This window comes from Sphingomonas sp. SORGH_AS_0789 (assembly GCF_031453055.1).
In the GTDB taxonomy this organism is placed as follows: Bacteria; Pseudomonadota; Alphaproteobacteria; order Sphingomonadales; family Sphingomonadaceae; genus Sphingomonas.
This window is the reverse complement of sequence record NZ_JAVIYV010000001.1, coordinates 57310-114980: the sequence shown is the minus strand read 5'-3', so window position 1 is coordinate 114980 and position 57671 is coordinate 57310. Positions and strand designations below refer to the sequence as shown.

General features: G+C 67.6%; 43 protein-coding genes, 1 tRNA gene and 1 pseudogene (1 of these 45 running past the window's edge). 17 read left to right on the top strand and 28 right to left on the bottom strand.

Annotated elements, in window-relative coordinates:
• Together rnpA and rpmH are read right to left on the bottom strand one after the other, a co-directional pair.
• Positions 1–383, bottom strand: partial view of a ribonuclease P protein component gene (gene rnpA / locus QE360_RS00475; protein WP_373424734.1) — the 5' portion only. Its footprint begins 4 nt before the window's first position; the window shows 383 of its 387 coding nt (coding positions 1–383); it begins with the start codon at positions 381–383; its stop codon lies beyond the left edge, outside the window.
• 59 nt (positions 384–442) lie between these two features.
• A complete protein-coding gene (gene rpmH / locus QE360_RS00470) occupies positions 443–577 on the bottom strand; it encodes a 50S ribosomal protein L34 (protein ID WP_007404632.1) in 135 nt (44 codons plus the stop codon).
• A 196-nt stretch (positions 578–773) separates the two neighbouring features.
• Between rpmH and QE360_RS00465 the strand changes: the two genes are divergently transcribed.
• From QE360_RS00465 to QE360_RS00455, 3 genes are all read left to right on the top strand, one after another.
• The gene (locus tag QE360_RS00465) at positions 774–2288 is read left to right on the top strand and encodes a YifB family Mg chelatase-like AAA ATPase (RefSeq protein WP_309698440.1); all 1515 of its coding nucleotides are present in this window, start codon (positions 774–776) and stop codon (positions 2286–2288) included.
• Between the two features lie 82 nt (positions 2289–2370).
• Positions 2371–2455, top strand: a tRNA-Leu gene (locus tag QE360_RS00460).
• A 30-nt stretch (positions 2456–2485) separates the two neighbouring features.
• Complete coding sequence (locus QE360_RS00455) at positions 2486–2737, top strand: hypothetical protein (RefSeq protein ID WP_309698438.1); 252 nt, start codon at positions 2486–2488, stop codon at positions 2735–2737.
• Between the two features lie 168 nt (positions 2738–2905).
• Here the strand turns inward: QE360_RS00455 and QE360_RS00450 are convergent, their stop codons facing one another.
• From QE360_RS00450 to QE360_RS00435, 4 genes are all read right to left on the bottom strand, one after another.
• Positions 2906–4519 (bottom strand): S10 family serine carboxypeptidase-like protein, encoded by a 1614-nt coding sequence (locus tag QE360_RS00450; protein ID WP_309698436.1) that lies wholly within the window; start codon positions 4517–4519, stop codon positions 2906–2908.
• Positions 4520–4564: 45 nt separating this feature from the next.
• Entirely contained in the window at positions 4565–5245 is a 681-nt protein-coding gene (locus QE360_RS00445) for a ZIP family metal transporter (RefSeq protein ID WP_309698434.1), read from the bottom strand.
• Between the two features lie 351 nt (positions 5246–5596).
• Positions 5597–6166: a TonB-dependent receptor gene (locus tag QE360_RS00440; protein ID WP_309698432.1), complete on the bottom strand. Its 570-nt coding sequence runs from the start codon at positions 6164–6166 to the stop codon at positions 5597–5599.
• Positions 6167–6556: 390 nt separating this feature from the next.
• Positions 6557–7441, bottom strand: coding sequence for a LysR family transcriptional regulator (locus tag QE360_RS00435; RefSeq protein WP_309698430.1), 885 nt, complete (start codon positions 7439–7441; stop codon positions 6557–6559).
• Positions 7442–7624: 183 nt separating this feature from the next.
• Here QE360_RS00435 and QE360_RS00430 point away from each other — a divergent pair, with 183 nt between their 5' ends.
• The 3 genes from QE360_RS00430 (at position 7625) to QE360_RS00420 (ending at position 10206) form a co-directional block, all read left to right on the top strand.
• A complete protein-coding gene (locus QE360_RS00430) occupies positions 7625–8677 on the top strand; it encodes a catalase family peroxidase (protein ID WP_309698427.1) in 1053 nt (350 codons plus the stop codon).
• Positions 8674–9204 (top strand): cytochrome b, encoded by a 531-nt coding sequence (locus tag QE360_RS00425; protein WP_309698424.1) that lies wholly within the window; start codon positions 8674–8676, stop codon positions 9202–9204. Before QE360_RS00430 ends, QE360_RS00425 begins: the two co-directional genes overlap by 4 nt.
• A 114-nt stretch (positions 9205–9318) precedes the next feature.
• Positions 9319–10206 (top strand): NmrA family NAD(P)-binding protein, encoded by an 888-nt coding sequence (locus tag QE360_RS00420; RefSeq protein ID WP_309698423.1) that lies wholly within the window; start codon positions 9319–9321, stop codon positions 10204–10206.
• 40 nt (positions 10207–10246) lie between these two features.
• On the opposite strand, the gene QE360_RS00415 is transcribed toward QE360_RS00420, so the two are convergent.
• From QE360_RS00415 to QE360_RS00375, 9 genes and pseudogenes are all read right to left on the bottom strand, one after another.
• Positions 10247–10489, bottom strand: a complete 243-nt coding sequence (locus QE360_RS00415) for a hypothetical protein (RefSeq protein WP_307104152.1) — start codon at positions 10487–10489, stop codon at positions 10247–10249.
• Positions 10490–10585: 96 nt separating this feature from the next.
• On the bottom strand, positions 10586–11368 hold the full coding sequence (cobA, locus tag QE360_RS00410; protein WP_405052657.1) for a uroporphyrinogen-III C-methyltransferase: 783 nt from the start codon (positions 11366–11368) through the stop codon (positions 10586–10588).
• Positions 11361–13964 (bottom strand): annotated as a pseudogene (locus QE360_RS00405) (molybdopterin-dependent oxidoreductase). The gene cobA and the pseudogene QE360_RS00405 overlap by 8 nt, the downstream one beginning before the upstream one ends.
• 136 nt (positions 13965–14100) lie before the next feature.
• Positions 14101–14439 carry a nitrite reductase small subunit NirD gene (gene nirD / locus QE360_RS00400; RefSeq protein WP_309698418.1) on the bottom strand — a complete coding sequence of 113 codons (339 nt, stop codon included), beginning with the start codon at positions 14437–14439 and terminating at the stop codon, positions 14101–14103.
• On the bottom strand, positions 14436–16952 hold the full coding sequence (nirB, locus tag QE360_RS00395; RefSeq protein WP_309698416.1) for a nitrite reductase large subunit NirB: 2517 nt from the start codon (positions 16950–16952) through the stop codon (positions 14436–14438). The genes nirD and nirB overlap by 4 nt, the downstream gene beginning before the upstream one ends.
• Entirely contained in the window at positions 16952–18166 is a 1215-nt protein-coding gene (locus QE360_RS00390) for an alginate export family protein (RefSeq protein ID WP_405052542.1), read from the bottom strand. The genes nirB and QE360_RS00390 overlap by 1 nt, the downstream gene beginning before the upstream one ends.
• Positions 18166–19413, bottom strand: coding sequence for a nitrate/nitrite transporter (locus QE360_RS00385; protein WP_309698414.1), 1248 nt, complete (start codon positions 19411–19413; stop codon positions 18166–18168). The genes QE360_RS00390 and QE360_RS00385 overlap by 1 nt, the downstream gene beginning before the upstream one ends.
• Positions 19414–19685: 272 nt before the next feature.
• On the bottom strand, positions 19686–20897 hold the full coding sequence (locus tag QE360_RS00380; RefSeq protein ID WP_309698412.1) for a CmpA/NrtA family ABC transporter substrate-binding protein: 1212 nt from the start codon (positions 20895–20897) through the stop codon (positions 19686–19688).
• Complete coding sequence (locus QE360_RS00375) at positions 20894–21475, bottom strand: ANTAR domain-containing protein (protein ID WP_309698410.1); 582 nt, start codon at positions 21473–21475, stop codon at positions 20894–20896. The genes QE360_RS00380 and QE360_RS00375 overlap by 4 nt, the downstream gene beginning before the upstream one ends.
• A 233-nt stretch (positions 21476–21708) precedes the next feature.
• Here QE360_RS00375 and QE360_RS00370 point away from each other — a divergent pair, with 233 nt between their 5' ends.
• From QE360_RS00370 to QE360_RS00360, 3 genes are all read left to right on the top strand, one after another.
• Positions 21709–22686, top strand: a complete 978-nt coding sequence (locus tag QE360_RS00370; RefSeq protein ID WP_309698408.1) for an arabinan endo-1,5-alpha-L-arabinosidase — start codon at positions 21709–21711, stop codon at positions 22684–22686.
• On the top strand, positions 22683–23714 hold the full coding sequence (locus QE360_RS00365) for a glycoside hydrolase family 43 protein (protein WP_309698406.1): 1032 nt from the start codon (positions 22683–22685) through the stop codon (positions 23712–23714). The genes QE360_RS00370 and QE360_RS00365 overlap by 4 nt, the downstream gene beginning before the upstream one ends.
• A gap of 271 nt (positions 23715–23985) precedes the next feature.
• Positions 23986–26895 carry a TonB-dependent receptor gene (locus QE360_RS00360; protein ID WP_309698404.1) on the top strand — a complete coding sequence of 970 codons (2910 nt, stop codon included), beginning with the start codon at positions 23986–23988 and terminating at the stop codon, positions 26893–26895.
• 79 nt (positions 26896–26974) lie between these two features.
• Here the strand turns inward: QE360_RS00360 and QE360_RS00355 are convergent, their stop codons facing one another.
• The 5 genes from QE360_RS00355 to QE360_RS00335 are packed head-to-tail and all read right to left on the bottom strand — an operon-like array spanning position 26975 to position 34830.
• The gene (locus QE360_RS00355) at positions 26975–28417 is read right to left on the bottom strand and encodes a GH1 family beta-glucosidase (protein WP_309698402.1); all 1443 of its coding nucleotides are present in this window, start codon (positions 28415–28417) and stop codon (positions 26975–26977) included.
• Between the two features lie 56 nt (positions 28418–28473).
• A complete protein-coding gene (locus QE360_RS00350) occupies positions 28474–30279 on the bottom strand; it encodes a glycoside hydrolase family 9 protein (protein WP_309698401.1) in 1806 nt (601 codons plus the stop codon).
• Positions 30276–31907: a tryptophan 7-halogenase gene (locus QE360_RS00345; RefSeq protein ID WP_309698399.1), complete on the bottom strand. Its 1632-nt coding sequence runs from the start codon at positions 31905–31907 to the stop codon at positions 30276–30278. Before QE360_RS00345 ends, QE360_RS00350 begins: the two co-directional genes overlap by 4 nt.
• Complete coding sequence (locus QE360_RS00340) at positions 31904–33376, bottom strand: tryptophan 7-halogenase (RefSeq protein ID WP_309698397.1); 1473 nt, start codon at positions 33374–33376, stop codon at positions 31904–31906. Before QE360_RS00340 ends, QE360_RS00345 begins: the two co-directional genes overlap by 4 nt.
• Positions 33373–34830 (bottom strand): tryptophan halogenase family protein, encoded by a 1458-nt coding sequence (locus QE360_RS00335; RefSeq protein WP_405052656.1) that lies wholly within the window; start codon positions 34828–34830, stop codon positions 33373–33375. Before QE360_RS00335 ends, QE360_RS00340 begins: the two co-directional genes overlap by 4 nt.
• 309 nt (positions 34831–35139) lie before the next feature.
• Here QE360_RS00335 and QE360_RS00330 point away from each other — a divergent pair, with 309 nt between their 5' ends.
• Positions 35140–38598: a TonB-dependent receptor gene (locus tag QE360_RS00330; protein WP_309698392.1), complete on the top strand. Its 3459-nt coding sequence runs from the start codon at positions 35140–35142 to the stop codon at positions 38596–38598.
• A 125-nt stretch (positions 38599–38723) separates the two neighbouring features.
• On the opposite strand, the gene QE360_RS00325 is transcribed toward QE360_RS00330, so the two are convergent.
• The 3 genes from QE360_RS00325 to QE360_RS00315 all read right to left on the bottom strand — a co-directional run bounded on the left by QE360_RS00325 (position 38724) and on the right by QE360_RS00315 (position 43932).
• Complete coding sequence (locus tag QE360_RS00325) at positions 38724–39299, bottom strand: hypothetical protein (RefSeq protein WP_309698390.1); 576 nt, start codon at positions 39297–39299, stop codon at positions 38724–38726.
• A 106-nt stretch (positions 39300–39405) separates the two neighbouring features.
• Complete coding sequence (locus tag QE360_RS00320) at positions 39406–41754, bottom strand: TIM-barrel domain-containing protein (RefSeq protein WP_405052655.1); 2349 nt, start codon at positions 41752–41754, stop codon at positions 39406–39408.
• Positions 41755–41862: 108 nt separating this feature from the next.
• Entirely contained in the window at positions 41863–43932 is a 2070-nt protein-coding gene (locus QE360_RS00315) for a phosphocholine-specific phospholipase C (protein ID WP_309698388.1), read from the bottom strand.
• Positions 43933–44230: 298 nt separating this feature from the next.
• Between QE360_RS00315 and QE360_RS00310 the strand changes: the two genes are divergently transcribed.
• The 7 genes from QE360_RS00310 (at position 44231) to QE360_RS00280 (ending at position 53097) form a co-directional block, all read left to right on the top strand.
• Positions 44231–45082 (top strand): TorF family putative porin, encoded by an 852-nt coding sequence (locus QE360_RS00310; RefSeq protein WP_309698386.1) that lies wholly within the window; start codon positions 44231–44233, stop codon positions 45080–45082.
• 108 nt (positions 45083–45190) lie between these two features.
• Positions 45191–45280 carry a K(+)-transporting ATPase subunit F gene (kdpF, locus tag QE360_RS00305; RefSeq protein WP_307104195.1) on the top strand — a complete coding sequence of 30 codons (90 nt, stop codon included), beginning with the start codon at positions 45191–45193 and terminating at the stop codon, positions 45278–45280.
• Positions 45281–45293: 13 nt separating this feature from the next.
• Positions 45294–46997, top strand: a complete 1704-nt coding sequence (gene kdpA, locus QE360_RS00300) for a potassium-transporting ATPase subunit KdpA (RefSeq protein ID WP_309698383.1) — start codon at positions 45294–45296, stop codon at positions 46995–46997.
• 15 nt (positions 46998–47012) lie between these two features.
• Positions 47013–49049, top strand: a complete 2037-nt coding sequence (gene kdpB, locus QE360_RS00295; RefSeq protein ID WP_309698381.1) for a potassium-transporting ATPase subunit KdpB — start codon at positions 47013–47015, stop codon at positions 49047–49049.
• A gap of 129 nt (positions 49050–49178) precedes the next feature.
• Positions 49179–49751 (top strand): potassium-transporting ATPase subunit KdpC, encoded by a 573-nt coding sequence (kdpC, locus tag QE360_RS00290; protein WP_309698378.1) that lies wholly within the window; start codon positions 49179–49181, stop codon positions 49749–49751.
• Positions 49748–52414, top strand: a complete 2667-nt coding sequence (locus tag QE360_RS00285) for a sensor histidine kinase KdpD (RefSeq protein WP_309698375.1) — start codon at positions 49748–49750, stop codon at positions 52412–52414. The genes kdpC and QE360_RS00285 overlap by 4 nt, the downstream gene beginning before the upstream one ends.
• Entirely contained in the window at positions 52414–53097 is a 684-nt protein-coding gene (locus QE360_RS00280) for a response regulator transcription factor (RefSeq protein ID WP_309698373.1), read from the top strand. Before QE360_RS00285 ends, QE360_RS00280 begins: the two co-directional genes overlap by 1 nt.
• Positions 53098–53272: 175 nt before the next feature.
• Here QE360_RS00280 and map read toward each other — a convergent pair whose 3' ends face one another.
• The 5 genes from map to QE360_RS00255 form a co-directional block, all read right to left on the bottom strand.
• Positions 53273–54037 (bottom strand): type I methionyl aminopeptidase, encoded by a 765-nt coding sequence (gene map, locus QE360_RS00275; protein ID WP_309698371.1) that lies wholly within the window; start codon positions 54035–54037, stop codon positions 53273–53275.
• Between the two features lies 1 nt (position 54038).
• Positions 54039–54245 carry a ParD-like family protein gene (locus tag QE360_RS00270; RefSeq protein ID WP_307104209.1) on the bottom strand — a complete coding sequence of 69 codons (207 nt, stop codon included), beginning with the start codon at positions 54243–54245 and terminating at the stop codon, positions 54039–54041.
• A 43-nt stretch (positions 54246–54288) separates the two neighbouring features.
• A complete protein-coding gene (locus tag QE360_RS00265; protein ID WP_309698369.1) occupies positions 54289–54654 on the bottom strand; it encodes a YbaN family protein in 366 nt (121 codons plus the stop codon).
• 205 nt (positions 54655–54859) lie between these two features.
• Complete coding sequence (locus tag QE360_RS00260; RefSeq protein ID WP_309698367.1) at positions 54860–56980, bottom strand: S9 family peptidase; 2121 nt, start codon at positions 56978–56980, stop codon at positions 54860–54862.
• Positions 56981–57044: 64 nt separating this feature from the next.
• A complete protein-coding gene (locus QE360_RS00255) occupies positions 57045–57596 on the bottom strand; it encodes a TetR family transcriptional regulator (protein ID WP_309698365.1) in 552 nt (183 codons plus the stop codon).
• Positions 57597–57671 lie beyond the last annotated feature (75 nt).

The following is a 57671-nucleotide window of genomic DNA, read 5'->3' as shown; positions in this document are numbered from 1 at the left end:
GCGGGCTCCTGAGACGGTGTGGCGGGCTGGCGATGCGCGCCGCCGCGGGGGCTGCGCCCCTTGCCGCGACCATGATGCACGCGCGGTTCGCGCGGTTTCTGGTCGCCGCCGGTGTCGGGCGAGGCGGCGCGGGTCAGCGCCTTGGCCAGCTCGGCCGTGAGGGCGGCATAATCGCGCTCGATCCCGCCTTGCCGTCCGATCAGGACATGATCGGCGCCCGCAATGCCCTTTACCGGCAAAAGATCGCGCGCGAGCGCCCGCAACCGGCGTTTCATCCGGTTGCGAACGACCGCGTTGCCGATCTTCTTGGTGACGGTGAAGCCGACGCGAATCGTGGCTTCACCATCGTCACGCGGGCGAACCTGCAGCACGAAGCCGGGCATCGCCACGCGTCGCCCGCCATTGGCCGCGAGGAAATCGCGGCGGCGGGTCAGCGTCGTGATTACGCCGACAGCTTCTTGCGGCCGCGCGCGCGACGCGCCCGGATCACCGCACGGCCACCGGGGGTCGCCATCCGCGCACGGAAGCCGTGACGGCGAGCGCGCACCAGGTTGCTGGGCTGAAAGGTCCGCTTCATCGTTCATTCCTTGGATACGTCTGAATAAAAACGGCCGCCACGAGGACGGCCTTGGTGGCAAGCCGCTTACGCAAAGCGGGGTTTCAAGTCAATCCGCCGCACGCGATCCCCGTACGCCCGTCGCCCCTTGCGGTCGGGCGGCATCCTTTGCAGGAAGCATAAGCGGGCAGGGGAGCGTCCGTACAGGGGGATTTGCATGGCGACGATCGTGTCCACGGTGGCCTATCTGGGGCTGGAGGCGCGTGCGGTCGAGGTGCAGGTCCAGCTGATCGCCGGGCTGCCCGCCTTCAACCTGGTGGGCCTGGCCGACAAGGCGGTGGGCGAAAGCCGGGAGCGGGTGCGCGCCGCGATCGCCGCGATGGGCCTGGCCCTGCCGCCCAAGCGGATCGCGGTGAACCTGTCGCCCGCCGACCTGCCCAAGGAAGGATCGCATTTCGACCTGCCGATCGCGCTCGCCCTGCTGGCGGCGATGGGAGTGATCGATGCCGAGCTGCTGGCCGATCATGTCGTGGTCGGCGAGCTGGCGCTGGACGGGCGGATCGGGCCGTCGCCGGGGGTGTTGCTGGCCGCGCTCCATGCGGGGGCGCTCGACAAGGGGCTGATCTGTCCCGCCGCGCAAGGCGCCGAGGCAAGCTGGGCCGGGGGCGGGGCGGTGATCGCCGCGCCCGACCTGCTGTCGCTGATCAACCATCTCAAGGGGCATTCGCTGCTGCCCGTGCCGCAGGGCGGAACGGTTGAGGACGGCGTGCCCGGCCCCGATCTGTCGCAGGTGAAGGGCCAGGAAAATGCCCGCCGCGCGCTGGAGATCGCGGCGGCGGGTGGCCACAACCTGTTGATGAGCGGCCCGCCGGGGTCGGGTAAGTCGCTGATGGCGGCGTGCCTGCCCGGCATCCTGCCGCCGCTCGATGCGGCCGAGGCGCTGGAGGTTTCCATGGTCCAGTCGGTCGCCGGGACGCTGGCCGGAGGGCGGCTGACCCGTACGCGTCCGTTCCGCGCGCCGCATCACTCGGCCTCGATGGCGGCGCTGACCGGCGGCGGGCTGAAGGCGAGGCCGGGCGAGGTGAGTCTGGCGCATCTGGGGGTCCTCTTCCTCGACGAACTGCCCGAATTCCAGCGCGCCGTGCTCGATTCGCTCCGCCAGCCGCTCGAGACGGGCACGGTCAGCATCGCGCGCGCCAACGCCCATGTGACCTTTCCGGCGCGGGTGCAACTGGTCGCGGCGATGAACCCGTGTCGCTGCGGCCATCTGGGCGACGCCGCGCTCGCCTGCGCCCGAGCGCCGCGCTGTGCGGCGGATTACCAGGCCAAGATTTCCGGGCCGCTGCTCGACCGCATCGACCTGTCCGTCGAGGTCCAGCCGGTCCGCGCCATCGATCTGTTCGCTCCCGCCGCCGCCGAATCGTCCGCGATCGTCGCCCAAAGGGTCGCCGCCGCCCGCGCGCGCCAGACGCAGCGCTATCGCGACGCCCCGGTCACGATCCGCACCAATGCCGAGGCCGATGGCGCCTGGCTCGAATGCTGGGCCACCCCGGACGAGTCGGGCCGCGCCCTGCTGGTCGAGGCGGCGGAGCGGATGCGCCTGACCGCGCGCGGCTATACCCGCGTCCTGCGCGTCGCCCGGACGATCGCCGACCTGGCGGGGGTGGAACAAGTGGGGCGCATCCATGTCGCCGAAGCGCTCAGCTATCGTCAGCGTCCCCCAGTGAATTGATCGGCCTGCGGCATGAGTGCAAGATTGCCGACAATCCCCGCTTGCGCGACGCATCACCCTCGTCTAGCAGCACCCCTTCGCTGCCCCTGTGGCGAAATTGGTAGACGCATTCGACTCAAAATCGAACGCCGCAAGGCATGCTGGTTCGAGTCCGGCCAGGGGCACCACTTTCCCAAGCTTCTAAAGAAGCTTGGTATTTGCTGAAATCGCTGCTTGTGACGAGTGCCTGCTACGATCGTGGCGAGGCAGGGACGAGCCCGTACCTGCTCAAGCGTGATGATGGCTCCTGTTATTTCCGGCGGTCGATACCGTTAAAGTCAGGACTCGATCACAGCCAGAAGACGACGATGGCAGGTAAGGCGATGGAGGAAAAGGAAGCGGTGCCAGCGGTCCGGGCTGGCGGCGACGTCGGGAAGATGCCGATCAAGACAGCCGCCGCATTCCCTTAAGGGTGGTGAAGCGGGAAAGGCGATGAACTCGTCGATCGTGCCGCGGTCCGGCTACCGGCCGATCGTCGAACGTCACCGCCACGTCTCCCGCCCGCGCTGGTTCGGCGAAGGGCGGGAGAGGGCGAGCTCGAAACGCCAGTCAGATCCGTGGGGCGAGGCCCGGCATCGTCAGCGTTCCCGCCCTGCCGGACGGTTCTGCACGGACGCGGCCAACGTCTCGTCGTAGAAGTTCGCCAGATCGGTGTGGAGCTGGTGCAAGGCGTCCGGGTTGAGATAGATCATGTGCCCCGAGGAATAGTATTTGAAGCTGACATTGCCGCGCAATTTCTTGTCCAGGAGCATGTGCGAAATGTCGTATTCGGTGGCGAAGAACGGCGTCGCCATGTCGTACCACCCGTTCAAGGACAGGATCTTGAGATAGGGGTTGGTGCGGATCGCGGCGGCCAGATCGACGGCGACATCGGGGTTGTTCATCGGATATCCCGAACCCGGCGCCTTATGCTTCCAGTTCCAGTCGAAGTCCTTGAGACCATAGGTGCCGATGCGATAATCCAGCCCCGGCTTGTACTTCAGGTCGCGCTGCACATAGTCGCTGAACGTCGTGATGAACGCACCGGAAATCGCGGTGTCCGAGGCGTCGAAATCGGGATTCTCGCCAGCGGAGTCCGCATCGACCCCCGTATAGCGGCTGTCGAACCGTCCCACCGTCAGCGCCTGGTCGCGCAGCAGTTCCTTCTGGAAACGGCCGAGATCGACGCGCAGCTTGGCGCGCTTGATGAAGGTCGCGGACAGGCCGGTATAGGCGGCCATCCGGGTGGCGATCGCATCCTCCTCGGCATCGGACAGATCCTGTCCCTTGCTGAGCGCCTGCGCATAGGGACCGGCGGCGAAGGCGCGTACCTCCTTCAGGAAGGCCGGAAGATCGGCGGGCTTGTTCGCGAGGCGATCATGATACCATGCGGTCGCGGCATAGCTTGGCAGATAGCTGCTATAGCTCTGGTCATAACCCTGCTGCTCGATGCCGTAGTTGAGGATCGACGAGAGCAGCACCACGCCGTTCAGCGCCATGCCCCGATCCTGCAACTGATAGGCGAGGGCCGCCGAGCGTGTCGTGCCATAGCTTTCGCCGAACAGGAATTTGGGGCTGGTCCAGCGGCCGTTCTTCGTCGTCCAGCGAAGGATCGTCTTGGCGAAGGCGTCGGCATCCTCGTCGACGCCCCAGAACTGCTTGCCCTTCGCATCGCCGAGCGGGCGTGAATAGCCGGCGCCGACCATGTCGATGAAGACGAGATCGGTCTTGTCCAGCAGCGTGTCCGGGTTGGGGCCAAAGCCATAGGGGGCGGGGCGGATATATTCGGGATTGGCGGTCTTCACCCGCACCGGCGCGAAAGACCCCATGTGCAGCCACACCGACGAGGAGCCAGGGCCGCCATTGTAGAAGAAGGTCACCGGCCGCGTGCCGGGTGCGGCGCCGTCGAGCGTATAGGCGACGTAGAAGACGCTCGCGGTCGGCTTGGCGTCGTCGTCCTTGATCGTGACCGTACCGGCCGTCGCATGATATTTGAGCGTGCGGCCATCGACGACGACGCTGTGCGCGGTCACGTTTTCCTGCTCCTTGGCGGGGGGCGCCACCCAGGCCTCGGCCAGATCCTGCGCCACCTTCTCGTCATGGATCGCAGCGGGAGACTTCCCGCCGGGCTGCGCGTCCTTGGGCGCATCCTGCGCCATGGCAGGGGCTGCGATCGTCAGGGCGGTCAGGAGGGGGATCGTCAGAAGGCGCATGAGGCTATGAGGTCCTTTGATGAGGCTGAGGAAAGACGTGGAAGGCTAACCGGCGAAATGAACCACACCGGCCATGGCGGCGATGCCGCACAGGCTCGCCAGCCCGCTTGCCGCACCGGACCGTCCACACCGGCTACGGGGCAGCAGTTCCGACGCGCCGATATAGAGGAAGCCACCGGCGAACAGCGCGAGCAGCAGCGAGAAGCGTTCGAGATCGACGGGCACGGCCTGACCGATCGCGACACCGGCCAGCGGCGCGGCGGCATTGACGATCAGCCACCGATGCGTGCGTTCGGTCTTGCCCGCCAGCGTGCTCAAGCCGACCATGTTGGCTCCATCGGCCATGTCGTGCGCGAGCACCGCGATCGCGACCAGCCAGCCGGTTGCGCTCGAAAGCTGAAAGGCGATGCCGATGCCGAGGCCGTCCATCACGCTGTGCAGGATCAGGCTGATGCGCCCCGCCGCACCGGCGGCTGGCATCCGGTGAAGCAGGATATAGAGCGCCACGCCAGCCACCGTCGCACCGAAGACGATGTCGGCGCCGTGTACGCTTTCGCCGCTTTCCAGGGCCTCGGGCAATAGATCGAGAAGGGCCAGCCCGATGACCATGCCGCCGGTCAGCCCAAACAACAGGTCGCGCCGCTGCCCCCAGCGCATCGCCAGCCTGCCGCCGACATAGGTCGACAGGCTTGCCATCGCGCCGAGCAGGAAGGGCAGGGTCGTCACGGTCTCGGTTCAGACCAGAGCGGTGCGGAGCCGACATGCGCGAGGATGTGGCCGGGCGAGAATGTCTGACGCCCGTTCGGATAACCGGGCAGGGGCGCTATGGGCACGGGCATAGGGTTGTAGGGCCACGACATGGATATTATACTATGTAATGAGATAACATTACTATACGAGATGTGATCGTCAACGTAAATAGGCTGGCGTTGATCCTGGCTGGCGGAACTGGCGCGCCGCAGCCCGGCGGGCACCGCCAAGCCGCCCGATCGAAACCTGGCCCGACGGATACGCCAGCGCCAGCCTTCGTCCGTGGTCGGCGGGGGACCGCAATGGCCCCCCCGCCGATGCCGGTCGTCAGAACCGGAAATTCGCGCCGAAGCGGAACGTCCGCCCGACTGCGCCGATTTGCGTATAGGTCGGATTATAGTTGGTCGCGGCATAGTTGCCCGCGTTCAACGGCGCCTTCTCGTCGGTCAGGTTGATGACGTTCATGTAGAAGGTGAACTTGTCGTTGACCCGCACGCTGCCGACCAGGTCGACGTCGATGAAGCGGTGGACATGGCAGTTGAAGTTGGGATCGGAACCGCCATAGGTGCTGCCGCCGTTGCAATCCATCGTCCCGAACTGGTCGAACCCGACCGCCTTGTAGCCCGACACGTAATAGGTGGTCGCGGTCAGCGAATAGGGGCCGTAGTCGACGCTGTTCTGCCAGTTGCCGCGCCATTGCGGCGTGCCCGCACCCGACGAGGTCACATAGGGCGACTGGGTGCCGACAAAGTCGGTATAGGGCTGGTCCGCGCTCGGCTTGAGCTGCCGATCAGCACGGCGGGCGCGGCGGTTCCCCGCAACAGGGCTGCGCGGATGACGGATACGCTGGTCATGTCTCGATACTCCACCCTTTTCCGTGACCTGTGGCCGCGGCAATATTTCGTAGGTGGGCCTAGTATTGGTGGCGCATTCCGGCTGTAAATGACGCCAATATTTCATGATCCAAAAGTCGCGCGGATGTTGCGCCGCTGACACGGAATGTGAAATCTGCGTTATGTTGCGAATATCATTATGGGTTGAGCATATGTAGGTGGAAATACGACGCGTCCCTCTTGTGGCGCGTCTATGCTGCGGAGGCTGAGAGCGTCATCATGGCGATCGGTTCATAAAACTATTAGATTGGCGATGCTGGCAAGGTCGGGTTTTTCGTCCGCATGCCAGGAGGCCCGGAACGGCCCTTCACGCGATGATCCACGGACGTGGAAGCGGGCAGGCGTCGCGCTGACCCGATTGGCGTCAGCGGGCGAACTCTTTCCCACCGCCGTCTCACTTCGGGCTCTTCAAATGGTCGATAAGCGACCGGAGGGCGGCGGACACGTGCCGGTGCCCCGAATAATAAAGGAACAATTCGCTGAACTGCGCGCGATAGTCGGGCAGGCATCGGATCAGCCGTCCGCTGTCCAGATGGGCCCGCGCCCCCTCTTCGAAGACGAAGGCGAGGCCGGCGCCTTGCAGGGCGGCTTCGATCATGAGCGATTGATCGTTGAGGATCAGCGATCCCGTGACGTTCGTCTTGCTGATCTGGCCATTCCGTTCGAACATCCAGGGTGTCAACACGCCGCTCGGCAGCCGGTACAGGATGCAGCGGTGGTGCGCGAGGTCGTCCGGGCTCATCGGCATGTCTCGCCCGGCCAGATAGGCGGGCGAGGCGAGGACCGCGAAGTGGAACGCCTGGTTCAGTCGCACCGCGATCATGTCCTGCTGCATGGCGATGCCGAACCGGATACCGGCGTCGTAACCCTCGGCGACGATGTCGACCATCTGGTCGTTCGCATCGATCTCCACCGACAAGTTCGGATAGGTCGTGGCCAGCGCGGTGACCGCCCCGATGATGCTGGCGCTGACCGAACGGGGCACTGTGATACGAAGCGATCCGTGCGGCTGGTCGCGAAAATCGTCGATCGCATCGACGGCGTGGTCGAGGTCGCCCAATGCCTGCTTCGCACGGGAATGCAGGACGCGACCGGCCTCGGTGAGCGAAACGCTGCGCGTGGTCCTGTTAAGCAGCCGAACCCCCAGCCGTTCCTCCAGCGTGCGGACCGCGTGGCTGAGCGTGGACCGGGTGACCCCGCGATCCAGCGCGGCCCGCTGGAAGCTGAGCCTGTCGGCGACGGCCACGAACGCAGCGATTTCCTGAAGATGTCGGCCCATTGTTCGATCTCATTCACCAGCCCATTCGGGATTGTCCATCTAATCGTCTCGAGTTTTTACGGCTAGAGATCGCATGTCAGAGGCAAGCAAGCGTTGGTCGGGCGATCGGCCCGGCTTTGCCTGTGCCATCCGGATCGGCTGTTCGACCGGGATCAGGAGTCGTCTATGGCTGGCAGGAGATCGTTGAGACGCGCTTGGCTTCCGCTGGTCGGCATCGCGACGATCGCCGGATCGCTGGGCGCGGCATTTGCCTGGAGCGCGGGACTGGTCGGCGACCGGGTAACCACCTCGACCTTCCTGGCCGATACGCCGACATCCTTTCCGGCGGGCTATCGCCGCGCGCATGGCAAGGGCATCTGCTTCGACGGGGTCTTCCGCGCGAGCGGGGCAGCCGCGTCGATCTCGACATCGCGCGTGTTTTCCCAGGCGCAGACACCGGCGATCGGTCGTTTCTCGATCGGGACCGCCGATCCCTATGCGCCGGACAATTCGACGCGCACCGTCAGCATGGCCATGCTGATCGCCGCCGATGACGGCGAGCAATGGCGCATGAAAATGAACAATGAACCGCTCTTCGCGACGCATGATGCGGAAGGCTTTCTTGCCCGCATCGCGGCCTTTGCGCCCGATCCGGCGACCGGACAGCCCGATCCGGCGAAGGTCGCCGCGTTCTACCGGGTCTATCCCGAAGCGCGCCGCGTCATCGAAGCGAAGGCCAAGGCGCCATGGCCCAGCAGCTTCGCCGGCGTGCGTTATTATGCGATCCATGCCTATCTGTTCGTCGGCCCGGATGGCCGCCGCCAGCCGGTGCGATGGTGGTGGCGCCCGCATGCCGATTTCACCGGCTGGAGCGTCGAGGAGCGCGCCAAGGCCAATCGCGATCACCTGTTCAAGGATATTGCCGAGCGTTTGACGCACGGCCCGCTGCGCTGGGACCTCGTGCTGCAACTGGCCGAGCCGGGTGATCCCGTCGACGATCCGTCGCAGCCATGGCCCGCGACACGCAGGCAGATCGTCGGCGGCACGCTGGAGGTCACGCGCGTGGTCGATCAGGCCAAGGGGGCATGCCGGGACGTCAATTTCGATCCAACCCTGGTGCCGAAGGGCATGGCGCTGACGAACGATCCGGTGCTGGCCGCGCGCGGCGGGATCTACGCGCATTCCTATAACGCGCGCCTGCGTGAGATCGGCTATGGCCGGGCCACCGATGCGGTCGGCAGGAAGGACGGCCGATGACGGACAGGGGGCATTTCAATCGGCTGGCGCGGGTGCTGCATTGGGCGATGGCGGCGGCGATCTTCGCCATGCTGTTCATCGGTGTCAGCATGACGACGTCGCTGACCTGGCGTCCGGCGCTGCTCGACCTTCACCAGCCGCTCGGGCTCGCCATCCTGCTGCTGGTCGTCGTCCGGCTGGCCAACCGGTTGCGTCACGGCGCACCGGCGCTACCGGCGGAGACACCCCGCTGGCAGGCGCTGGCGGCGCTGGGCAGCCACTGGATTCTGTACGGCCTGATGGTCCTGATCCCGCTCATCGGCTGGGGAATGCGGTCGGCCGGGGGCTGGCCCATCAGGATGATCAAGGGATGGAATGTGCCGCCGATCGCCCCAGTCGACCCGACGCTCTATGCCCTGTTGCGCGATGCCCATGGCATTCTGGCCTGGCTGCTGTTCGCCGTGGTGATCGGACATCTTTCGGCGGCTCTGTTGCACGGCTGGGTTTACCGCGACGGGGTGTTCTCGTCGATGGTGCGATCCCGTTAGGCGATCGGCCTGACGCCGTCGCGCGCGCATCCACCGCCTTCCTCAAACACCCTCCGGCCACCGCGCCGAACACCGACACAGTCGGAGAAAGAGAAGCGACCAATGGCAATTCTGTTGACGGGAAGCACCGGCCATACGGGTATGTACGTCGCTCGCATGCTCGCGTCGCAAGCTGTTCCGGTACGGGCTTTGACGCGCTCGCCCGACAAGGCCCGCTTTCCGGCCGGTGTGACGCCGGTACGGGGCGATCTGTCCGATATCGAGGTCATGCGGAGCGCGCTCGAGGGGATCGAGACGCTTTTGCTGGTGGCGCCCAATGTTCCGGACGAACTGAACCAGACGCTTACCGCGCTCGCTCTGGCCCGGGACGCGGGCGTGCGCGGGATCGTCTATCTCTCGGTCTTCGAATGCGATCGTCATGCCGACGTTCCGCATTTCGCCTGCAAGGTCGCAGCGGAACGGATGATCGAGCGATGCGATCTGCCCGCGACGATCCTGCGCTCCGCCTATTTCATGCAGAACGACCTGGAGCAGAAGGCACCGCTGCTGGATCATGGGGTCTATGGCATGCCGCTGGGCCATGTCGGCATTGCGGCCGTCGATACCCGCGACCTTGCCGAGATCGCGGCCAGGCAACTCCTGCGGCGCCACGCGGCTCTGACGCCGCTGCCCAGGGACGGCTATAATATCGTCGGTCCGGACGATCTGACGCCAGAGACGATCACGCGGATTTGGAGCGAAGCCCTCGGCCGCACCGTAACTTACGCCGGTGACGATCTGGATGTGTTCCAGGAACGACTCAAGCCGTTCGTGCCAGCGGGATTTGCCTATGATCTGGCGCTGATGCTTCGCGCCTTCCAGCGGCATGGCGCCCGCGCCAGCGCGGAAGACCTTTCGACCATGACGACATTGCTGGGCCGCCCGCCGAGGCGCTATGCGGCGTTCGCTGCGGAAACCGCAGAGGCGTGGAAAAGCGCACCGGCTCAGGATCGAGCCGATTGAACAGGACGGTCGCCGATGCCCGGGATATGGCTTTCCTCCGTCACCAGCGGGCGCTGACCATCATGTCGTCGAACAGATGCGCGCCCAGCATCGCCAGGGCGCTCCCCGCGCTGGCGCTCAGGAAGCCGGCGGTGGCCAGTTCGGCTGGCAGGAGATGCGCCGCCATCGCGGTGGAGGGGAGGGCGCAAAGCGTCCGGATCGCCAGATAGGCGAGCCCGCAGAGAATGGCTCCGAGAGCACGCAGGCCCAGATCGGCGCGTCGGGAGCGATGCCATTTTGCCATGCCACAATCCTTGTTGCGGCTGTCCACCTATCGGGCGCGGCATAGCATTTCGAGCGCGGTTTCGCCCTTTCGCATAGTGCGCGCATAGGGTTGGGGCTATGCCTCCACCGCAGCGCGGCAGGGAAGCGCGAGGCCGCCGTCCGCCACCCGCCCGGCCCCCACCGCCTCGCCGATCAGCAGCAGCGCGGGGTCCCTTTCGCCGATCGTGCGGGTCAGGAAGCCGAGCGCGTCGAGGCGGCCGGTGATCAGTCGCTCCGAGGGGAGCGAGACATTGACCGCGATCATCACCGGCGTCTCCGGCGCCATGCCCGCCGCCATCAACTGTCGGGCGATCTCCGGCGCGGCGGCGCGGCCCATATAGACCGCCAGCGTCGCATCGGGCGCGGCCAGCGCCTGCCAGTCGAGCGAAAGCGGCTCGCCCTCGCGCAGATGCGCGGTCACCAGGGTCAGGCGGCGCGACAGGCCGCGCAGCGTCAGCGAGATCATGCCCGATGCCGCCGCCGCGCTGGCCGCGGTGATGCCGGGGCAGATCCGAACCGGGATACCGGCGGCGCGGCACGCGTCGATCTCTTCGGTCGAGCGGCCGAAGATCGACGGATCGCCGCCCTTCAACCGGACCACGCGCCGCCCTGCGCGCGCCGCCGCGACGATCAGGCTGTCGATCGTCCCCTGGTCCTTGGAATGACGGCCCGAGCGTTTGCCGACGCTCGCCCGTTCGGCGGTGTCGGGGACGAGCGCCAGGATATCGGGTCCGACCAGCGCGTCGTAGAAGACGATGTCGGCGGCGGCGATCAGGCGTTCGGCCTTGCGGGTCAGCAGGTCGGGATCACCGGGACCCGCACCGACCAGCCAGACCGAACCGGCGGGAAAATCATCCATGCGCATGGGCGGGCTCCTGGGTTTCGGTGAGCAGGCGGGCAAGGGCGGGGCGGCACGATCCGCAATTGGTGCCCGCGCCCAGCGCCGCGCCGATCGCGGCGACATCGGCCAGTTGCTGGTCGCGGATCGCGGCGACGATGGTCCGCACGCCGATATCGAAACAGGCGCAGACGATCGCACCGCGATCGACCGGCGCACCGGGCGCGCGACCCGCAAGGACGGTGGGGGCGACCGTGTCGGCGCTCAACTGCGCGATCAGCCAGTCGCGCGTCGGCAGTTCGCCGCGCTCGGTCAGGAACAGGGCGGCGGCGAGCCGATCCCCGGCGATCACCGCGACCCGGCGCGATCCCCGCGCGGGATCGGTGGCCTCGATCCGCTGCCCCTTGGGAAGCATCGTCTCCAGCGCCACCGGGTCACCATCGCCCGCCACTTCCCACAACCATCCGCCGGGAATGGCGACCCGTGTCGCCCAGAGGCAATCCGGCGTCGCGCTTGCCTCACCCGACAGGATGACGAAGCCGCGCCAGCGGGTTGCGACGGCGGCGATGCTGGCGGGGGTGCGCTTGAAGCCTGGCTGGCCCGAATAGGGGTCGGTCAGCGGGCGGGGAAGCAGTCCGGTGCGGCCGCCGGTCGCGGTCTGGTCAGTCCAGTGGATCGGGACGAACAGCTCGCCCGGCCGTTGCCCGGCGCTGACCGAGACGCGGTAGAGGCTCGTTCCCTGTGGTGTGCCGACCCGCGCCAGCCCGCCATCGGTCAGGTCCAGCCGCGCGGCATCGTCGGGATGGACCTCGACCAGCGGTTCCTCGCGGTGGCGCGCCAGCTTGGGGGCCAGGCCGGTGCGGGTCATCGTGTGCCAGTGATCGCGGTAGCGACCGGTGTTGAGCGTCATCGGCCAGTCGCGCAGCGGCTCAGGGAGCGTCTTCTGCGCGACGGGCACCAGCCGGGCGCGGCCGTCCGGCGTGGGGAAACGGCCATCGGCAAAGGGCACGCCGCCCCAGCGGAACGGCTGCATCGCGTCGTAATCGGCATTGCCGCCGCTCGACCGGCCGGGCAGCGCGAACAGGCGTGAACCGTCGTTTTCATAATGGGACAGGCGGCAATGCTCGCGCCAGATCTCGGCCGGGCGGTCATAGGCGAAGGCGGTCTTCCACCCCATGCGGCGGCCGACTTCCTTGACGATCCACCAGTCGGGCCGGGCCTCGCCGGGCAGGGGAAACAGCGCCCGCTGGCGGCTGATCGTGCGGTCGCTATTGGTGACGGTGCCATCCTTCTCGCCCCAGGCGGCAGCGGGCAGGCGGACATGCGCGTTCACCGAGCTGTCGGTCTCGGCGATCACGTCGCTGACCACCACGAAGGGGCAGGCGGCCAGCGCCTCGCGCACCGACCCGGCATCGGGCATCGACACGGCGGGGTTGGTCGCCATGATCCATAGCGCCTTGATACGGCCCTGGCCCAGTTCGCGGAAGAGATCGACCGCCTTCAGGCCCGGCTTGGGCGCGATGGCGGGGGAGGCCCAGAAACGCTGCACGCGGGCGCGGTTCTCGGGCGCGAAGTCCATATGCGCGGCCAGCGTCGAGGCGAGCCCGCCGACTTCCCGACCGCCCATCGCATTGGGCTAGCCGGTGATCGAGAAGGGGGCCGCGCCGGGCTTGCCGATCCGTCCCGTCGCGAGGTGCAGGTTGAGGATCGCGTTCACCTGATCGGTGCCCGTGACCGACTGGTTGATGCCCTGGCTGAACATCGTCACCGTGCGCGGCGTGGCGGCGAACAGCTCGTAGAAGCGGCGCAGGTCGGCGGGCGCGACGTCGCAGGTCCTGGCGACCGACCACAGGTCGCTGCCCGCTTCCAAAGCCGCCCAGAAATCCTCCGGCACCGTGACCGAGGCGGCGAGGAAGTCCGCGTCCACCACGCCCGCCGCGCGTGCCCAGGCGAGGGCGCCGTTCATCAGCGCCACGTCGCTGCCCGGCCGGATGGCGAGGTGCAGCTCGGCCTGCTCCGCCGTCTCGGTGCGGCGCGGGTCGATGACGACGAGCTTCGCGCCCGCATCGCACCGGGCGCGGATGCGCTGATAGACGATTGGGTGGCACCAGGCGGTGTTGCTGCCGACCAGTATGATCAGGTCGGCGGCGTCGAGATCGTCATAGCTGGCGGGTACGATATCCTCGCCGAATGCGCGATTATGGCCCGCCACCGCGCTCGACATGCACAGCCGCGAATTGGTGTCGATATTGGCCGAGCCGATGAACCCCTTCATCAGCTTGTTGGCGACGTAATAATCCTCGGTCAGCAACTGGCCCGAGACGTAGAAGGCGACGCTGTCGGGGCCATGCTGGGCGATGGTGTCGCGAAAGCGTTTCGCGACGAGGTCCAGCGCCTTGTCCCAGCTTGCGCGGCGCTTGCCGATCATGGGGTGGAGCAGGCGACCCTCCAGGCCGACCGTCTCGCCTAGATGGGTGCCCTTGGAGCAGAGCTTGCCCTGATTGGCGGGATGGTCGGGATCGCCCTCGATCCGCACCTGCCGGTCGCCGGTCACGGTCGCGCGGATGCCGCAGCCGACGCCGCAATAGGCGCAGGTGGTCTTGATGGGGCTCACCAACTCCTCCCCTGCAAGGGGAGGGGGACCGCGCCCGACAGGGCGTGGTGGAGGGGTGTCGCGCCATCGAGAGGGCGACACCCCTCCGTCAGCGCTATGCGCTGCCACCTCCCCTTAGAGGGGAGGAATTGCGATCGCATCACGCCGCCGCCTTCAGGGTGGAGGCGCGGCAGATCAGCACGCGGCCGCCGCTGATCTTCACCGGCACGGTCGGTGTGCAGCCCTTGTCCTCGCCCAGCGCCTCGCCGGTCGTCAGGCTGATCCGCCAATTGTGCAGCGGGCACGCCACCGCGCCGCCATGGACGATGCCCTGGCTCAGCCGCCCATGCTTGTGCGGACAGCGGTCGAGCAGCGCGAAGACGCTGTCGTCTCCGGTGCGGAAGACGGCGATGTCGTCGCCGCCCTCGACCTGCACCGTGCGGCTGCCGCGCAGGGGGATTTCCTCGACCCAGCCGATATCCAGCCACTCGCCCATCATGCCATTTCTCCCATCATTTCCCTGGCGGGCTGAAAGCGCGCCATCGGTGCATGGATCTCGCGTTCGGCCCCGGCGACCCGCGCCGCCCAGGGATCGTCCTGCGAGAAGCTCTGCGAGAAGAAGAAGCGGCGGGCGAGTTCGGCCCGCGCCTCCTCGTCGGGCAGCAGGCGCGACTGGATATAGGCCAGCCCGACCCGCTCGATCCACGGCGCGGTGCGCTCCAGATAGCGCGCCTCCTCGCGATAGAGCTGGATGAAGGCGGCGCACATCTCCATCGCCTCCGCCTCGGTCGCCACCTTGCAGAGCAGGTCGGTGGCGCGGACCTTGATCCCGCCATTGCCGCCGACGTGCAGCTCATAGCCGCTGTCGACGCAGACCACGCCGAAATCCTTGATCGTCGCCTCGGCACAGTTGCGCGGACAGCCCGACACCGCGATCTTGAACTTGTGCGGCATCCACGAGCCCCAGGTCGCCCGCTCCAGCTTGACGCCGAGGCCGGTCGAATCCTGCGTGCCGAAGCGGCACCATTCGGAACCAACGCACGTCTTCACGGTGCGCAGCGACTTGCCATAGGCATGGCCGGAAACCATGCCCGCCGCGTTCAGATCGGCCCAGACGGCGGGCAGATCCTCCTTCTTGATGCCGAAGATGTCGAGCCGCTGGCCGCCCGTCACCTTGACCATCGGCGCGTTGAACTTCTCGACCACATCGGCGATCGCGCGCAGCTCCTTGGGGCTGGTGATGCCGCCCCACATGCGCGGCACGACCGAATAGGTGCCGTCCTTCTGGATGTTGGCGTGCATCCGCTCGTTGACGAAGCGGCTCTGCTGGTCGTCGACATATTCGCCGGGCAGCGCGCACAGCAGATAGTAATTGAGCGCGGGGCGGCACGACGAACAGCCATCGGGGGTCGACCAGTGCAGCTTCTGCATCACCTCGGGGATCGAGCGCATATTCTGCGCGACGATCTCGCGGCGGACGTCGTCGTGACCGAAGCTGGTGCATTTGCACATCGTCTTCGGTCCCGCCTCGACCTCGCCGCCCAGGCGGATCGCCAACAGGCTCTCGACGATGCCGGTGCACGAGCCGCAGCTCGCCGACGCCTTGCAGCCCGAGCGGACGGCATCCAGGCTGTGCGCGCCGCCGTCGATGCAGGCGAAGACCTTGCCCTTGGTCACGCCGTTGCAGCCGCAGATTTCCGCATCGTCGGAAAGCGCCGCAACGGCCGCCTTAGGGTCCGCGGAGGCGCCCCCCTGGGCAAAGGCCTGTCCGAAGATCAGCGCGTCGCGAATGTCGCCGACGCTCTCGCCCTTCTTGAGCAGGTCGAAATACCAGTTGCCGTCGGCGGTGTCGCCATACAGCACCGCGCCGACGATCCGGTCGTCCTTGACGACGACGCGCTTGTAGATGCCCCGGCTCGCGTCGCGCAGCACGATGTCCTCCGCCCCGTCGCCGCCGCCGAAATCGCCCGCCGAAAAGACGTCGAGCCCGGCGACCTTCAGCTTGGTCGCGGTGGCGGTGGGGCGATAGCCGCTGGGGCTGCCGGTCAGCGCATCGGCCAGGCTGCGGCACATGTCCCAGAGTGGCGCGACCAGGCCGTAAACCTGCCCGTCATGCTCGACACACTCGCCGACCGCCAGGATGCGCGGATCGGAAGTGACCATATGGTCGTCCACCTTGATCCCGCGCCCGACCTCAAGACCCGCCGCGCGGGCGAGCGCGACCGAGGGGCGGATGCCGACCGCCATGACCACGAGGTCAGCGGGGATCTCGCGCCCGTCCTTCAGGCGGATCGCCTCGACCTTGCCGTCGCCGACGATCTCGGCGGTGTCGGCGCCGGTCAGCACGGTCTGGCCGCGCGCCTCCAGCGCCTGTTTCAGCAGCCAGCCCGCTGCCTCGTCCAACTGCCGCTCCATCAGCGTCGGCATCAAATGGAGGACGGTGACCGTCATGCCCCGAAGCGACAGGCCGTGCGCGGCCTCCAGCCCCAGCAGGCCGCCGCCGATCACCACCGCGCTGCCCCCGCGCTCGGCGGCCGCCAGCATATGCTCGACATCCTTCATGTCGCGGAAGCTGATGACTCCGGGCAGGTCGTGGCCGGGGACCGGGATGATGAACGGGTCGGAGCCGGTCGCGATCAGCACCCGGTCATAGTCCAGCACCATGCCGCTCTTGGCGGTGACAGTCCGGGCCTCGCGGTCGATCGCGGTCACGGGATCGCCGCTGACCAGGGTGATGCCGTTGCCGGCATACCAGTCGAGCCCGTTGATGACGATCTCGTCGAACGTCTTCTCGCCCGCCAGCACCGGCGACAGCATGATCCGGTTGTAATTCACCAGCGGCTCGGCGCCGAAGATGGTGATGCGGTAGCGGCTGGGATCGCGCGCCAGCAATTCCTCGACCGCACGGCATCCGGCCATGCCGTTACCAATGACGATCAAATGTTCTCGGGCTTCGCCCGCTGGCAGGTGCTCGCGGGTATCGGTCGCCGCGACGACGGGGGTGTGTTCCATCAGATGGTCCAGTCCAGTTGGAGCCAGAATTTCTTGGTGTCCGTGCCGAAGCGATCCGCCTGATAATCGGCGTAGCGCAGCGAGGCGGTGGTGCGGCCGACCTTGCCTTGCGCCAGCAGGTCGATCTCATTGCCGTAATGGCGGACCAGACGGTCGCTCTCGAACCGGTGCCAGACGGCGGACAGGCTGACCGCCTTGACCGCGCCGACCTGCTTCCAGCCCCAGCCGGTGCTGGCATAGAGATCGCGAATGCCGTCGGGTGGAGTGGTGGTGAATTTGTCGGCCCAGCCCTGGAACTTGAAGATCGAGGACAGCGGCGTCTGGAAGCTGGTCAGCGCCTGACCCTTGTCCGCACCCAGCACCTCATAGCCGCCGCCCAGACGCGGGCCGTTCAGGTCCAGCGCGAGATCGGCCAGCCAGTAATCGGCCGCATAGCGGTTGGGATTGCGGTGATAGTCCGACTGGCGCGCCCAGCTCGCCTGATAGGACAGCTTGGCCTTGCCGATCGGCCGCATGCCCGAAAGGCGCGTGCCATAGGTCTGGCTGGACAGGCGAAAGCCCTGCACCGCCGCCTCGTCCTCGTCGATCAGATAGGCAAAGCCGGTCAGCGTACCGATCGGCGAGGCCCAGCCCAGATTGGCGAGGACGGTGTTGCCGCCGACCGAGCGGGGCCGCACGCCCGTGCCGTCGATGCCCCAGACGGTGCGGACGCCCCAGACATAGCTGACATCCGCCTTCACGCCCTTCACCGGCACGATCTCGGCGCGCACCGCGTCGAAGGTCTGGCCGTTGTTGCGGATCGCGGCCTGGCCGACGAAACGCTCGTCATCCAGCATGATGCGCTGCCGCCCGACGGTCAGGGTCAGGGGCGAGGACTTGTACTGCACCTGGGCGCGGTACAGGCCGATGCTCTGCGGATCGCCGATCAGCGGGCGGCTGGCATCGGGGTGCACGCCGTCGAAATAATCGGGCACGATCGCCAGATTGCCCTGCGCCTCCGCCAGGGCCGACCAGCGGCCCGAGGTGGCGGCCACCCCGGTACGGATGCGGGCGGTGACCGCATCCGAGGTTTGGGGCAGGCCGTCCTGGTCCACCTGCTCCCAGCGCAGCCGGGCATCGACGAGCGGCTTCAGCGTCACCGTCTGCGCGGCGGCCGGGGCCGCGACCAGGGCGGAGGCCGACAGGAGGAAGAGGGCGGGGCTGCGCATCGTCATCAGATCCGCACGCCTTCGGCCGCGCCCCAGGTCCGGCGCCACCGGCCCTTGACCGTCAGCAGCCCGGCCAGCGCGACCAGCGCCAGCGCGGCGAAGATCAGGAAGCCGCCGGAAAAGCTTCCGGTCCACTGCTTGGCGAGACCCAGTGAGGAGGCGAGGTAGAAGCCGCCAATGCCGCCCGCCATGCCGACCAGCCCGGTCATCACGCCGATCTCGGCCGAGAAACGCTGCGGCACGAGCTGGAAGACCGAGCCGTTGCCGACGCCCAGCGCCAGCATCGACAGCACGAACAGCGCCAGCGAGGCGGCGAACCCGTCGACCATCGCCACGCCCGTCAGCGTCACGGCGGCGGCGGCGAACACCGCCATCAGCGCCTTCACGCCGCCGATCGCATCGGCCAGCGCCCCGCCCATCGGCCGCACCAGCGAGCCCGCAAAGACGCAGGCGGCGGTGGCATAGCCTGCCTGCACCGGGGTCAGGCCGAAGCGATCGGTGAAATAGATGGGCAGGCTGGCGGCGAGCCCGACGAACCCGCCGAAGGTGACGGCATAGAAGCCCATCAGCCACCAGGCATCGGCTTGGCGAAGTGGCGCCAGATATTCGACGAACCGGCGCGGCGGCGGCGCGCCAGGCGCGTCCTTGGCCATCACCATATAGACCAGGAAGACGATGCCCAGCGGAATGCAGGCCAGACCCAGCACCGCGTTCCAGCCGAACAGCTTGGCGAGCGCCGGGGCGAACAGCGCGGCGAGCACCGTGCCCGAATTGCCCATGCCCGCCAGGCCCATGGCCTTGCCCTGATGCTCGGGCGGATACCAGCGGCTGGCGAGCGGCAGGGCGATCGCGAAGCTCGCGCCCGCAAAGCCCAAGATGACGCCCAGCGCCAGCGTGCCGCCGAAGCTGCTGACGCCCAGCGCCCAGGCGGAGAACAGCCCGGCGATCACGATGATCTGGCTGATCGCGCCTGCGCGCTTCGGCCCGATCCGGTCGACCAGCAGGCCGTTGACGACGCGCAGGATCGCGCCCGCCAGCGTCGGCACCGCGACCATCACGCCCTTTTGCGCCGGGGTGAGGGCGAGGGTGGCCGAAATCTGCGGCGCGAGCGGCCCGAGCAGCACCCAGACCATGAAGGCCAGATCGAAATACAGAAAGGCCGCGATCAGGGTCGGCGTATGTCCGCTCGACCAGAAGCCGCCGTCATCGGCTGCCTTTCCTGTCTTGCTGTCGTCCCAGAATGCCGTCGCCATCGTGCTTTCTCCCCCTGATCCGGGCCCAAACGGAAAAAGCCGCCAGGACGTGGACCCGTGGGTCACATCCTGGCGGCTTCGTTGCCTCCAAGCGGAACGCGCGCTTCAGCCCGCTTCCGCCAGCGTGCTACCCCGTCGTTGGAGCGGCATTCGCTGCTATCTCGTGCCCGACGCCATTGCCGGGCGAATGGAAAATTGCCTGATTCGCGGTCCCGACGCAAGTCCCTTTCGCAATCGCAGCAATCGAACCTCCCTCGCGCCGGGGAGAGGCGTCAGGGCAATCCCGCCAGATACCCCGGAATGTCATCCGGATCGAAGGCGCGGCCGTCGAAGAAGCGGTCGCTGCCCAGCACCAGCCGTCCCTGCGTCGAGCCCGCGCCGATCGGCTCGACCAGCGCGCCCTCCAGCTTGGAGCTGGCGCCGGGCAGCGGCGCGCCTGATCCGGCCAGCGCGGCGCGGTAGAGATCGGGGCGGAACACGCCCTGCGCGGTCGCGGCATCCTGTGCGGAGAAGGGCAGCCCCTCCCACCGCACCATCTGGGCGTAGAGCCAGGCCGCCTGGCTGCGCCACGGAAAGTTCGCCGCCTCGCGATACTGGAACATGAAGTCGGGATAATGGACCGGCTCGCCGCCGGGCACGACGCGGATGCGGTCGGTGATCGCCCGCAGGACCGCATCGACCGGCGCGTCCAGATATTCGCGGCGCGACAGGATCGTCGCGCTCTGTTCGACCGTCTCGGGATCGACGAAATGCGCGGCCGCCGCGTGGAGCGCGCGGATCAGCCGGAGAACGCCGTCGCGGCGCTCCTCCGCCCGGTCGCCGCGCAGCGCCAGCACCTTCTCCACCCCGCGTCGCCAGATCTGCGCAGTGGCGAGGGCGATCCGGCCCACGCCGCGATCGACCGCGATCGAGTTCCACGGCTCGCCGACGCAGATGCCGTCCACCTCTCCGGCGGCCAGCGCGTCGGCGGCGAAGGGCGGGCTGGTGACCAGGATCTCGACATCGGCGTCGGGCCGGATGCCGACCCCCGCCAGCCAGTAGCGCAGCATGTAATTATGGCTGGAATAGCGATGCACCACGCCGAAGCGAAGCGGCCTGCCCGCATCGCGCCGCCGGTCCGCCACCGCCTTCAGCGCCGCGCCGATCGCCACCGGATCGCCCAGCGTCTCGCCCAGGCCCACCGCCTCGCCCAGTGCGGTCGAAAAGGTGATCGCATTGCCGTTCAGGCCCAGCGCGAAGGGCACCGCCATCGGCACCGCCGGACGGTCGCGCCCCAAAGCGGTGGAGATGGCGAGCGGCGCGACCAGATGCGCGGCATCGGTATGGCCATAGAGCAGCCGGTCGCGCACCGCCGCCCAGGTCACGTCGCGGACCAGTTCGATCTCGACCGCCTCGGCCTCGGCAAAGCCCAGTTCGCGCGCCAGGATGGGCAGGGCGGCATCGACCAGCGGCAGAAAGCCGATACGGAACGTCTCGGCGGTCATGGCAGGTCTCCCATCAACTGCTCGCTGGTCACGATCGCCTCGGCCACGTCGGCGATGCGGCGGTTGGTGGTCATGGCATGGCTGCGCAGCAAGGCATAGGCGGCGGGTTCGTCCAGCCCGCGCCGCCGCATCAGGATCGCCTTGGCCCGGTCGATCACCTGCCGGTCGGCGAGCGCGGTCCGCGCCTCGGCCAATTCGGTCTGGAGCCGAGAAAAGGCCTGGAAACGGCGGACGGCCAAGTCGAGGATCGGCTTGATCCGCTGCTTGGCCAGACCGTCGACGACATAGGCGGACACGCCCGCATCGACCGCCGCCATCGTCGCCTCGGGCTCCGACTGGTCGACGAACATCGCGATCGGCCGGTCGAGCGCGCGCGATATGGCGAAGAAATCCTCCAGCACGTCGCGGCTGGGATTTTCCAGATTGATCAGGACCACCTCGGGCGCGGCGCGTTCGACCTGCGCGGCCAGCGGCCCGCCGGGGTCGATCACCACCAGATCGGTCAGCCCCGCCTCGCGCAGCCCGTCCGAGATAATCGCCGCGCGCGTGCTGCTGGTATCGATAATCGCGATCCGCATGACGGCTTAGTGCCGCGTCGCCGGGCGTGCGACAAGAGGGGCCGGACGCGATCCTCTGCCAGCGGGCGAAAGCCGCTTGCCATCGCATATGTCCGACTATATCGCTGTCATCAATAGCCGGACAAAATCACGGCTTTATCATGGGGAGGACGCCAAGCATCATGCGCCAGCCGCGCCGATTCCGGAGCCTGTGCGCCTTGCGTCCTGCGCTGCTGGGCATGGCCCTGCTTTCGATGCCCATCGATCCCGTCGCCGCACAGGACATGGCCCTGTCGGGCGATGTGGTGCCCGCCCATGACCCGGTCCTGATCCGCGAAGGCTTGGATTATTATAGCTATTCGACCGGGCAGCGGGGGCGGGTGCCGCTGGTCGCGCGGCGGTCCCGCGATTTGCGGCACTGGACCGCACTGCCGTCGCCATTGGCCGCCATCCCCGACTGGGCGCTGGCGGCGGTGCCCGGCGCGCGCGAGATGTGGGCGCCCGACATTGCGCGGGTCGGGGGCCGCTACCGGCTTTATTACTCGGTGTCGCGTTTCGGCAGGCAGCAATCGGTGATCGGGCTGGCGACCGCTGCCACGCTCGATCCGGCGAGCCCGGCCTATGGCTGGCGCGACGAGGGGCTGGTCGTCGCGTCGAAGGCGGGCGACGCCTATAACGCGATCGATCCGGCCTTCGCCCGCGACCGGCAGGGGGGCGAATGGCTGGCCTTTGGCAGCTTCTGGGGCGGCATCCAACTGATCCGGCTCGACCCGCGCACCGGCAAGGCCATGCCCGGCGCGGTCCCGAAACCCATCGCGCGACGCGGGCCGGGCGAAGGGGCGGGCGGCGCGAATGCGATCGAGGCGCCGTTCATCGTCGATCATGGCGGCTGGTACTGGCTGATCGTCTCGTTCGACCTATGCTGTCGCGGCGTGAAGAGCAGCTATCATCTGGCGGTCGGGCGGTCGCGTGCGATCGAGGGGCCCTATGTCGACCGTGCGGGGCGCGCGATGCTGGATGGCGGCGGGACGGTGCTGTTGCAGGCGGATGCGGCGGGTCGCGACCGGTTTCGCGGGCCGGGCCATGCCGGTGTCCTGCACGATCGCGGCGGCCGCGACTATCTGATCCATCATGCCTATGACGCGGCGGCGGGGGGAGCCCCCACGCTGCGCATCGCCCGGTTGCGCTGGGACGCGGCGGGCTGGCCCTTCATCGGAAAGGAAAACCCATGACCCAGATCGAGATGACCCGGCGCGCTCTGGTCGCGGGGGGCGCCGCGCTGGCCGCCGCGCCGCTTTTGGCTAGAACGGGTGGCGAGCGGGTGCGCAATCCGCTGATACGCCAGCGCGCCGATGCGCAGATCGCGCTTCAGGACGATGGGCTCTATACCTTCATGGCCTCGGTCCCCGAATATGACCGGGTGGTGCTGCGCCGGGCCAGGACCATCGCCGGGCTGGCGACCGCGCCCGAAACGGTGCTCTGGCGGCGGCCCGCATCGGGTCGGATGGCGGGGCATATCTGGGCGCCCGAAATCCATCGGATCGACGGCCGCTGGTATGTCTATGTCGCGGCGGGCGATGGCGGCGACGTGTTCCATATCCGCACCTATGTCCTGCAATGCGACGGTGCGGACCCGGTGACTGGCCGCTGGTCGGTGCTCGGCCAGCTGGAGACGCCGTGGGATACGTTCACGCTCGATTCGACCAGCTTCGTCCATCGCGGCACCCGCTATCTGGCCTGGGCGCAGAAAGAGCCGGGCATCGACACCAACTCCAACCTGTATCTGGCGCCGATGGCGACGCCGACCACGCTGGCCGCGCGGCCGACCCGGCTGACCGTGCCGACGCTGCCCTGGGAGATACAGGGGTTCAAAGTGGCCGAGGGGCCCGCGCCGCTGATCCGCAACGGCCGCGTCTTCATGACCTATTCGGCCAGCGCCACCGATGCGCGCTATTGCATGGGCATGCTGACCGCGCGCGACGACGCCGACCTGATGGACCCCGCCGCCTGGACCAAGTCGCCCGAGCCGGTGTTCCGCACCGACGCCGCGCGCCACATCTACGGCCCCGGTCACAACAGCTTCACCGTCGACCGGGCGGGGGGCGATGTGCTCGTCTATCACGCGCGCGATTATGAGAAGATCAGCGGCGATCCCCTCTACGATCCGAATCGCGACACGCGCGTCCAGCGTTTCGGCTATCGCGCCGATGGGACGCCCGATTTCGGGCGGCCGTTGGCCAATGGTCCGACCTTGGTATGATTCGGGTTATTAAGACAGACAAGTCAGGCCAGCGTCCGCGTCTCCGTGTTTCGCGCGGGCGGACGCGAACTTGTGGCGAGGGATCAACCGCATGAGCGATTGTTCGCGCTAACATGCCGTCACCCTCCTTGCACCCTGGTGTTGCGGAAAATCTACGGACCACATCGTCTTTCATAATTCGTTCATCAACGGCTTGACGATCGCGCAGGATAGTCAGACAAATGCTTCCGAAGGTGACACCGAAAACTCGGGTCCGATGAGGGGAGACGTTATGAAGCATCACATTCTGCTGCTGTCGGTCGCACCGATCGCGCTGCTGGCGGCGCCCGCCCAGGCGCAGACCGCCGCACCCGCGACCAAGGCCCAGACGACCGATCCCAACGCCCCGGTCGAGGCGCAGACCGCCGTCGGGATCGAGCAGGATCTCTCCGAAGTCCCCAATCGCAGCCCGGTCCAAGCCTCGACCACTGGTCTGGAGGACGATCAGGCCGATCCCCGCGACATCGTCGTCACCGGCTACCGCGCCAGCCTGGGCAGCGCGCAGGCGATCAAGCGCAACTCGGATGCGATCCTCGACGCCATCGTGGCGCAGGACATCGGCAAGTTGCCCGACAATACGGCGGCCGAATCGCTGGCGCGCGTGACGGGCATCCAGGTCAGCCGGTATAGCGACGAAGTGACCCAGGTGCTGGTCCGCGGCCTGCCCGACGTGGCGACGACCTTCAACGGCCGCGACATCTTCACTGCCGAGAATCGCCGCGCCGCACTCCAGGATTTCCCGTCGGGGGCGCTGGCGGGTCTGGAAGTCTATAAGTCGGGCACGGCCGATCTGCTCGAGCCGGGACTGGCGGGCCTCATCAATGTGCGGTCGCGTCGCCCCTTCGACTTCGAAAAGGGGCTGACCATCGCGGGCGGCGTGCGCGGGACCTATAACGACCAGAGCAAGAAGTTCGACCCGCTGGGCAATCTGCAGATCAGCCAGCGTGCGGACACCGCGATCGGCGAGATCGGCTGGCTCATCAACGCCGCCTACACCCAGGCGCAGTATCGCAACGCGGTGCGCTGGGCCGATGGCTTCGTCACCAAGCCCAGCGACGGCACGACGGTCAGCCCCAGCTCGGTCGGGCGGGCCTGGTCGATCCCGGCGGCGGTCGGCGTCTATAATGACGGCGGCAAGCGCTGGCGTCCGGCGATGAATGCCAGCGTCCAGTGGCGTCCGGCGCACAATCTGGAACTCTATTACGACTTCCTCTACCAGAGCTATCGCGGCGAGATCGGCAATGACTGGCTGCGCGTGCCGCTCGTCGACGGCAATCCGACGCTGAGCAATGTCGTCCTGCGGGAAGGTCAGCCGCTTCAGGTCGACAGCCTGACCAAGACCGGCGGCGTCCGGCCCGAAGCCTATCGCAGCACCGCGAAGGCCTATACCGACACCTATCAGGTGGCGGGCGGCGCCAAATGGGATATCGGCGACGCGCATCTGTCGACCGACCTGGCCTATACCACGTCGCAATATGGCAGCGACGAGTGGAGCTTCGACAGCGCCTTTTCGCGCGCGCCGACCGCGGACGTGCGCTTCTTCGTCGAAAATGGTTCGTCCTTCAGCCTGCCCGGTTTCGATCCGGCCGATCCCAAAAACTATATCTGGCGCGGCTATTTCGAGAGCACCTATCGCGTGCAGGGCAAGGGGTGGCAGTGGCGCGCCGATCTCGATTACCAGACGAACCTGTCGCTGATCCCGAAATTGCAGTTGGGCGTGCGGTGGACGGACCGCGACGCCTCGCTGCGCCGGGGCAACCGCTATGCCTATACGGAATGGCTGGCCATCCCGCTGAACCAGACGCCGACCGGGGATCTGGCGCTGACCCAGAACGCCTTCCGGGGCAATCAGGGCTTTACCAGCTGGCTGATGCCGACGCGGGACGGGATCGCGGGCAATGCCCCGGCGCTGCGCCAATATGCCTTCGAGGCGTTGCAGCGGATCGTCGCGGGCAATCCGACCGATCAGGGCTATCGCGACGCGCTCAACCGCTTTGCCTCGCCCGAGGTGCAGCTCGATCCGCTGGCCACCTTCCTGGCGCGCGAGAAGACCTATGCCTTTTACGGCCAGGCGAAATATGAATTCGACATCGGATCGGTCCGCTTCGACGGCCTGGTCGGCACGCGCGTGGTCAACACCGTCGGGCGGTATAGCGGTGTGTCCAGCGTGACCTTCAACGGCGTCACCCGTGCCGAGCCGCGCAACACCAAGGCCAATTATGTCGACATCCTGCCGAACATCAGTCTGCGCATTCGCCCGACGGAAAAGCTGCAGGTGCGTTTCGGCTGGACGATCACCCGCACCAAGCCCGAATTCAGCCAGCTGAATCCGGCCATCTATATCAGCCAGAACACTGCGACCCCGGTGCCCAACCCCGTGCCCGATACCCGCTTCGCGCCGGGGCTTCAGGGGCGGCCCGATGCCTATGGCGACGGCGGCAATCCGGGGCTTCAGCCGCTGACCTCGAAGAATTACGACGCGACGGTCGAATATTATTTCTCGCCCACCGCCTCGATCACCGCGGCCGTTTTCTACCGCGACCTGAAGGGCTTCATCAGCAACTATACGAACCGCACGATCGACCCCGTCTATGGCCTGCTGGAGATCAGGCGGCCCGAAAATGCGGGCAAGGGGCGTATCAAGGGCTTCGAACTGGGGGGGCAGACCTTCTTCGACTTTCTGCCGGGCCTGTGGAGTGGCTTTGGCGTGCAAGCCAACACCACCTATCTGCAAGGCGAACAGCAATATCCGGCCAATGTGTTCGCCAATGTCGGCGGCACGACGACCCCGCCATTCGTCGCGATCCCCAATCTGTCGCGCTGGACCTACAATGTCGCGCTCTTCTATGAAAAGGGCGACGTCTCGACCCGTCTGTCGTGGAACAATCGCGATGCGTATCTGAACAGCAACTTCGTCAATGCGCAGGGCATCTATAATGGCGAAGGGACGGTCCGCATCCAGCGCCTCGACTTCTCGTTCAACTACAACATCACCAAGGAAGTGACGATCGCGGTCGACGCGGCCAATCTTCTGGCGCAGCCGTTCAACAATTACGCACAATATGGCGACGGCCTGGTCTATCCGCGCGATATTCGCGACGAAGGCCGCTATTATGGCGTAGGCGTCCGCTTCCGCTTCTGACGGTCGCCCCCCTGGCCTACAGGCATGGAAAACCCCGCCGATCGGCCGATCGGCGGGGTTTTTTGTCATGTGGGTAGGATCAGACCAGCGCGTTGCGGCGGATCAGTTCCTTGTACCAGCGCGCGGACAGCTTGGGGGTGCGCTTCTGGGTGGCGAAGTCGACATAATGGATGCCGAACCGCTTGCCATAGCCGTCGGCCCATTCGAAATTGTCCATCAGGCTCCAGAGGAAATAGCCCTTGAGCGGGAATCCCTCGGCCGCCGCGCGGCGGAACTGGCCCAGATAGTTGCGCAGATACATGATCCGGTCGCCGTCATCGACCGTGCCGGCGCCGTTCAGCACGTCATCGGCCGAAGTGCCGTTTTCAGAGATGTAGATCGCCTTGGGCTTCCACAGCTCGCTGGCCGCGCGGACGCCCCAATAGGCGGCCTCGGGGCCGACATAGAGCCAGGGCGAGGCCATGCGCGGCGACTGGGGCAGATGGGGCAGGGGGACATAGCCGCGCGGATCGCTCGCATCGGCCTTCACGAAGGTCGGCGTGTAGATGTTGAGCGCGACGAAATCGAGCGGGCTGCCGATCGCGGCCATGTCGCCCGCCTGTACCTTCGGCGCATCCGCCCCGGCCGAGGCGAGATAGCTGTCGATATAGCGGCCTTCCATGACGGCGGTCAGGAACATCGCATTCTCGTCGCGCATCGCCTTCTTGGTCGCCTCGATATGCTCGGGCGTCTCGATGACGGGGACGAAGATGCTGGCATTGTCGGCGATGCCGACCTCGGTTCCCGCCTTGGCATGGGCGCGGATCGCCTGCACGCCCAGGCCGTGCGCCAGGACGCCGTGATGGCGGACCTGGTTCACCTGCGCGGGGGGCAGTTTCAGGCCCGGCGCGTGGATGGCGACCATATGGCCCAGATCGGTGAAGCAGCGCAGCTCGTTGACCGTCATGAAGCGGTGGACGCGGTCGGACAGCTTGCCCGCCATGAAGCCCGCATAGTCCGCGAACGCCTTGGCCGTGTCGCGATTCTGCCAGCCGCCGGGCAGCGCCAGGGGCAGGTCCCAGTGGAACATGGTGACATTGGGCTGGATCCCCGCCGCCAGCAGCGCGTCGATGACGCGGTTATAATAGTCGAGGCCCTTCTGGTTGACCTTGCCGCGCCCCTCGGGGAAGATACGCGACCAGGCGATCGACATGCGATAGGCCTTCACGCCCAGATCGCTGAGCAGCGCGATATCGTCCTTGTAGCGGTGATAGCTGTCGCAGGCGATGTCGCCGGTATCGCCATTGGCGACCTTGCCCGGCGTGTGCGAGAACACGTCCCAGTTGGTCAGCCCGCGCCCATCCTCCTTGACCGCGCCCTCAATCTGATAGGCGGCGGTGGCGCAGCCCCAGAGGAAGTCCTTGGGAAAGCTCAGATCGGCGGTCTGCGCGGCGGCGCGCGCGGCGGCCAGCGTGCCGCCGCCGGTGGCGAGCGCGGCACCGCCCATTGCCATGCCGGTCTTCATGAAATCACGACGATCCATCGAATGTCCTTTTGTCCTGAAATCGAATTTTGCAGAAACTTGGTGAACCCGGGCTGTCAGCGTGCCGGGGCGGGCGGCCGGGTCAGGTCGCTGGCCAGCCAGACCAGCGGCGCGTTCCAGTTGATCGCGACCTCGTTATGCGCATAGGCGCGCGCATCGTCGATCCAGCAGCGCTGGCCCACGCAATGCCCGTTCATCGGTGCGGAAGCGGGTTCGGGAAAGACGGTGCTGTTGGCCCCGCCGCTCAGCACGCCGGGCGGCGGTCCGGGCATGCGGGCATCCATCTGATGCGCCCAGAAACGGTGATGCGGGTTCTTCATGGGCTTCCACCCGAAGCCGCTGACATAGCTCTGGTCGAGCGGATTGCGGCCCAGTGCATAGTCCATCGTGTCGACCGCCGCGTCGCGGTAGCGGGCCTGTCCGGTGAAGCGCGCGGCCAGCGCCAGGATCATGCCCCGGCCCAGAATGCCGCTGTTCGATCCCCAGTGATAGGCGGTGTCCGCAAAGGGGATGTGATAGCCCGAGCGCGCTTCCTCGGCCAGGAAGCGGTCGGCCAGGGCCACCAGCTTGGCGCGCGCGGCGGCGCGTTCGGCAGGCGCCACCCCGGTCGCGGTCGCCAGCGTGATCGTGCCCAGCGCGGCGGTGCTGCCCCAGCTCGGCTCGGCGGTCAGCGGCTCGGCATGGAGCGGCATCGCGTGCAGCGCCTCGGCCAGTTCGGGCATCCCGGTCGTGGCATAGAGTTCGGCGGTCGCCCAATAGAGTTCGTCGGACAGTTCGCCATCGCCATAGCCGCCGCTGCCGTTGAAGTCCTGCGCGGCATAGATGTCGGGATTGCGCCGCGCCGCGCGATACGCCTTGCCCGCCGCGACCAGGCAGCGTCTGGCGAAGGCGTCGTCGATCCCGCGCCAGATGCGCGCGCATTGCGCCGCCGTCGCCGCCAGGTTCAGCGTCGCGGCGGTGCTGGGCGGATAGAGCAGCCGCTCCTCATGATCGTCAGCGGGCGCGGTGGGCAGCGCCGTCCAGTTGCGGTCGGCGATCTTGTGATGCGCCATCCCGCCCGCATCGACCGGCGTCAGCTGCTTGACGCGCCCGGCCTGCCGCCCGACCGGCAGCGCCAGCGTCTGGCCGTCGGGCACCTGCATCGCCAGCAGGAAGCGCATCTCCCATGCCGTCTCGTCCAGAAGGTCGTTGATCCGGTTCCCGGCCTCGGGCAGCGCGGCGGCGCCATCGGGGAAGGGCGGCGACGCGGCATCGACCTCATAGAGATTTTGCAGCATCCACAGCGCGATGCCGCCATTGACGACATATTTGCCCTGGTCGCCCGCATCATACCATCCGCCGGTGACATCCAGCCTATAGGGGCAGCCCGGCCAGACCGTGCCCGCCAGATCCGTCCCCTTGAAGCAGGTCACGACCTCCTTCGCATGACCGGCGGCCCGCGCCCATTGCGGCCCGTCGGCGAAACGCGCCTGGATCGGCACGCCTGCGCGCTGCTGGTAGAAGAAGTTCAGTGCGGCGCGCGCCAGCGGGGCATAGACGCCTGCGTCGATGGTGAAGACGGGGCTGGTCCGCCCGTCCACCTGAAGCCGGTAGCGGCCCGGCGCAGCGAAGCGGCCGAAATCGATCTGGTGGACCGTGTCGCCCGAGGCGGCATCGGGGCCGAAGGGCGTGGTCCGCCCCTCCGCCACCGTCGCGCCGCTCTCGTTCAACAGCCGCCAGGGCAAGGGTTGCATGCCCTCATGCGCCAGGATGGCGCGCTTGGCGGTGTCGGGGCGAAAGCCGATCTGGTTGAGATGGGGCCCCGGCGCGTCGGTCGCACCGATCGCGGCCAGCGCCAGCAGGGGAAGAACGAACCGCTTCACAAGATCACTCCCTGCGCCCGCCCGGCATCGGGGGCGGTGCGCGCAAAATCATAGCTGGCGTCGTCGGCGTTCGACGCCCCCGTCATGCCCGTTATCGCGGGGGCGAGCGGCGAGGGCGCGACCGCGCGAAGGAAATCGCCATGGCTGGGCAGCCGCGCCCCCGTCTCGGCATAGCCCTGATGCATCTGCGCCAGCGCCTGCGCCACCAGATTTTCGTCGAGCGCGTCGGCGGCGGGCTCCCACCCCTGCGGGACCAGCCCCTGGCCCAGGCAGACCGCGACCCAGCTGGGATTGCCGAACAGGTCATAGCCTTCGCGGAACAACCGCCCCTTGCCCGACCATAGCGCCATCTTGCGCGCCAGGCTGTCGGGCACGTCCATGGTGCGCACCCGGTCCCAGAAGGGCGTGTCGCCGCGCCGTGTCGCCTTGTAGTGGAGGATGATGAAGTCGCGCACATCCTCGTACAGGTCGTGCATCTGGCGGTTGAACTCGTCCCGCTCGGCCGGGTCGAAGCGGGCGTCGGGGAACAGCGCGATCAGCCGCTGGATCGCGGCCTGCACCAGATGGATGCTGGTCGATTCCAGCGGTTCCAGAAAGCCGCTCGACAGGCCCAGCGCCACGACGTTGCGGTTCCAGCTTTGCCGACGCCGCCCGGCAGTGAAGCGCAGCTGGCGCGGATCGCCCAGCAACGCGCCCTCCAGGCTGCCGAGCAGCTGCGCGCGCGCGGCATCGTCGTCCAGATACTCGCTGCAATAGACCAGGCCATTGCCTATCCGGTGCTGGAGCGGGATGCGCCATTGCCATCCCGCCTCTCGCGCGGTCGAGCGGGTGAAGGGATCGGGTTCGCGCGGGTCGGGCAGCGCGCACGGGGCGGCGACCGCGCGGTCGCAGGGCAGCCACCGGGCATAGCTTTCATAGCCGGTGCCCAGCGCCTCCTCGATCAGCAGGCCGCGAAAGCCCGAGCAGTCGATGAACAGGTCACCCTCGATCCGGCGGCCATCGGCCAGCGTTACCGCCTCGACATAGCCGTCCTCGGGGCGCAGCCCGACCGCCTCGATCCGCCCCTCGATCCGCGCCACCCCGCCACGCTCGGCATAGCCGCGCAGATAGCGGGCATAGAGCGAGGCGTCGAAGTGGAAGGCGTAGAACAGCTCGCGGATCGGCGAGCGCGCATCGGGTTTGGCGCGGCCGAACTTGCCCCCACGCGCCGCGACCGCGCTCATCGCCCAATCGGCGATGTCGGGCAGCGCGGGCGTGCGGCTCTTCTCGCGCAGCCAGAGCTGGTGGAAATGGACGCCCTGCAAATCCTGGCCATAGCGTCCGAAGGGGTGGAAATAGCGCTCGCCCCGCTCGCCCCAGTCGACGAACTCGATCCCCAGCTTGAACGTGCCGCCGGTCGCGGCGAGAAACTCATTCTCGTCCAGCCCCAGCATCTGGTTGAAGGTGATGATCGGCGGGATCGTCGCCTCGCCGACGCCGACCGTGCCGATCTCCTCGGACTCGATCAGCGTGACCTGGGTATAGCCGTTGTTGAGGAGGCGCGCGAAGGCGGCGGCGGCCATCCATCCGGCGGTGCCGCCGCCGACGATGACGACCCGGCGGATGCTATGGTCATGCGATGTCGTCATCGGGCAAGGCGTCTCATCTGGGCCGCCCGCCATTCGGCATGGGCGGGAAGGCGGGGCAGGGCGGCGGCGATGGCGTTGGTGAAGCGGTCCATCATGCCCCGCAGCTCGGCGAAGGTCATGGTCTCGGCCAGCGGATCGACGCGGCGCGGCAGCACACCCTGGCCCAGCAGGATCGCGGCCCAGCTGTCGCGCGTGAACGTCTCTTCCTCATAGAAAGGCAGGCGTCCGCGCTCGGCGAATTGCGCCAGCGTGTGCGCCAGGCTGGCGGGCGGTGCGGCATGCGCCACCGCCTGCCACATCGCCTCGGGGCGGCGCGCGGTGCGGTAATGCGCGGCGAGGAAGTCGCGCACCCGCTCGGCTTCGGCCAGGGTCTGGCGGTTGAAATCCGCGCGCTCGACCGGGGCCATGTCCGCATCGGGCAGCATCGCGACCAGCCGGTCGATCGCGCTCAGCGCCAGATGGAGGTTGCACCATTCCAGCGGCTCGACCTGGGTGGCGGCATCGCCGATCGCGAGGCAATTGCCGCGCCAGGGCTGGGGGCGGGTGCCGGGGCGGATGGTGACGGTCCGATCCGGTGTCGCGCCGTCCGCCGCCAGCATCGCGGCGGCCTGCGCATCGGGCAGATGGGCCGAGGCATAGGCGATCCCGACCTGCCCGCCGCTCGACCAGCGCCATCCCGCCGCATGGGCGGTGACGGGGGTGAGCACCGGCGGCCCTTCGCCCCCCTGGCGGCTGCCGAGCAGCACCCGGTCGCAGGGCAGCCAGGCGCTCCAGTCCTGCCGCTCCGCATCGATCGCGCCGCGCAGCCGCGCCGCCGGTCCGGTCGCGTCGACATACAGGTCGGCCGCCAGCGTCTCGCCGCCGGTCAGCCGGATGCCGGAGAGGAAGCCGCGCGCGTCGCAGGCGGCCTCGGCGATCTCGCCGACCGTCTCGCGCACCCCGACATGCAGGGCGAAGGCGCGCATCATCGCGCGGTGCCGGTCCAGGTCGAGCGTCAGGCCATAATCGTGCGCGGCAAACAGCGTGTCGGGCGTCGGGGGTACGAAGCGCCCCGCGCGCGCGGCTTGGGCGGCGGGGGAAAAGCCGTCGAACGGGGTGGTGCTGCCCTCGCGTGCCGCCCGCACCCAGTGGAGGTGGAAGGCGGCCGGACCGATGGCATGGCCATAGGAGCCATGGGCATGGACGTAATCGGGCAACCCCTCGGCCCAGCCCGCAAAGCGCGTGCCCAGCCGATAGCCCGCCCCGGCGCGCGTCACGCCGTCATCCTCGCCCAGCCCCAGATCGGCCTGGAAACCGGGAAGCGAGGGCAGGGTGCAGGCGATCCGGTCGGCCAGCGCATCGGGCGCGATCGCGGTGGCGAGCAGCGTGACGTCGAGGAACGGCGCGCGCCGCTTGAGCGCGGCGGCGGCGCACCAGCCGGTCAGCCCGCCGCCCGCGACCAAGACCCGCGTGATGGCGCGCGCCGTCATGCCGCCTCCACCATCGGGCAATAGCGTTGCAGGAAGGCGCGGTGATCGAGCCGCGCGCTGACGTCGGCGTCGATCTCCGCCTGCAGGTCCGCGACCGCGCGGGTCAGCGCGTCGGCCCTCGCGACATCGGCGCGCGGGTCCCAGCCTTCGGGCAGGATGCCCTGGCCCAGATAGACCGCGATCCAGCTGGCATCCAGGAACACGCCCTCGCGATACTTCACCACCCGCGCCCGCCTGCGCCACAATTCCATCTTCTCGGCCAGGCTGTCCGGGATGGGCATGGTGCGGACATAGTTCCAGAAGGGGGAATCGTCGCGGGTCGTGGCGTGATAATGCAGGATCAGGAAGTCGCGGATCCGGTCATATTCCAGGTCGATGATCCGGTTGAACTCGTCGCGGTCCGACGCGGCCATCCCGCGTTCGGGAAACAGCTCGATCAGCGCGGTGATCGCCTGCTGCACCAGATAGATGCTGGTCGATTCCAGCGGCTCCAGAAAGCCGCTGGCCAGCCCTATGGCCACGCAATTGCCGACCCAGCTGCGCCGCCGCCGCCCCGCCTTGAAGCGCAACAGGCGCGGGGTGGCGAGCGGTTCGCCCTCCACCGCCTGCTCCAGCGCGCGCGCCGCCTCGTCGTCGCCGATAAAGTCGCTGGCATAGACATAGCCATTGCCGGTGCGATGCTGGAGCGGGATGCGCCAGCGCCATCCGGCGGGCATCGCGATCGCGCTGGTATAGGGGGTGACGGCGGTCTCGGTCCGGCACGGCATCGCCACCGCGCGGTCGGTCGGCAGCCATTTCGACCAGTCCTCGAACGGCTCCTCCAGCGTCTGCCCGAGCAGGAGCGAGCGGAAGCCCGAACAGTCGATGAAGAGGTCGCCCTCCACCCGCTCGCCATCCGCCAGCGTGACCGCGCGGATCAGGCCGCTCTCGCCGTCGCGCTCGACATCGACGACCATCCCTTCGGTCCGCACCGCGCCGGCCTCCTCGGCCAGTTGCCGCAGATAGGGGGCAAAGAGCAGCGCATCGAACTGATAGGCATAGCCGAAGGTCGAGGAGAGGTCCTCGCGATCCCGCCCCGGATGGTCGAACCGCCCCGCGCGCGCCAGGGCACAGGCATAGGACAGCCGGTCGAGCGGCGGCGGCGCGTGTCCCTCCCGCGCCAGCCGCGTCCAGTAATGGTGGAAGTCGATCGGACCCGAACCGCGTCCGAAGGTGCCGAAGGGATGGATATAGCTGTCGCCGATCCGGCCCCAGTCGCGAAACTCGATCCCCAGTTTGAACGTCGCGCGGGTGCGCGCCATGAAATCGGCCTCGGCGATGCCCAGCCGTTCGTTGAAGGCACGGATATGGGGCAGGGTGGCCTCGCCGACGCCGACCACCCCGATCGCCTGGGATTCGATCAGCCGTACCGAACAGCGTCCTGAAACGAGACGCGTCAGCGCGGCACCGGCCATCCACCCGGCGGTCCCGCCGCCCACGATGACGACCCGCAGCCGATCCGTTGTCACGCTACCATCCCCCCCCTTTTGGCCTCGATTCCCGTGCCAATTTTCCAAGTCATGCCGCGCCTTGGCCCATGCCGCAATCCGTCGCGATGCGAAGCGTGGCAGGAATGTCGCACCTTGTCCCGGATCGGCCATTTTTAGGATCAGTATCTTGTTGTTTCGCGGCTGGTAGCGCAATCATGTTGCGGTGAATCGCGGTAACAGTCGCGATCGCAACCTAGTTAGCGACGTCAATAGTGGCGCGCACAAAAGGGGGGGATGACCGTTATGCGCAGCTTTGCGCCGCTCACGTCCAATGCCAATCGTTTTTCGCGCCTTCTGTTCGGGGCGTCCGCCGGTGCGCTGTGCATCGCCTCGCTGAGCGCGCCCGCCTTCGCGCAGGCCGCCGATCCGCAGGCTGCGGCCGGAGCGGACCAGTCCACCTCCTCGCCGACCGGATCGGTCGCGGGCCAGGGGACGGCCGGATCGGCGACGCCGCCGACCAGCGCCGCTGTCGGCGCCGCCGGATCGCAGCCCGCCGCGGGCGACGAGGTCGGCAGCGAAAAGGAAGTCGTCGTCACCGGCATCCGCCAGAGCCTGGCGAACGCCCAGTCGATCAAGCGCAATTCCGACACCGTGGTCGACGCGATCACCGCCAGCGACATCGGCGCGCTGCCCGACCGTTCGGTGACCGAGGCGTTGCAGCGCGTGCCCGGCGTGTCGATCAGCCGCTTCGCCGCCGCCAACGACCCCGATCACTTCTCGGTCGAGGGTTCGGGCGTCGCGGTGCGCGGCCTGACCTTCGTCCGGTCCGAGTTCAACGGCCGCGACACCTTCTCGGCGGGGATCGGCGGGCAGGCGATCAACTTCTCCGACGTGCCCGCCGAACTGCTCGGCTCGGTCGAGGTGTACAAGAACGCCACCGCCGATCTGATCGAGGGCGGCCTGGCCGGTACGGTCAATCTGAACACCCGCAAGCCGTTCGACAACAAGGGTTTCCATATCGGCTTCACCGCCGAGGGCAATTATGGCGACTTCAAGAAGAAATGGTCGCCGACGGGCTCTCTGCTGGTCAGCAACACCTGGGATACCGGCATCGGCCGCTTCGGCCTGCTCGGCAACATCTCCTACTCGCGCGTTCGCAGCCGGGCGGACAGCATCCGCATCACCAATATCCAGACCCGCGACAACACGCTGGCGCTGGCGGCCAATTCGACCACCGCGCAGAATTGCCGCAACCCCTTGCCCGGCACGGTCGACCAGACGACGCTGCCGGTGGGCGGCACGACCGGGTTCGCGTGCGGCGCGGCCAGCACGCCGGGCGCGGACGGCTATCTCGACCCGGCATCGCTGCGCTACGCACCGATCGGCGGCCAGTTCGCGACGCAGGAATTCGATCGCAAGCGTGACGGCATCGCGTTGGCGGGCCAGTGGCAGAGCAATGACGAGCGCACCGTCCTGACCGCGCAGTTCCTGCGGACCCACACGGTCAACAACACGTCGGAGCGGACCTTCGAGACCGCGCCCGACCTGGCCGAATACAACACCTATCCGGTGGGCTGCCTCCAGAACAATCTGGGCCCCAACAACGCGACGATCGCCCAGTGCCCGACCGGCACGACCAAGAACTATGTCTATGACGCCAACGGCCTGTTCCAGTCGGGGTACATCACCGCGCCGGGCAATGGGTATCGCGCCAGTTGCAGCGGTCAGGCGACCTGCTGGGTCCCCACCGGCGGTACGCAGCAGTCGCTGGCGCGCGGCATGACGCGGGACGAGAACACCGTCACCGACTTCGGCGTTAACCTGAAGACCCAGCTTGACGACCATTGGTCGGTCAATCTCGACGGCGACTATACCCGTGCGAAGAAGACCAACACCGATCTGCGCGTGTTCGGCTCGACCTTCGCCGACTCCGAACTCGACCTGTCGGGCAATCTGCCGGCCGTCATCCCGCACAAGCCGACGACGCTCCAGGCGAGCTGGGCGACGCCCAACCCGACCTTGAACCAGCAGAGCGATTCGCAATATTTCGCCAACCGCAACGTCCAGTTCTGGCGCGCGGCGATGGACCATCTCGAAGAGAGCGTGGGCCGCGAATATGCGTTCAAGGCCGATGTCGACTATAAGTTCGACGAAGGCAGCTTCTTCACCCGCGCGCGGTTCGGCGCACGCTATGCCGACCGCGCGTCGGAGGTGCGCTACACCACCTATAACTGGGGTGCGCTGTCGGAAGTCTGGTCGGGCAGCAACCCCGTGTCCTTCGCACAGCAGCCGGGCCAGACCGAGCTCTATACCTTCCCGAACTTCTTCCGTGGTGCGACCAACGGTTCGCCGTCCGCCTATTATTATACCGGCAACATGACGGACGATTACCAGCAGGCGGCGGCCTATTTCCAGTCGATCGGCAATTTGTGGAAGTCGGCCAATGGTTCGACCGCCACGACCTGGTCGCCGCTGGCGCAGCGGGCAGGCGTCGTGTCGGGCACGCCGTATCTGCCGTCGGAAATCCAGCTGGTGAACCAACAGGACAAGAACGCCTTTGCCCAGCTGAACTTCGCGACGCCGGGCGACCTGTTCCCGGGCGTTCGGATGAGCGGCAATATCGGCGTCCGCTATGTCCTGACCGACGTGACCTCGGCAGGTTCGATCGGTGCGCCGACCCGGCAGCAGACGGGCACGACCGACGAGTTCGAGGTCCGGTGCGCGCCGCAGACCACGACGCAAAATGGCGTCAGCGTCACCGCCGTGCCGACGGGCATCTGCCAGCTTGGCAGGCCAGCCTATAACGCGATCCGGCAATTCTCGACCGGGGTCACGACGCCCGATACGGCGCGCAGCCAATATCATTACTGGCTGCCGAGCATGAACCTGAAGTTCGGGATCGGTCGCGACGTGGTGCTGCGTCTGGCGGCGTCGAAGGTGATGACTCGTCCGGACTTCGCCAATATCCGCAACTTCCTGCAACTCGGCTTTGACGCCAATGGCGGCCAGATCACGGCAACGGCGGGCAATCCCTATCTGAAGCCCGCCACCGCGTGGCAGTTCGACGCCACGGTCGAATGGTATTTCGCCCGTGTCGGCCAGCTGTCGTTGGACGTCTTCTACAAGTCGGTGAAGGACTTCTTCTACCAGTCGGTCACCACCCGCAACATCACCAGCAACGGCATCACCCAGTCGGTGTTGGTGCGCGGGCCCTCCAACTATGACGGCACAGGCAAGATCAAGGGCTTCGAGGCGGCGTATCAGCAGACCTTCGACTTCCTTCCGGGGCTGCTCGGCGGTCTGGGGGCGAGCGGCAGCTATACCTATATCGACAGCTCGGGCCTGCCCAACTCGTTCCTGAACGGCGGTGCTCCGGCGAACAATTCGAACATCAAGCCGGGCAATATTCCGCTGGAGGGGCTGTCGCGGCATACGGTCAACGCCGCGCTCTTCTATGAAAAGGGGCCGGTGTCGCTGCGGGCGGCGTATAACTGGCGTTCGAAATATCTGCTGACCCCGGCGGACGTGATCTTCCCCTATACCTCCATCTATCAGGATGCGGGCGGGCAGCTCGATGCGTCGGCGTTCATCAACCTGAACAAATATCTGAAGATCGGCGTGCAGGGCGTGAACCTGGCCAATCAGGTCATCAAGACCGAGCAGGCCTATATCAGCGGTTCGACCGCCACGGCGCCGCGCTCCTACATCGTCAACGACCGCCGCTTCACCTTCGCGCTTCGCGGCACCTTCTGATCGGCAAGGTTCGGCCGGGGCCTTCGGGCTCCGGCCGGAGCGTGACGTGCGACCGCCCGTTTCCCGTGGGGAGGCGGGCGGTCCTTTTTGGATGGCGGGTGGATTCCCGCCCCTCGTTCAGCCCATCAGTTATGCGGCAATTTCGACCGATCGAAGCCCGGCCCCAGATCGAGCAGGAAGGCCGGTCCGACCTCGATCACCTGCTTGGCCCCGGCTAGCTGGACCGAGATATTGGCCTTGCCCGCGGCATAGGCCTGGTTCGCGACGCCGGTGACATAATAGCGTTTCCAGGTCGATCCGACCCGAACCGGCTCGGTCGCGATCGGGGTGTAAGGCGGCTCGGAGCCACCCATGCCCACCGGGATCGTCACCGGCGCGGCGTCGGTCGCATCGGGCGCGCGCAGGAAGACCATGACCAGCATCGTGTCGCCCGCCGCGATCGGCTTGACCGTCGGATAGGTGACGCCGCTGTCCCAGGGATTGGCCCCGGCGCGTGCGACCTTGATCTGGACCGCGGCCCCGCCGGGAACCTCGGCGGCGGCTACCTGCCTGGCGGCCTGGTTGGGGCCATAGGGATTCCACCCGATGCCCGGTGCGTTGACCGCCTTGTCGAAGATGCTGGGCTGCGCGGCGGCGCTGGGCGCGGCCTGTCCCGGCGCGGCGGGCAGCGTGGCCAACAGCATGGCAATGAGTCCGATCATGCTCCTTCTCCCCATTTTGGAACGGCCGGTCGTTCCGGTCCGTCGCCAAAATCGTATCGCGCCCGGTCCGTTTTCCTCAAGGGGAAACTCGCCGGGCGCGATCCTGTTACTGGCCGACGATCCTGACCAGCGGCGCCAGCGTCTGGCCGGTCGGCAGGCGGCCCCCGGCGGTCAACTGGCGGGTGGCGTCGTTCCAGCGCAGCGTGGCGCTGCGCCCGCCGCCGGTGCGATAGGCATTGGTGGTGCCGTCATCGTCATACAGCGTGAAACTGGCATCGCGGCCGGGATAGACGCGGACGCTCTCCAGGGCTTGCGCGGTCGCGGTGCTGGGCACCTGGACGCCCATCGGCACGATCGACCCCGCCCGCACGAACAGCGGGATATGGTCGATCGGCGCCGCCGCCTCGATCCACTGGCCGCCCGTATAGCGCTTGTCGGTCCACCAGTCATACCAGTCGGTCCCGGCGGGCAGATAGACGCGCCGCGCCGTCTGCCCCTGTTCGGTGACGGGCGCGACCAGGAAGGCGGGGCCGAACATATATTCGTCGCCCAGTGTCTTCACGACCGGATCATTGGGGAAGTCCATGAATAGCGCACGCATGAACGGCGCGCCGCTCTGGTTCGTCTGCCGCCCCAGCGCATAGATATAGGGGATCAGCGCATAACGGAGCCGCAGGCTGCTCGCCAGGATCGGCTCGGCCGCCTTGCCATAGTCCCACAGCGCGGTACCCGGCCGCTGGCCATGGATGCGCAGCGTCGGGGTGAAGGCGTTATACTGGAACCAGCGGACGAACAGCTCGGGGTAATCGCGATAGGACGGCGCCATCACGGTTGCACCCGCCGGATCGACCAGCACCGGGGCCTGCGCCTCCGGCCCGCTCGGCCATTGCCAGCCGCCCGTGTCGCTCGACCAATAGGCGATGCCGCTGGCGGTCATGCCGAGCCCGGCGGGCACCTGCCGCTTCAGCGCCTCCCAGTTGGATTGCACATCCGACGACCAGAACAGACAGCCATTGGCCTGCGTCCCCAGATAGGCGGCGCGGCACAGGATGACGTTGCGCATGGTCGGCCGGTCGCGCGCCGACCCGTCCGCGACGCTGGCGGTGTGGAGCAGCGGATAGACGTTGCGATAGCGGTCGCCCGAGCCGATCGCGAAGAAATGTCCCTCTGGCACCAGATCGGGTTCGGTCTCGTCCAGCCAGGCATAGTCGAAGCCGTTCGAGAAGATATTGTCGCGGATCTTGCCCCAGAACCACTCGCGCGCCTCTGGGTTGGTGCTGTCGATCAGCGCGCCCGCCCGGTCGGAGCGGATGGGCAGGCCGTCGACCGGCTTGCCGTCCTTGTCCTTCATCAGCCAGCCCTTGGCCGCCAGCGTGTCGAACCAGCGGCTCTCGCGCTCGAAACGCGGCCAGATGCTGATGATGCTGCGCATGCCCATCGATTTCAGATGCGCGTTCATCCCCGCCGGATCGGGAAAGGCGGTGCGGTCGATGTCGAGCTGCCCCATCCGGGTCCAGTAGAACCAGTCGAGCACCATGATGTCGAGCGGCAGGCCCCGGCTGCGATAGCCGTCGGCGATCTCGGTCAGCTGGCCCTGCGTCTCGTAACGCGCCTTGCTCTGGATCAGGCCGAACGCGGCCTTGGGCGGCAGCGGCGTCGCGCCGGTCAGCCGGGCATAACCCGCATAGAGCTCGTCGGCCGTCTTGCCGGCGATCACGAAGAACGACGCCCGCTCGCCGACATTGGACTGGAACTTCGTCGCGTTCATCAGCCCCGGCGAGACGGTCGCGGCCGAGGGATTGTCCCACAGGATCGCATACCCCTTGTCCGTCACCATGAAGGGCACGCAGACGGACTCGCCGCCGGGCCGGTCATAGTCGTGGCGGCAGTCGATGGTCCGGCCGCGCAGGTCCAGCACGCCGTCCTGATATTGGCCGAGGCCATAATAATGGGTGTCGGGCGTGTCGGCGAAGTTCGCGCCGACCTTGAACGTCGCCTCGCCCGAGACGGTGTGCGGTGCCATCTCCCACCCGTTCATCCGGGTCAGCGGCTTGCCGTCGGCCCCCGCGAAGCTGATCGCGACGGGGGGCAGCGAGGGGGCGAAGTAACGCTCCATCTGGCTGGGCGGCTTGGGCCAGGGCTGGGCGGCGACGGTGACGTTCAGCCCGGCCGAGGTGAAGATATCGCCGCTGGCATCGGTGCGATGGGTCCAGCCGGTCGCATCGCTCCGGGCGGTGATGCCATAGCCGGGCTTGGCCTCCGCCAGCGTGCGGTCCATCGCGATGGTGACGCGGACGATGCCGGGGGCATAGGGTTCGACCGAGACCTGCGCGCCGTTGCGCTCTATCGTCGCCAGCGGATCGGCGGAGAGGGCGAGCGGGGCGCTGCCGCAGAGCAGCGCGGCGGCGGCGATCAGTCGCTTCGCCATTCGTCCGCGTCGGTCGCCCGGCGCCATGGCGCGCGCTATGCTTCGCATGATCCTCATCCCCTTTAGAAACCCGATTATGTGACCGCTAACCCCTATCGTCCCCTCATGCGGCGGGGAAGTGGTTGATTTGCCCGGTCAGGCCATGAACGGGTCGCTCACCGTGGCGCGGTTCGCCTGGTCCTGCCGCCCGGCCAGGCGACGGCGATAATCGGGTTGAGCCGCACGGGTCAGCATCATGTCGTACCAGCCCAGATCGGCGGCCAGCGACCAGCGATGCGCGCCGGGGGCCAGCGCCACGGTCCGCGTCTCGCCGCCGCCCGCCGTGGCGCGCACCATGCGAAGATCGGCGATCGCGGCGGGGACGGTCAGGTGCAGCATGTCCTCGGCGATCCGCCATTGCAGCGGCTGTGGCATCGCGCCCTGTCCCGCCAGATGCCGGTGGAACCCGCCCGGTCCCAGGATCCACAAATCGTAGCGGCCCTCGGCATCGAGGCCCCAGCGATCCTCGATCCGGGTGCCGGCGGCCAGCGTATAGCGGCGCGGCACGCGGTCGAGCGCCAGCCGGTCATAGACATGGAAGACCGCGCCCGCGCCCTCCGCCTGGAACCGCAGGCCAAGGCCGTCGACCCCCGCCAGTTCCTGCACCTCGAGCCGATAGGGCAGGGGGCGGGCGCGGCGGAGGCCGGGCTCCTGACGGGGCATGCCGGGCGACACGGGGGCCTGCGGGCTGACCTGTCCCTTGATCGCGGCCGCCCGGATCGCGTCGCCGCGCGGATCGGGCAGGCGGGGTGCAGCATCCCCGGTCGCGGCAAAGTCGAACGCGCTGGTCAGGTCGCCGCAGATCGCGCGTCGCCAGGGGGAGATATTGGGCTCGTGAAAGCCGAACCGCGTCTCCAGAAAGCGGATGACGCTGGTGTGGTCGAACACCTGCGAGTTGACCCAGCCGCCCCGGCTCCAAGGCGACACGACATACATGGGCACGCGCGGGCCCAGGCCGTAAGGGCGGCCGCGATAGGCGGGCTTGTCGACATCGGCATCGCCGGTCGAGGGCACGTCATGATATTCGCCCGCCAAGTCGACGGTCGATCCGCCGAGCGGACGGCCATCGGCCCCGCGCGACGGCGGCGCGGGCGGCGGGACATGGTCGAAAAAGCCGTCATTCTCGTCGAACATCACGAACAGCGCTGTGCGCGCCCAGACCTTCGGGTCGGCGGTCAGCGCGTCGAGCAGCTCGGCGGTATAGGCCGCCCCCTGCGCCGGGCTGGAGGGGTTGGGATGTTCCGACCCGGTGGCGGTGGCGATGACATAGGACAGCTGCGGCAGCCGCCCGGCGAGCACATCGGCCTTCAGCACGTCCAGCCCGCGCGTGGTCAGCGCCCGGTCCTTCAGCGCCGGATCGCCGCGCCCGTGATGCGCTTCGCGAAAGGCGGCGAAACCGACCAGCGGATTGTCGGTGAAATTGTCCGCCATGTCCTGATAGATGCGCCAGTCCACCCCCGCCGCCTGCATCCGCTCGGGCGTCGTGGTCCACAGGTAAGGATCGGCCGCGCCGCCATTCTCGGCAAAGCTGTCATGCGAATTGCTGATCGCCGGGCCGCCCGCCTTGCCGGAGGGATCGTTGGTGCCGGTCCACAGGAACAGCCGGTTGGTGTTGGTCCCGGTCTGGATCGCGCAGTGATAGGCGTCGCAGATCGTGAAGGCTTCGGCCAGCGCGAACTGGAAGGGGATGTCGGCGCGGGCATAATGTCCCATCGCGCGCTGCTTCTTCGCCTCGGGCCAGTGCGCCATGCGCCCCTCGTCCCAGGCGGATTGCGCATCGGGCCAGGTGTGCGGCGTGCCCTTCATCCGCATCAGATCGAAATGGGCACGCGTGTCGAGCCGGAAGGGCGACACCAGACGCGGGCCGTCGGGGGCGGTGCGGTCCATCTGCTGCCAGACGGTGCGCGGCTCGCCGCCCGGCGTGGCCGGGGCGAGCGGAATGGGGAAGCGGTCGCCGAACCCGCGTACCCCGCGCATGGTGCCGAAATAATGATCGAAGCCGCGATTTTCCTGCATCAGGATGACGACATGCTCGACATCGCGGATCGTGCCGGTACGTCGGTCGGGCGCGATCGCGGCGGCGCGGGCGATCGCCGGGGGCAGGGCGGCTGCTCCGGCAAGGGCGGCACCGGCGGAAAGGAGTGAGCGGCGGGAGAGTGTGACCATGTCCCGTCATGGCGGAAATCGTTGACGTTTCCATGACGCCATTTTCTTCCTCCCCTGCAAGGGGAGGTGGCGCGCGCAGCGCGTCGGAGGGGTGTCCCGCTACCGAGAGGGTGACACCCCTCCGTCAGGCCTGACGGCCTGCCACCTCCCCTTGCAGGGGAGGAATGGGAGGGCGCACTATACGCCGTCTATATGCGAAACCGGGCAATCGCCCTCGCATTGCTACGCCGCCCAGGCCTAATTGCCCGGCCCTGGAGGTCGCCCATTTCTTCGCGGCGGCCTGTCCATAGGGGCCTATATGAAGACCATCACCATTTGCGCCGCCACGGCGCTGTTCGTGTTTCCGGCCGCCGCATCGGCGCAGACCGCTGAAACCGCGCCGCCGCCGCCCGTGACGGTCAGCGGTTCGGCCGCGATCGTCTCCGACTATCGCCTGCGCGGCATTTCGCAGTCGGACGAACATATGGCGGTGCAGGGCGGCATCACGCTGACCCATGAGAGCGGTGCCTATGTCGGCACCTGGGCGTCGAACCTGGCGGGGTGGGGAACCTTCGGCGGCGCGAACATGGAGCTGGACCTGATCGGCGGGTACAAGACCCGGATCAGCCCGACCGGCACGCTCGACGTCGGACTGACCTGGTACATGTATCCGGGCGGCGCGAACAAGACCGACTATGCCGAACCCTTCGCCAAGTTGTCGGGCACGACCGGCCCGGTCTCGCTGACCGCCGGAGTCGCCTATGCGCCCAAGCAGCAGGCGATCGGCAAATGGTATGACAATGGCGCCAGTGCGGCGGCGGGCGTTTACGACCATCCCGGCGCGAAGAGCGACAATCTGTATCTCTGGGGCGATGGCGCGGCGGCGATCCAGGGCACGCCGATCACCGCCAAGGCGCATATCGGCCATAGCTGGGGCATGGACGGCCTCGGCCCCAATGCCACCGCGCCGACACCGACCGGCGATTATTGGGACTGGTCGCTGGGTGCGGACACGACGTGGCGCAACCTGACGCTGGGTCTGGCTTGGGTCGACACCGACATTTCCGACCGCAAGGCCGCCTATCTGCGGCCGAGCTTCAGCAAGGGGCAGGACGGCACCGGCAATATCGCGGGCAGCACCTTCCTCGCCACCCTCATCGCTGCCTTCTGAGGAGCCGCGATATGGACGATCTGATCTGGTTGCTGGTCATGGCCGGGCTGGTGGCGGCGACGCTCGCCTATGCTCGCCTGTGCGACCACGCGTGAGGAGGGCCGAGCCTTGACCCTCGACCTCTGGCTGACGGCGCTGACTGCGCTCGGCCTTCTCGTCTATCTGGTGGCGGTGCTGATCCGCCCCGAACGCTTCTGAAGGAGGCGGCATCATGACGCTTCAAGGATGGGCCCTGATCCTGGGCTTCGTCGCGATCCTGCTCGCGCTGACCAAGCCGGTCGGCGCGTGGCTGTTCGCGCTTTATGAGGGGCGGCGCACGCCGCTTCACACCGTGCTCGGCCCCGTCGAGCGCGGCTTCTACGCGCTGTCGGGCATCGACCCGGAGGCGCAGCAGGGCTGGCGCCGCTATGCGCTGCACATGCTGATCTTCAACGTCGCGTTGATGGTCCTGACCTATGCGGTGCTGCGCCTCCAATTCTACCTGCCGGGCAATCCGCAGGGGCTGGCCGGGCTGACCCCGCATCTGGCGTTCAATACCGCGATCAGCTTCACCACCAACACCAACTGGCAAAGCTATGCGGGCGAGGCGACCATGTCGAACCTGTCCCAGATGCTGGGCCTGGCCATCCACAATTTCCTGTCGGCGGCGACCGGCATCGCGCTGGCGTTCGCGCTGTTCCGCGGCTTTGCGGGGCGCGAGACGAAGAATCTCGGCAATTTCTGGGCCGATGTGACGCGGATCACCCTGTACCTGCTGCTGCCGATTTGCGTCGTCTACACTCTGTTCCTGATCGCCAGCGGCGTGCCGCAGACCATGGCGGGCGTCGTCAATATCGACACGCTGGAGGGTGTGCGCCAGTCGATCCTGCTCGGACCCGTCGCGAGCCAGGAAGCGATCAAGATGCTCGGCACCAATGGTGGCGGCTTCTTCAACGCCAACAGCGCGCATCCATTCGAGAACCCGACCGCGCTCACCAATTTCGTCCAGATGCTGTCGATCTTCGTCATCGGCTTCGGCCTGACCTGGTGCTTCGGCAAGGCGGTCGGCAATACGCGGCAGGGCTGGGCGATCCTGGCCGCGATGGTCCTGCTGTTCCTGGGCGGCGCGACCGTGGCCTATTGGGCGGAAGCGGCGGGCAACCCCGTGCTGCACCAGCTCGGCGTCGCAGGGAGCAATATGGAGGGCAAGGAGGTCCGCTTCGGCGTGGCCGCCTCGGCGCTGTTCGCGGCGGTCACCACGGCGGCATCGTGCGGCGCGGTCAATGCGATGCATGACAGCTTCACGGCCCTTGGCGGCATGATCCCGCTGTTCAACATGCAGCTGGGCGAGGTCGTCATCGGCGGCGTCGGTGCAGGCATCTATGGCTTCCTGCTGTTCGCCATCCTGGCGGTGTTCGTCGCAGGGCTGATGGTCGGCCGTACGCCCGAATATGTCGGCAAGAAGATCGAGAGCCGCGAGGTGAAGCTCGCCGTCCTCGCCATCGCCGTCCTGCCGCTGTTCATCCTGGGGCTGACCGCTTTGTCCTGCGTGACGGGGCAGGGGCTGGCCGGGCCGCTCAACAAGGGGCCGCATGGTTTCGGCGAAATCCTCTATGCCTTCACCAGCGCGGTGGCGAACAACGGCTCGGCCTTTGCGGGCCTGACCGCCTCTACCCCTTGGTATGACGGTCTGCTGGGCGTCGCCATGTGGGTTGGCCGCTTCTTCATCATCGTGCCGATGCTCGCCATTGCGGGCAGCCTGGCGGCGAAGAAGCATGTCCCTGCCTCGGCGGGCTCCTTCCCGACCACGGGTGTGCTGTGGATCGGTCTGCTTGTCGGCATCGTGCTGGTGCTGGGCGGCCTGACCTTCCTGCCGAGCCTCGCCCTTGGTCCCATCGCCGATCATCTCGCGATGATCCGCGGTCAACTCTTCTGATCGGGAGCGCCATTCATGGCCAATTCCCCTACCAAGAGCCTGTTTACCGCCGAGCTGGTGCTCCCGGCGATCAAGGCCTCGTTCGTCAAACTCAATCCGCGCGAGCTGATCCGCAACCCGGTGATGTTCGTGACCGCGGTGGTCGCCGCGTTGCTGACCGTGCTGCTCGTCGTCGGGCATGACGGGCTGACCACCGGGTTCAAGCTGCAACTGGTCGTCTGGCTATGGCTGACCGTGTTGTTCGGCACCTTCGCCGAGGCGCTGGCGGAAGGCCGGGGCAAGGCGCAGGCCGCGTCCCTGCGCGCCGCCAAGGCCGAGCTGGCCGCCAAGCGGCTGAAGGGCGCTGGCCAGGAGTGGGAGAATGTCCCCGCCAGCGCGCTGAAGATCGGCGATGTGGTGCTGGTCGAGACCGGCGACCTGATCCCCTCGGACGGCGAGGTCGTCGCGGGCGTCGCCAGCGTCAACGAAGCCGCGATCACCGGCGAGAGCGCGCCCGTCATCCGCGAGGCGGGCGGCGACCGTTCGGCGGTGACGGCGGGCACGCGCGTTATCTCCGACGAGATCCGGGTGAAGGTGACGGTCAATCCGGGCCAGGGCTTCCTCGACCGCATGATCGCGCTGGTCGAGGGCGCCGAGCGTCAGAAGACGCCGAACGAGGTGGCGCTGACCATATTGCTCGTCGGCCTGACCATCATCTTCCTGATCGCGGTCGGCACCATTCCGGGCTTCGCGTCCTTTGCGGGGGGCAGCATCCCGGTGGCGATCCTGGCCGCTCTGCTCATCACCCTGATCCCGACGACCATCGCCGCTTTGCTGTCGGCGATCGGCATTGCGGGCATGGACCGGCTAGTCCGCTTCAACGTGCTCGCCAAGTCGGGCCGTGCGGTCGAGGCGGCGGGTGATGTCGACGTGCTGCTGCTCGACAAGACGGGCACCATCACCATCGGCGACCGTCAGGCGAGCGAGTTCCGCAGCCTCGGCGGCTCGGACGTGGATGCGCTGGCCGAGGCGGCGCTGATGGCCAGCCTGGCGGACGAAACGCCCGAAGGCCGTTCGATCGTCGTCCTGGCGCGCGAGCAGTTCGGGGTGTCGGTCGCCAGCCTGCCCGCCAATGCCGAGATCATCCCCTTCACCGCCCAGACCCGAATCTCGGGCGTGAGGATCGGTGATCGGCTGATCCAGAAGGGCGCGGTCGACTCGATCCTGCGCGCCCATCCGGGTGTGGGGGAGACGGCGGCGGCGACCCAGCTGCGCCGCATCACTGACGAGATCGCGCGCGCCGGTGGTACGCCCTTGGCGGTGGCCGAGAACGGCCGGTTGCTCGGCGCCATCTTCCTGAAGGACGTGGTCAAGGCGGGCATCCGCGAACGTTTCGGCGAGCTGCGTCGTATGGGCATCCGCACGGTGATGATCACCGGCGACAACCCCCTGACAGCCGCCGCCATCGCCGCCGAGGCGGGCGTGGACGACTTCCTCGCGCAAGCGACGCCCGAGGACAAGCTGGCGCTGATCCGCAAGGAGCAGCAGGGCGGCAAGCTGGTCGCGATGTGCGGCGACGGCACCAACGATGCGCCCGCGCTCGCCCAGGCGGATGTCGGCGTGGCGATGAACACCGGCACCCAGGCTGCGCGCGAGGCGGGGAACATGGTCGACCTCGACAGCGATCCGACCAAGCTGATCGAGGTCGTCGGCCTCGGCAAGCAGCTGCTGATGACGCGCGGGGCGCTGACGACCTTCTCGGTCGCCAACGACGTGGCGAAGTATTTCGCGATCATCCCGGCGATGTTCGTGGCGCTCTATCCCGGCCTCGGCGTGCTGAACGTCATGGGACTGGCGACGCCGCAATCGGCGATCCTGTCGGCGATCATCTTCAACGCGCTGATCATCCCGCTGCTCGTGCCGCTGGCGCTGAAGGGCGTCGCCTACAAGCCGATGGGGGCGGGGCCGCTGCTGGCGCGCAACCTCGCCATCTATGGCCTGGGCGGCCTGATCGCGCCGTTCGTCGGCATCAAGATCATCGACCTTGTGGTCGGTGGCCTGGGACTGGCGTGAGCTGAGGGCAAAAGCCCCTCCCCTTCAGGGGAGGGGTTGGGGTGGGGCGTCGCCGCGAACGAAGCGCTTGTGGAAAGGCCCCACCCCCTACCCCTCCCCTGAAGGGGAGGGGCTTGGAAAGGAAATACCATGAATACCGACATCACAACCGCATTACGGCCCGCGATCGTCATGACGATCCTGTTCGCGGTCCTGCTCGGATTGGTCTATCCTCTGGCGATGACCGGCATCGGACAGACGATCTTCCCGCATCAGGCCAATGGCAGTTTGGTGCGGGTCGGGGGGCGCGTAATCGGCTCCGAGGTCGTCGGGCAGGCGTTCGTCAGCGACCGCTATTTCCAGACGCGTCCCTCGGCGGCGGGCAAGGGCTATGACGGGCTCGCCTCGTCGGGCTCGAACCTGGGGCCGACCTCGCAGGCGCTGGCCGACCGGGTGAAGGCCGATGTCGCCAGGCGTCGGGCCGAAGGTGTGATGGGCGATATGCCCGCCGACCTCGTCACCGCCAGCGGATCGGGTCTCGACCCCGATCTGTCGCCCGAAGCCGCACTGGCGCAGGCCGCCCGCATCGCCCGCGTCCGTGGCCTGGGCGTCGAGCGGGTTCGCGCGCTGGTCGTCGCCACGACCGAGGGTTCGGTGCTGGGCGACCCCCATGTCAACGTCCTCGCCCTCAACCGCGCGCTGGACGCAACGCCCGCGCGATGACGGGAGGCGAGCCGCGCCCCGACCCCGACGCCCTGCTGCGCGCCGCCGAGCGTGAGGGGCGCGGCCGCCTGAAGATCTTCCTTGGGGCAGCCCCTGGCGTCGGCAAGACGTTCGAGATGCTTTCCGAGGGGGCCGCCCGCCGCCGCGACGGCGTCGACGTCGTCGTCGCGGTGGTCGAGACGCACGGCCGGGTTGAGACCGAGGCGCTGGTGCGCGGCCAGGAGGTCATGCCCCGCCGCGCCGTGCCCTATGAAGGGCGGACGCTGCACGAGATGGACATCGACGCCGTCCTCGCCCGCGCGCCGCGCCTCGCGCTGGTCGACGAACTGGCGCATACCAATGCGCCGGGCAGCCGCCACCCCAAACGCTATCAGGATGTCGAGGAACTGCTGGCGGCGGGGATCGACGTCTATTCGACGGTCAATATCCAGCATGTCGAAAGCTTGAATGACGTCGTCGCCAGCTTCACCCGCGTCCGCGTGCGCGAGACGGTGCCCGACCGCATCCTGGAGGCCGCCGAGATCGAGGTGGTCGACATCCCCCCCGACGAACTGATCGAGCGGCTGAAGGCGGGCAAGGTCTATCTGTCGCAGGAAGCGACGCGGGCGCTGTCGCATTTCTTTTCCAAGTCCAACCTGTCGGCGTTGCGCGAACTGGCGCTCAGGCGGGCGGCGCAGGCGGTCGATGCGCAGATGCTCGACCATGTCCGCAGCCTTGGCGTCGGCGGGCAATGGGCGGCGGGCGAGCGGCTGGTCGTCGCGGTCAGCGAACTGCCCGGTGCCGACGAACTGGTCCGCGCCGCCAAGCGCGCGGCCGATGCCCTGCGCGCACCCTGGACCGCCCTGTTCATCGACACGCCGCGCACCGCGACCCTGGGCGAGGCGCAGCACCGGCGGCTGGCCGCGACGATGACGCTGGCGACGCAGCTCGGCGCGGCAGTCGCCACCGTGCCCGCGCCCGGAGTGGTCGAGGGCATCCGCGCCTTCCTGGCCGACGCCCGCGCCACCCAGCTGGTCGTCGGCAAGGCCAAGCGCTCGCGTTGGTTCGAACTGCGCCACGGCTCGGTCGTCGACCGGTTGGTGCGCGAGACGCCGGGCGTCACCGTCCATGTCCTCCCCGTCGGCGAGGCCCCGGTCGAGCGCGAGCGAACCCGGCGACGCGGGCAATGGGGCTCGCCCACCGGCTATGGCCTGACGCTGCTCGGCGTGGCCTTGGTGACGGGCTTGGCGAGCGCGCTGTTCCATATCCTCAACCTAGGCAATGTCGCGCTGCTCTATCTGCTGCCCGTCATGGCGGCGGCGAGCCTGTACGGCCTGCGCACCGGGCTGTTCGCGGGGATCGCGTCGAGCCTTGCCTATAATTTCTTCTTCCTGCCCCCGGTGGGCACGCTGAGCGTCAGCAATCCCGAGAATGTCATCTCGATCTTCGTCCTGTTGGGCGTCGCGGTCGCGACCAGCCAGCTGACCTCGCGCGTGCGGGCGCAGGCCGACCTCGCGGCGAGCAGCGCACGCGACAATGCGACGCTGGCGGGCTTCCTCCATCGGCTCAGCGGCCTCGCCGACCCGGCCGAGGCGGCGCGCGTGATCTGCGAAGACATTGCCCGGCTGTTCGAGGTGCAGGCCGTCCTGCTCACCCCGTCGCCCGCCGGGCTGGCGGTGCAGACGGCGACCAAGCCCGATTACCGGCTGGAGACGATGGAAATGGCCGCCGCGCACTGGGCCTTCGACACGGGCACGCCGGCGGGCAAGGGTTCGGCGACGCTGGCCGCGTCCGAATGGCTGTTCCAGCCGCTCAAGGCGGGCAACCGGACGCTCGCCGTTCTCGGGCTGGCGCGTGAGGCGGGGGGCGAGCCGGTGCGCGCCGACCGCCTGCCGCTGCTGACCGGGCTGATCGATCAGGCCGCCTTGATCCTCGAACGGTTGCGGCTGGAAGCGGAGGTGCGCGATGTCGATGCGGTGCGCACCCGTGACCGGCTGCGGGCGGCGCTGCTCTCCTCGGTCAGCCATGATCTGCGCACGCCGCTGACTGCGGTGATGGCCGCCGCCGCGCAGTTGCGGCAGGGCGCGACGCCGGACCTGATCGCGACCATCGAGGGGGAGGCGGCGCGGCTCAACCGCTTCGTCGCCAATCTGCTCGACATGGCGCGGGTCGAAGCGGGGGCGCTCAAGCTGAAGATCGAGGCGATCGACCTGAGCGATGCGGTGACGGGCGCGGCGCATGACGCCCGCCGCGCGCTGGAGGGGCATGCCGTGCGGCTCGACGTGCCGCCCGACCTGCCTTTGGTGCGCGCCGATCCGCAACTGCTGCACCATTGCCTGCTCAACCTGCTCGACAATGCCGGGCGCTATGGCGATCCGGGGACCGAGATCGTGATCGAGGGGCGGCATCGCCACGGCAGCTTGCGCCTCTCGGTGCTGGATCATGGCCCCGGCCTGCCGCCGGGCCGCGAGGCCGAGGTGTTCGAGACGTTCCGGCGGCTGGAGGGATCGGACCGGGTAGCGGGCGGCACCGGCCTGGGCCTCGCCATCGTCAAGGCCTTTGCGGAGGCGATGGGTCTGAGCGTAGAGGCGGGCAATCGCGACGATGAAAGCGGTGCGGCCTTCGCCCTCGTCTTTCCGCGCGACCTGATCATGCGCGACGGCGCGCCGGAGGGAATGGCCTGATGCCCGCGACGATATTGGTGGTGGACGACGAAGTCGCGATCCGCCGCCTGCTGCGCAACACGTTGGAGCAGGCGGGGCACCGCGTGGTCGAAGCGCGCGATGGCCGCGATGCGCTGGCACGTGCGGCGGCCGAGCATCCCGATGCGGTGCTGCTGGACCTGGGGCTGCCCGATCGCGACGGGCTGGGCCTGATCCCGCTGCTGCGTGCGGCAGAGCGGGTGGTGCTGGTCGTCTCGGCGCGCGACGCGACCGACGAGAAGGTCGCCGCGCTCGACCTGGGTGCGGACGATTATGTGACCAAGCCGTTCGACAGCGAGGAACTGCTCGCCCGCCTGCGGGTCGCGCTGCGCCATGCGCGTGCGGCGGAGGCGGCACCGAGCGTGGTGCGGACCGGCGATCTGGCGATCGATCTCGACCGGCGCTTGGTAACGCGCGGGGGGGAGGAACAGCATCTGACCCGCAAGGAATATGACGTGCTGGCGGTGCTGGCGCGCCATCCCGGCCGGGTGGTGACGCATGACCGGATCATCGACGCGGCCTGGGGCGGGGACGAGGACCCGCGCATCGACTACTTGCGCATCGTGGTGCGCAACCTGCGCCAGAAGCTGGAAGCACCGCAGCCGGTCGGAAGCGTGATCGCGAACGAACTCGGCGTGGGGTATCGGTTGCGGGTGGAGGGGTAAGAACGCCCTGTTCCCCGGCGAAGGCCGGGGCCCAGTTGCAACGAACAGCGTGGCGCGCCAGCCGATGAGGGGGAGGCCATAGCGACCGCGTCGCTGATGCCTCCCACGCATTGCCGTGCGCCCCACGGGCCGTACCGAAACTGGGCCCCGGCCTCCGCCGGGGTACGAGCGTAAGTCAGCCGACCTTCTCACCCGCCCGCAACGTCAGCACCTCGACCCCGGTCTTCGTCACCGCGACGGTATGTTCGAACTGCGCCGACAGCTTCCCGTCGTCTGTCACCACCGTCCAGCCATCCTCGCCGGTCGACACCTTGTGCCTCCCCTGGTTGATCATCGGCTCGATGGTGAAGGTCATCCCCTCGCGCAGCACCGCGCCGGTTCCCGGCCGTCCGAAGTGCAGCACATTGGGTTCCTCGTGCATCTCGCGCCCGATGCCATGGCCGCAATAGTCGCGCACCACCGAATAGCCGTTCGCCTTGGCATGTTTCTCGATCGCCGCGCCGACATCGCCCAGCCGTGCGCCGGGCCGGACCTGGCGGATGCCCTTCCACATCGCCTCCTGCGCGACGCGGACCAGCCGCCTCGCGCCGGGCGCGACCTCGCCGACCATATAGGTCTTGCTGGAATCGGCGATGAAGCCGTTCTTTTCCAGCGTTGTGTCGAGATTGACGATGTCGCCGTCTTTGATCACGTCCTCCGCACTCGGCACGCCGTGGCAGACGACCTGGTTGATCGAGCTGTTGAGCACATAGGCAAAGCCATATTGCCCCTTGCTCGCGGGCCGGGCCGACAGGTCGTGGGTGATGAAATGCTCCACCCTATCGTTGATCGCTAGCGTCGACATGCCCGCCAGCGTCAGCCCGTCGAGCATCTCGAAAACCTGGGCGAGCAGCCGTCCCGACACGCGCATCAGCGCCAGCTCGTCCGCCGTCTTCACCATGTCAGGCGACCATCGGCTGGGGCAGGGCGGCATCGGCAGCGGCCATCTGCGCCTTCACGATGTCATGGAAGCTGAGCGTCGGATTGGCCTCGGCCAGCATGCCCATCTTCATCCAGAATTCGGCCTGTGCGTTGATCGAGCGGCACATGACCGTGCTCGCGCGGCGGACCTCTTCATGGAGGTGATCGTCGATTTTGACTATGCCCATATACGAAGCATATACGGTTCATATATTACTGGCGCAACCGCGTTCAGTAGCGCGCGGTCGGGCGGCTTAGGACGAAGCCCGCACAGCCCGCCATCACCACCCCGACCAGCAGCGCCAGCGGCCAGTGCGGGGCGGCCGTCAGCCAGAACAGGCCATAGCCCAGCGCCATGCCGCCGCACGCCATGGCCTTGCCCTTGACCCCGATCGCGCCGTCCCGTCGCCAGGCCCGCAGGGTCGGGCCGAAGCGCGGATGATCGAGCAGCCACGCCTCCAGCCGGGGCGACGAGCGCGCGAAACAGCCCGCCGCCAGGATCAGGAAGATCGTCGTCGGCATCAGCGGCAGGATCGCCCCGATCACGCCGAGCGCGACGAACAGCAATCCCAGGACAAGCCAGCCGAGCCGTATCATGTGTGATGCGTAGCGGGGTGTGGGGGTGGGGGGAAGGGTTCTATCCTTGACCGGTATCGCTTGGGGCTATTCCCTCCCCCAGCCCCTCCCGCCTGCGGGAGGGGAGTTAGAAGAGCATTCGCTCGCCACCCGTACCTTACGAACTCCCCTCCCGCAGGCGGGAGGGGTTGGGGGAGGGCAGGCCGCAAGGCGAAAACCTCGGAAATTACGACCCCGCCACGCCCAGTTGCGACAGCATGAATGCCTGCCACTCGGCATTCTGGCGGATGCGCTCGAACCGCCCCGACTTGCCGCCATGCCCGGCCTCCATATTCACCCGGAACAGCAGCGGGTTGGCGTCGGTCTTCGTCGCGCGCAATTTGGCAACCCATTTGGCGGGTTCGTAATATTGCACCTGGCTGTCCCACAGCCCGGTGCCGACATAGAGCGCCGGATAGGCCTTGGCCGCCACATTGTCATAGGGCGAATAGCTGAGCATATAATCATAATAGGGCTTGTTCGCCGGATTGCCCCACTCGTCATATTCGAAGGTCGTCAGCGGGATCGAGGCGTCGAGCATCGTCGTCACCACGTCGACGAAGGGCACCTGTGCGATGATGACCTTGTAATCCTGCGGCGCCATGTTCGCGACCCCGCCCATCAGCAGCCCGCCCGCACTGCCGCCCATCGCCGCGACCCGGCCGGGCGCGGCATATTTCTGCGCCACGAGATAGCGGGTGACGTCGATGAAGTCGGTGAAGCTGTTCTTCTTGTTCAGCAAATGGCCGTCATCATACCATCCGCGCCCCATTTCCTGGCCGCCGCGGATATGCGCGATGGCATAGACCACGCCGCGGTCGAGCAGTCCGATCCGCCCCGGATCGACCCCCGGATCGGTTGAAATGCCATAGCTGCCATAGGCATATTGGAAGAGCGGCGCGGTGCCGTCGCGCTTCACGTCGCGGCGATAGACCAGCGAGACGGGTATGCGCGTTCCGTCGCGGGCCGGGGCCCAGACGCGTTCGGTGACGTAGCGGCTGGGATCATAGCCGGGCACCGGCGTCACCTTGAGCGTCCGGCGCTCGCCGGTGCGGGCATTGACCTCAAAGGTCGTGGTCGGCGTGACCAGCGAGCCATAGGTATAGCGGACCCAGGGCGTATCCGGCTCCTCGTTGGTCGACAGGCCCATGCGATAGGCGGGTTCATCCGCCTTGACCGGGATCGACTTGCCCGCATCGGTCAGCAGGCGGATCATCCGGTTGCCGCCCTCGCGCTGGTCGATCGCGACGAACCCCTGGAACGGCTTGAAATCCTCGATGAACACGGTGTCGCTGCCGGGCACCAGATCGCGCCAGGCGGCGACCCCCCTGGCCATGTCGGCATCGGCCAGCGTCGCCAGCTTGTAGTTCTTGGCGCCGCGATTGGTGCGGATGATCCAGCGATGGCCCAGATGGTCGGGGCTGTAACGGAACTCGCTCTCGCGCGGGGCGATGACGGTGAAGCGGGTGGGCGCGGTCGCCGGTGCGCAGCGTTGCTCGTCGCTGACCGTGCTCTGGACGCCGATGCAGATATAGCGATCGTCGGTCGTCCGGCCGATGCCCATCTGGAAGGTGTCGTCCTTCTCCTCATAGAGCATGCGGTCGTCGCCGACCGGCGTGCCCAGCCGATGCGCCATGACCCGATAGCCGCGCAGCGTCACCGGGTCCTTGGCGATATAGAGGATGGTGCGGTTGTCATCGGCCCAGACGATGTTGGGCTCGATATTGGTCACGGTGTCGGCGAGGATGCGGCCGGTCGCGATATCCTTGACCTTCAAGACATATTGCCGCCGCCCGACCGTATCCTCGGCCCAGGCGACCATCTTGTTGTCCGGGCTGACCGACCAGTCGGACAGTGAAAAGAAATTGTGGTCCTTCGCCATGGCGGGCTGGTCGAAGAGAAGGGTGGCGGGGGCGCTCTGGCTGCCCTGCCGACGCTCGATCAGCGGATAGTCGGCACCGGTCACGAAGCGCGAGGAATACCAATAGCCGTTCTTGCGATACGGGACGCTGCTGTCGTCCTGTTTGATATGCGCGACCGTCTCGTCATAGAGCCGGGTCTGGAGCGGCTTGAGCCCGGCCAGTTGCGCATCGGCATAGGCGTTCTCGGCATTGAGATAGGCGAGCATCTCCGGATTCTTGCGGGTGTCGTCGCGCAGCCAGTAATAATCATCCTCGCGCGCGCCGTTGGGCGAGGGCACCTGATAGGGCTTCTTCGCGGCAACGGGCGGGCGGACCGGAGCCTCCTGCGCCATGGCCGGGATCGCCAGCGCGACCAGGCTTGCCGCCGCCATCCAACGCATCGTCATTCGCTTCCCCCCGATCGATCCATGGGGGGCAGGATGGCGGGGCCTGCGCGCCGGTGCAAGCCCGTCAGGGCGCCGCGATCCGGTGGACGATGGTGCGAATGGCCTCCCGGTCGAGCGGATCGCGATCGATCGAGTTGTGGATGCCGATCCCCTCGACCAGCGCATCCAGCGCGCGCGCGGTCAGCGGGTCGAAGAAACGCTCCAGCGCGGCGCGGCTGTTGTTCATCCATCCCTGCATCACGGTCGAGACCGAGGGGTGGCGCGCGGCAAAGGCATAGAGTTCATAGCTCAGCAGCAGCGTGCGCGGCTCCGCCCAGACCGACCCCGCGATGATGTCGATGATCGCCTCGCGCGCGCTATCCGCATCGCTGGCCCGCGCCATATGCGCGGCGAAGGCGGCGGAGGAACGCTCGGCCAGCTGGACGAAGGCGGTGGTCAGCAATTCCTCCAGCGAGGCGAAATAATAGGTGACCGACCCTAGAGGCACCGCCGCCGCCGCCGCGATCCGGCGATGCGTGGTCCCCGGCACGCCCTGCTCGGCGACGACATCCAGCGTCGCGTCGATGATGCGTTGCCGCCGTTCGGGATCGTTCCGTCGTGCCTCGCCGCCTGCCACACCACACTCCCTGCCGCTCGATGGCGGGTCGTACACGGCTTGCCGCCGATGCGACAGGCACGCCGCGCGATCCTT

What these genes read in the sequence shown, in the direction of transcription:
- rpmH (WP_007404632.1), bottom strand. Translation starts at nt 577, where the DNA reads ATGAAGCGGACCTTTCAGCCCAGCAACCTGGTGCGCGCTCGCCGTCAC.
- QE360_RS00465 (WP_309698440.1), top strand. Translation starts at nt 774, where the DNA reads ATGGCGACGATCGTGTCCACGGTGGCCTATCTGGGGCTGGAGGCGCGT.
- QE360_RS00450 (WP_309698436.1), bottom strand. Translation starts at nt 4,519, where the DNA reads ATGCGCCTTCTGACGATCCCCCTCCTGACCGCCCTGACGATCGCAGCC.
- QE360_RS00435 (WP_309698430.1), bottom strand. Translation starts at nt 7,441, where the DNA reads ATGGGCCGACATCTTCAGGAAATCGCTGCGTTCGTGGCCGTCGCCGAC.
- QE360_RS00425 (WP_309698424.1), top strand. Translation starts at nt 8,674, where the DNA reads ATGACGGACAGGGGGCATTTCAATCGGCTGGCGCGGGTGCTGCATTGG.
- QE360_RS00415 (WP_307104152.1), bottom strand. Translation starts at nt 10,489, where the DNA reads ATGGCAAAATGGCATCGCTCCCGACGCGCCGATCTGGGCCTGCGTGCT.
- cobA (WP_405052657.1), bottom strand. Translation starts at nt 11,368, where the DNA reads ATGGATGATTTTCCCGCCGGTTCGGTCTGGCTGGTCGGTGCGGGTCCC.
- nirD (WP_309698418.1), bottom strand. Translation starts at nt 14,439, where the DNA reads ATGATGGGCGAGTGGCTGGATATCGGCTGGGTCGAGGAAATCCCCCTG.
- nirB (WP_309698416.1), bottom strand. Translation starts at nt 16,952, where the DNA reads ATGGAACACACCCCCGTCGTCGCGGCGACCGATACCCGCGAGCACCTG.
- QE360_RS00390 (WP_405052542.1), bottom strand. Translation starts at nt 18,166, where the DNA reads ATGACGATGCGCAGCCCCGCCCTCTTCCTCCTGTCGGCCTCCGCCCTG.
- QE360_RS00385 (WP_309698414.1), bottom strand. Translation starts at nt 19,413, where the DNA reads ATGGCGACGGCATTCTGGGACGACAGCAAGACAGGAAAGGCAGCCGAT.
- QE360_RS00380 (WP_309698412.1), bottom strand. Translation starts at nt 20,897, where the DNA reads ATGACCGCCGAGACGTTCCGTATCGGCTTTCTGCCGCTGGTCGATGCC.
- QE360_RS00375 (WP_309698410.1), bottom strand. Translation starts at nt 21,475, where the DNA reads ATGCGGATCGCGATTATCGATACCAGCAGCACGCGCGCGGCGATTATC.
- QE360_RS00370 (WP_309698408.1), top strand. Translation starts at nt 21,709, where the DNA reads ATGCCCATCGATCCCGTCGCCGCACAGGACATGGCCCTGTCGGGCGAT.
- QE360_RS00365 (WP_309698406.1), top strand. Translation starts at nt 22,683, where the DNA reads ATGACCCAGATCGAGATGACCCGGCGCGCTCTGGTCGCGGGGGGCGCC.
- QE360_RS00360 (WP_309698404.1), top strand. Translation starts at nt 23,986, where the DNA reads ATGAAGCATCACATTCTGCTGCTGTCGGTCGCACCGATCGCGCTGCTG.
- QE360_RS00355 (WP_309698402.1), bottom strand. Translation starts at nt 28,417, where the DNA reads ATGGATCGTCGTGATTTCATGAAGACCGGCATGGCAATGGGCGGTGCC.
- QE360_RS00345 (WP_309698399.1), bottom strand. Translation starts at nt 31,907, where the DNA reads ATGACGACATCGCATGACCATAGCATCCGCCGGGTCGTCATCGTCGGC.
- QE360_RS00340 (WP_309698397.1), bottom strand. Translation starts at nt 33,376, where the DNA reads ATGACGGCGCGCGCCATCACGCGGGTCTTGGTCGCGGGCGGCGGGCTG.
- QE360_RS00335 (WP_405052656.1), bottom strand. Translation starts at nt 34,830, where the DNA reads ATGGCCGGTGCCGCGCTGACGCGTCTCGTTTCAGGACGCTGTTCGGTA.
- QE360_RS00330 (WP_309698392.1), top strand. Translation starts at nt 35,140, where the DNA reads ATGACCGTTATGCGCAGCTTTGCGCCGCTCACGTCCAATGCCAATCGT.
- QE360_RS00325 (WP_309698390.1), bottom strand. Translation starts at nt 39,299, where the DNA reads ATGATCGGACTCATTGCCATGCTGTTGGCCACGCTGCCCGCCGCGCCG.
- QE360_RS00320 (WP_405052655.1), bottom strand. Translation starts at nt 41,754, where the DNA reads ATGGCGCCGGGCGACCGACGCGGACGAATGGCGAAGCGACTGATCGCC.
- QE360_RS00315 (WP_309698388.1), bottom strand. Translation starts at nt 43,932, where the DNA reads ATGGTCACACTCTCCCGCCGCTCACTCCTTTCCGCCGGTGCCGCCCTT.
- QE360_RS00310 (WP_309698386.1), top strand. Translation starts at nt 44,231, where the DNA reads ATGAAGACCATCACCATTTGCGCCGCCACGGCGCTGTTCGTGTTTCCG.
- kdpA (WP_309698383.1), top strand. Translation starts at nt 45,294, where the DNA reads ATGACGCTTCAAGGATGGGCCCTGATCCTGGGCTTCGTCGCGATCCTG.
- kdpB (WP_309698381.1), top strand. Translation starts at nt 47,013, where the DNA reads ATGGCCAATTCCCCTACCAAGAGCCTGTTTACCGCCGAGCTGGTGCTC.
- kdpC (WP_309698378.1), top strand. Translation starts at nt 49,179, where the DNA reads ATGAATACCGACATCACAACCGCATTACGGCCCGCGATCGTCATGACG.
- QE360_RS00285 (WP_309698375.1), top strand. Translation starts at nt 49,748, where the DNA reads ATGACGGGAGGCGAGCCGCGCCCCGACCCCGACGCCCTGCTGCGCGCC.
- QE360_RS00280 (WP_309698373.1), top strand. Translation starts at nt 52,414, where the DNA reads ATGCCCGCGACGATATTGGTGGTGGACGACGAAGTCGCGATCCGCCGC.
- map (WP_309698371.1), bottom strand. Translation starts at nt 54,037, where the DNA reads ATGGTGAAGACGGCGGACGAGCTGGCGCTGATGCGCGTGTCGGGACGG.
- QE360_RS00270 (WP_307104209.1), bottom strand. Translation starts at nt 54,245, where the DNA reads ATGGGCATAGTCAAAATCGACGATCACCTCCATGAAGAGGTCCGCCGC.
- QE360_RS00265 (WP_309698369.1), bottom strand. Translation starts at nt 54,654, where the DNA reads ATGATACGGCTCGGCTGGCTTGTCCTGGGATTGCTGTTCGTCGCGCTC.
- QE360_RS00260 (WP_309698367.1), bottom strand. Translation starts at nt 56,980, where the DNA reads ATGACGATGCGTTGGATGGCGGCGGCAAGCCTGGTCGCGCTGGCGATC.